At 64.2% G+C, this 57,671-nt stretch carries 48 protein-coding genes and 4 tRNA genes; 33 read left to right on the plus strand and 19 right to left on the minus strand.

The genetic code is table 11. The features are described 5' to 3' along the window. Positions 1 to 96: 96 nt before the first annotated feature. Together nadC and AC3WJM_RS10090 are read left to right on the plus strand one after the other, a co-directional pair. Positions 97 to 993: a carboxylating nicotinate-nucleotide diphosphorylase gene (nadC, locus tag AC3WJM_RS10085; protein WP_284988376.1), complete on the plus strand. Its 897-nt coding sequence runs from the start codon at positions 97 to 99 to the stop codon at positions 991 to 993. Positions 994 to 997: 4 nt separating this feature from the next. After that, positions 998 to 2,155 (plus strand): cysteine desulfurase family protein, encoded by a 1,158-nt coding sequence (locus AC3WJM_RS10090; RefSeq protein ID WP_492271825.1) that lies wholly within the window; start codon positions 998 to 1,000, stop codon positions 2,153 to 2,155. A gap of 78 nt (positions 2,156 to 2,233) precedes the next feature. On the opposite strand, the gene AC3WJM_RS10095 is transcribed toward AC3WJM_RS10090, so the two are convergent. From AC3WJM_RS10095 to AC3WJM_RS10105, 3 genes are read right to left on the minus strand one after another with little or no spacing between them, the layout of a single operon-like run. Then, entirely contained in the window at positions 2,234 to 2,725 is a 492-nt protein-coding gene (locus tag AC3WJM_RS10095; RefSeq protein WP_492258903.1) for a GtrA family protein, read from the minus strand. A gap of 12 nt (positions 2,726 to 2,737) precedes the next feature. Further along, positions 2,738 to 3,592 (minus strand): fumarylacetoacetate hydrolase family protein, encoded by an 855-nt coding sequence (locus AC3WJM_RS10100; RefSeq protein ID WP_284988373.1) that lies wholly within the window; start codon positions 3,590 to 3,592, stop codon positions 2,738 to 2,740. Between the two features lie 40 nt (positions 3,593 to 3,632). Then, positions 3,633 to 4,301, minus strand: coding sequence for a DUF1684 domain-containing protein (locus tag AC3WJM_RS10105; protein WP_307054181.1), 669 nt, complete (start codon positions 4,299 to 4,301; stop codon positions 3,633 to 3,635). A gap of 124 nt (positions 4,302 to 4,425) precedes the next feature. On the opposite strand from AC3WJM_RS10105, the gene AC3WJM_RS10110 reads away from it, so the two are divergent. Continuing rightward, on the plus strand, positions 4,426 to 5,235 hold the full coding sequence (locus AC3WJM_RS10110; protein ID WP_307054178.1) for a hypothetical protein: 810 nt from the start codon (positions 4,426 to 4,428) through the stop codon (positions 5,233 to 5,235). Between the two features lie 78 nt (positions 5,236 to 5,313). Beyond that, a complete protein-coding gene (locus AC3WJM_RS10115) occupies positions 5,314 to 6,120 on the plus strand; it encodes a transglutaminase-like domain-containing protein (RefSeq protein WP_284988370.1) in 807 nt (268 codons plus the stop codon). On the opposite strand, the gene AC3WJM_RS10120 is transcribed toward AC3WJM_RS10115, so the two are convergent. The 7 genes from AC3WJM_RS10120 to bcp all read right to left on the minus strand — a co-directional run bounded on the left by AC3WJM_RS10120 (position 6,117) and on the right by bcp (position 15,190). Next, positions 6,117 to 6,596 carry a MarR family winged helix-turn-helix transcriptional regulator gene (locus AC3WJM_RS10120; RefSeq protein WP_441432409.1) on the minus strand — a complete coding sequence of 160 codons (480 nt, stop codon included), beginning with the start codon at positions 6,594 to 6,596 and terminating at the stop codon, positions 6,117 to 6,119. The two genes, AC3WJM_RS10115 and AC3WJM_RS10120, sit on opposite strands and share 4 nt — an antisense overlap. Then, entirely contained in the window at positions 6,593 to 7,714 is a 1,122-nt protein-coding gene (locus AC3WJM_RS10125) for an LLM class flavin-dependent oxidoreductase (RefSeq protein ID WP_492271826.1), read from the minus strand. The genes AC3WJM_RS10120 and AC3WJM_RS10125 overlap by 4 nt, the downstream gene beginning before the upstream one ends. A gap of 127 nt (positions 7,715 to 7,841) precedes the next feature. Further along, positions 7,842 to 11,066: an efflux RND transporter permease subunit gene (locus tag AC3WJM_RS10130; RefSeq protein ID WP_492271827.1), complete on the minus strand. Its 3,225-nt coding sequence runs from the start codon at positions 11,064 to 11,066 to the stop codon at positions 7,842 to 7,844. 64 nt (positions 11,067 to 11,130) lie between these two features. After that, complete coding sequence (locus tag AC3WJM_RS10135) at positions 11,131 to 12,636, minus strand: malate:quinone oxidoreductase (protein ID WP_059387639.1); 1,506 nt, start codon at positions 12,634 to 12,636, stop codon at positions 11,131 to 11,133. A gap of 79 nt (positions 12,637 to 12,715) precedes the next feature. Continuing rightward, positions 12,716 to 14,383, minus strand: a complete 1,668-nt coding sequence (locus AC3WJM_RS10140; protein ID WP_284988367.1) for an ABC transporter substrate-binding protein — start codon at positions 14,381 to 14,383, stop codon at positions 12,716 to 12,718. A gap of 134 nt (positions 14,384 to 14,517) precedes the next feature. Next, positions 14,518 to 14,599 (minus strand) — tRNA-Leu (locus AC3WJM_RS10145). Positions 14,600 to 14,716: 117 nt separating this feature from the next. Next, positions 14,717 to 15,190 carry a thioredoxin-dependent thiol peroxidase gene (gene bcp, locus AC3WJM_RS10150; protein ID WP_492271828.1) on the minus strand — a complete coding sequence of 158 codons (474 nt, stop codon included), beginning with the start codon at positions 15,188 to 15,190 and terminating at the stop codon, positions 14,717 to 14,719. A gap of 109 nt (positions 15,191 to 15,299) precedes the next feature. Between bcp and AC3WJM_RS10155 the strand changes: the two genes are divergently transcribed. Then, on the plus strand, positions 15,300 to 15,788 hold the full coding sequence (locus AC3WJM_RS10155; protein WP_492271829.1) for a MarR family winged helix-turn-helix transcriptional regulator: 489 nt from the start codon (positions 15,300 to 15,302) through the stop codon (positions 15,786 to 15,788). Between the two features lie 98 nt (positions 15,789 to 15,886). On the opposite strand, the gene AC3WJM_RS10160 is transcribed toward AC3WJM_RS10155, so the two are convergent. The 3 genes from AC3WJM_RS10160 to AC3WJM_RS10170 all read right to left on the minus strand — a co-directional run bounded on the left by AC3WJM_RS10160 (position 15,887) and on the right by AC3WJM_RS10170 (position 18,300). Beyond that, positions 15,887 to 15,962, minus strand: a tRNA-Lys gene (locus AC3WJM_RS10160). A gap of 113 nt (positions 15,963 to 16,075) precedes the next feature. Further along, positions 16,076 to 17,182 carry a PQQ-dependent sugar dehydrogenase gene (locus tag AC3WJM_RS10165; protein WP_306960848.1) on the minus strand — a complete coding sequence of 369 codons (1,107 nt, stop codon included), beginning with the start codon at positions 17,180 to 17,182 and terminating at the stop codon, positions 16,076 to 16,078. A gap of 56 nt (positions 17,183 to 17,238) precedes the next feature. Next, the gene (locus tag AC3WJM_RS10170) at positions 17,239 to 18,300 is read right to left on the minus strand and encodes a sunset domain-containing protein (protein ID WP_284988364.1); all 1,062 of its coding nucleotides are present in this window, start codon (positions 18,298 to 18,300) and stop codon (positions 17,239 to 17,241) included. Between the two features lie 296 nt (positions 18,301 to 18,596). Here AC3WJM_RS10170 and ilvD point away from each other — a divergent pair, with 296 nt between their 5' ends. From ilvD to AC3WJM_RS10230, 12 genes are all read left to right on the plus strand, one after another. Continuing rightward, positions 18,597 to 20,318: a dihydroxy-acid dehydratase gene (gene ilvD, locus AC3WJM_RS10175; protein WP_284751164.1), complete on the plus strand. Its 1,722-nt coding sequence runs from the start codon at positions 18,597 to 18,599 to the stop codon at positions 20,316 to 20,318. 433 nt (positions 20,319 to 20,751) lie between these two features. Then, the gene (locus AC3WJM_RS10180) at positions 20,752 to 22,653 is read left to right on the plus strand and encodes an acetolactate synthase large subunit (RefSeq protein WP_284988363.1); all 1,902 of its coding nucleotides are present in this window, start codon (positions 20,752 to 20,754) and stop codon (positions 22,651 to 22,653) included. Positions 22,654 to 22,655: 2 nt separating this feature from the next. Further along, a complete protein-coding gene (gene ilvN / locus AC3WJM_RS10185) occupies positions 22,656 to 23,168 on the plus strand; it encodes an acetolactate synthase small subunit (protein WP_028264679.1) in 513 nt (170 codons plus the stop codon). Positions 23,169 to 23,248: 80 nt separating this feature from the next. Next, positions 23,249 to 24,274: a ketol-acid reductoisomerase gene (ilvC, locus tag AC3WJM_RS10190; RefSeq protein WP_059387645.1), complete on the plus strand. Its 1,026-nt coding sequence runs from the start codon at positions 23,249 to 23,251 to the stop codon at positions 24,272 to 24,274. 184 nt (positions 24,275 to 24,458) lie between these two features. Continuing rightward, on the plus strand, positions 24,459 to 26,054 hold the full coding sequence (serA, locus tag AC3WJM_RS10195) for a phosphoglycerate dehydrogenase (protein ID WP_284751161.1): 1,596 nt from the start codon (positions 24,459 to 24,461) through the stop codon (positions 26,052 to 26,054). A 210-nt stretch (positions 26,055 to 26,264) separates the two neighbouring features. Beyond that, positions 26,265 to 29,069 (plus strand): ABC transporter permease, encoded by a 2,805-nt coding sequence (locus tag AC3WJM_RS10200; RefSeq protein ID WP_284988362.1) that lies wholly within the window; start codon positions 26,265 to 26,267, stop codon positions 29,067 to 29,069. Continuing rightward, positions 29,066 to 29,821 (plus strand): ABC transporter ATP-binding protein, encoded by a 756-nt coding sequence (locus AC3WJM_RS10205; protein WP_078108578.1) that lies wholly within the window; start codon positions 29,066 to 29,068, stop codon positions 29,819 to 29,821. The genes AC3WJM_RS10200 and AC3WJM_RS10205 overlap by 4 nt, the downstream gene beginning before the upstream one ends. 78 nt (positions 29,822 to 29,899) lie before the next feature. Continuing rightward, positions 29,900 to 31,459 carry a methionine--tRNA ligase gene (gene metG / locus AC3WJM_RS10210; RefSeq protein WP_492271830.1) on the plus strand — a complete coding sequence of 520 codons (1,560 nt, stop codon included), beginning with the start codon at positions 29,900 to 29,902 and terminating at the stop codon, positions 31,457 to 31,459. Between the two features lie 496 nt (positions 31,460 to 31,955). Next, the gene (locus tag AC3WJM_RS10215; RefSeq protein WP_492271831.1) at positions 31,956 to 32,663 is read left to right on the plus strand and encodes a hypothetical protein; all 708 of its coding nucleotides are present in this window, start codon (positions 31,956 to 31,958) and stop codon (positions 32,661 to 32,663) included. 72 nt (positions 32,664 to 32,735) lie between these two features. Further along, entirely contained in the window at positions 32,736 to 33,437 is a 702-nt protein-coding gene (locus AC3WJM_RS10220) for a class F sortase (RefSeq protein ID WP_284988359.1), read from the plus strand. A gap of 91 nt (positions 33,438 to 33,528) precedes the next feature. Beyond that, positions 33,529 to 34,593 carry a 3-isopropylmalate dehydrogenase gene (locus tag AC3WJM_RS10225; RefSeq protein ID WP_492271832.1) on the plus strand — a complete coding sequence of 355 codons (1,065 nt, stop codon included), beginning with the start codon at positions 33,529 to 33,531 and terminating at the stop codon, positions 34,591 to 34,593. Between the two features lie 133 nt (positions 34,594 to 34,726). Next, on the plus strand, positions 34,727 to 35,839 hold the full coding sequence (locus AC3WJM_RS10230) for a branched-chain amino acid aminotransferase (protein ID WP_441432400.1): 1,113 nt from the start codon (positions 34,727 to 34,729) through the stop codon (positions 35,837 to 35,839). A 117-nt stretch (positions 35,840 to 35,956) separates the two neighbouring features. Here the strand turns inward: AC3WJM_RS10230 and AC3WJM_RS10235 are convergent, their stop codons facing one another. Further along, positions 35,957 to 36,691 (minus strand): SGNH/GDSL hydrolase family protein, encoded by a 735-nt coding sequence (locus tag AC3WJM_RS10235; RefSeq protein ID WP_284988357.1) that lies wholly within the window; start codon positions 36,689 to 36,691, stop codon positions 35,957 to 35,959. A 153-nt stretch (positions 36,692 to 36,844) separates the two neighbouring features. Between AC3WJM_RS10235 and AC3WJM_RS10240 the strand changes: the two genes are divergently transcribed. From AC3WJM_RS10240 to AC3WJM_RS10255, 4 genes are all read left to right on the plus strand, one after another. After that, the gene (locus tag AC3WJM_RS10240; protein WP_492271833.1) at positions 36,845 to 37,627 is read left to right on the plus strand and encodes an MBL fold metallo-hydrolase; all 783 of its coding nucleotides are present in this window, start codon (positions 36,845 to 36,847) and stop codon (positions 37,625 to 37,627) included. 56 nt (positions 37,628 to 37,683) lie between these two features. Then, the gene (locus AC3WJM_RS10245) at positions 37,684 to 38,460 is read left to right on the plus strand and encodes a fumarylacetoacetate hydrolase family protein (RefSeq protein WP_059387649.1); all 777 of its coding nucleotides are present in this window, start codon (positions 37,684 to 37,686) and stop codon (positions 38,458 to 38,460) included. A gap of 88 nt (positions 38,461 to 38,548) precedes the next feature. Continuing rightward, on the plus strand, positions 38,549 to 40,063 hold the full coding sequence (gene gltX, locus AC3WJM_RS10250) for a glutamate--tRNA ligase (RefSeq protein ID WP_492258913.1): 1,515 nt from the start codon (positions 38,549 to 38,551) through the stop codon (positions 40,061 to 40,063). 12 nt (positions 40,064 to 40,075) lie between these two features. Next, positions 40,076 to 40,789, plus strand: coding sequence for an HAD family hydrolase (locus AC3WJM_RS10255; protein WP_492271834.1), 714 nt, complete (start codon positions 40,076 to 40,078; stop codon positions 40,787 to 40,789). A gap of 10 nt (positions 40,790 to 40,799) precedes the next feature. On the opposite strand, the gene AC3WJM_RS10260 is transcribed toward AC3WJM_RS10255, so the two are convergent. Continuing rightward, positions 40,800 to 42,263, minus strand: coding sequence for a hypothetical protein (locus AC3WJM_RS10260; RefSeq protein ID WP_492271835.1), 1,464 nt, complete (start codon positions 42,261 to 42,263; stop codon positions 40,800 to 40,802). Positions 42,264 to 42,606: 343 nt separating this feature from the next. Between AC3WJM_RS10260 and AC3WJM_RS10265 the strand changes: the two genes are divergently transcribed. Together AC3WJM_RS10265 and AC3WJM_RS10270 are read left to right on the plus strand one after the other, a co-directional pair. Beyond that, positions 42,607 to 42,678 (plus strand) — tRNA-Gln (locus AC3WJM_RS10265). A gap of 141 nt (positions 42,679 to 42,819) precedes the next feature. Continuing rightward, a tRNA-Glu gene (locus tag AC3WJM_RS10270) sits at positions 42,820 to 42,892 on the plus strand. Between the two features lie 104 nt (positions 42,893 to 42,996). Here AC3WJM_RS10270 and AC3WJM_RS10275 read toward each other — a convergent pair. Further along, positions 42,997 to 43,560 (minus strand): DUF1697 domain-containing protein, encoded by a 564-nt coding sequence (locus AC3WJM_RS10275; protein WP_332601864.1) that lies wholly within the window; start codon positions 43,558 to 43,560, stop codon positions 42,997 to 42,999. Between the two features lie 70 nt (positions 43,561 to 43,630). After that, on the minus strand, positions 43,631 to 44,350 hold the full coding sequence (locus AC3WJM_RS10280) for an IclR family transcriptional regulator (protein ID WP_028264661.1): 720 nt from the start codon (positions 44,348 to 44,350) through the stop codon (positions 43,631 to 43,633). Positions 44,351 to 44,462: 112 nt separating this feature from the next. On the opposite strand from AC3WJM_RS10280, the gene leuC reads away from it, so the two are divergent. From leuC to AC3WJM_RS10310, 6 genes are all read left to right on the plus strand, one after another. Continuing rightward, complete coding sequence (leuC, locus tag AC3WJM_RS10285; RefSeq protein ID WP_492271836.1) at positions 44,463 to 45,917, plus strand: 3-isopropylmalate dehydratase large subunit; 1,455 nt, start codon at positions 44,463 to 44,465, stop codon at positions 45,915 to 45,917. Positions 45,918 to 45,926: 9 nt separating this feature from the next. Next, complete coding sequence (gene leuD, locus AC3WJM_RS10290; RefSeq protein ID WP_059387656.1) at positions 45,927 to 46,529, plus strand: 3-isopropylmalate dehydratase small subunit; 603 nt, start codon at positions 45,927 to 45,929, stop codon at positions 46,527 to 46,529. Between the two features lie 356 nt (positions 46,530 to 46,885). Next, positions 46,886 to 48,211, plus strand: coding sequence for a UDP-N-acetylglucosamine 1-carboxyvinyltransferase (gene murA, locus AC3WJM_RS10295; protein ID WP_059387657.1), 1,326 nt, complete (start codon positions 46,886 to 46,888; stop codon positions 48,209 to 48,211). Positions 48,212 to 48,222: 11 nt separating this feature from the next. Then, positions 48,223 to 48,999 carry a lysophospholipid acyltransferase family protein gene (locus tag AC3WJM_RS10300; protein WP_284988352.1) on the plus strand — a complete coding sequence of 259 codons (777 nt, stop codon included), beginning with the start codon at positions 48,223 to 48,225 and terminating at the stop codon, positions 48,997 to 48,999. Then, a complete protein-coding gene (locus tag AC3WJM_RS10305) occupies positions 48,996 to 50,048 on the plus strand; it encodes an NAD(P)H-dependent glycerol-3-phosphate dehydrogenase (RefSeq protein WP_284988351.1) in 1,053 nt (350 codons plus the stop codon). The genes AC3WJM_RS10300 and AC3WJM_RS10305 overlap by 4 nt, the downstream gene beginning before the upstream one ends. 2 nt (positions 50,049 to 50,050) lie before the next feature. Next, positions 50,051 to 51,250 (plus strand): D-alanine--D-alanine ligase family protein, encoded by a 1,200-nt coding sequence (locus tag AC3WJM_RS10310; RefSeq protein ID WP_492271837.1) that lies wholly within the window; start codon positions 50,051 to 50,053, stop codon positions 51,248 to 51,250. A 39-nt stretch (positions 51,251 to 51,289) separates the two neighbouring features. On the opposite strand, the gene AC3WJM_RS10315 is transcribed toward AC3WJM_RS10310, so the two are convergent. Next, positions 51,290 to 51,805 (minus strand): DUF3515 family protein, encoded by a 516-nt coding sequence (locus tag AC3WJM_RS10315; protein ID WP_284988349.1) that lies wholly within the window; start codon positions 51,803 to 51,805, stop codon positions 51,290 to 51,292. Positions 51,806 to 51,901: 96 nt separating this feature from the next. Here AC3WJM_RS10315 and thiL point away from each other — a divergent pair, with 96 nt between their 5' ends. The 4 genes from thiL to rsmD are packed head-to-tail and all read left to right on the plus strand — an operon-like array spanning position 51,902 to position 56,862. Then, entirely contained in the window at positions 51,902 to 52,915 is a 1,014-nt protein-coding gene (gene thiL / locus AC3WJM_RS10320) for a thiamine-phosphate kinase (RefSeq protein ID WP_284988348.1), read from the plus strand. A gap of 22 nt (positions 52,916 to 52,937) precedes the next feature. Then, positions 52,938 to 53,975 (plus strand): DAK2 domain-containing protein, encoded by a 1,038-nt coding sequence (locus tag AC3WJM_RS10325; protein ID WP_492271850.1) that lies wholly within the window; start codon positions 52,938 to 52,940, stop codon positions 53,973 to 53,975. Then, the gene (locus tag AC3WJM_RS10330) at positions 53,965 to 56,244 is read left to right on the plus strand and encodes an ATP-dependent DNA helicase RecG (protein ID WP_492271838.1); all 2,280 of its coding nucleotides are present in this window, start codon (positions 53,965 to 53,967) and stop codon (positions 56,242 to 56,244) included. The genes AC3WJM_RS10325 and AC3WJM_RS10330 overlap by 11 nt, the downstream gene beginning before the upstream one ends. Before the next feature lie 51 nt (positions 56,245 to 56,295). After that, a complete protein-coding gene (gene rsmD / locus AC3WJM_RS10335) occupies positions 56,296 to 56,862 on the plus strand; it encodes a 16S rRNA (guanine(966)-N(2))-methyltransferase RsmD (protein ID WP_441437123.1) in 567 nt (188 codons plus the stop codon). Positions 56,863 to 56,882: 20 nt separating this feature from the next. Here the strand turns inward: rsmD and AC3WJM_RS10340 are convergent, their stop codons facing one another. Next, positions 56,883 to 57,671: a spermidine synthase gene (locus AC3WJM_RS10340; protein WP_492271839.1), complete on the minus strand. Its 789-nt coding sequence runs from the start codon at positions 57,669 to 57,671 to the stop codon at positions 56,883 to 56,885.

Raw genomic sequence — 57,671 nt, forward strand, 5'->3', positions numbered from 1 at the left:
GGTCGTTGGGGGCGCATTATCGGAGTGATGCGGTCGAAACCCCGCGTGAAGAAATTGTTCAGAGATACACGATCCGCCGGAAAGCGAGCCTCGTCAATGACTAGCCTGACCCTCCCCGCAGCACCCGTCCGGGACATCCTGGAGCGGGCATTCGCGGAGGACGCGCCGAGCGGCGATATCACCTCGCAGCTGCTCATTCCCGCCGAAGCCCGGGCCACCGCCGTGCTCAATGCCCGGGTTCCGGGGGTGTTCAGCGGCGGAACGGTGTTCCGTGACGCCATGCTGCTCGTCGACCCGGACACCGAAGTGGAGCTGCTGCTCGCGGACGGTGAAGCGTTCGACGCCGGAACCCACCTGGCGCGGGTCAGCGGCCGGGCACGCTCGGTGCTGCTCGCCGAACGCGTCGGGCTCAACCTTGCCCAGCGCATGAGCGCCATTGCCACCAAGACCGCGGAATTCGTCAAGCTGGTCGACGGTACCAAGGCCCGCATCACCGACACCCGGAAAACTACTCCCGGGCTGCGGGTATTGGAACGCTACGCCGTGCGATGCGGCGGAGGAGCCAACCACCGCTACAGCTTGTCCGATGCCGTGCTGGCGAAGGACAACCACTTGGCAGTGATGACCGGTGGCGATTCCGCGAAACTCACTGCACTGCTCAAGGCCGCCAAGGCCCAACTGGGCCACACCACGCACTTCGAGGTGGAAGTGGACCGCGCCGAGCAGATCGAACCCGTGCTGGCGGCCGGTGTCGACACGATCATGCTGGACAACTTTTCGCTTGAGGAGCTCCGTGCCGGCGTGAAGCAGGTGGCGGGCCGCGCCGTCGTCGAGGCGAGCGGCAACGTCAACGTCAACACCGTGGCGGACATCGCGGCCGCGGGAGTCGATGTCATTTCGATCGGCGGACTCACCCACAGCGTCAGCGCGCTGGATCTCGGCCTGGACGTGACGCTCGACGTGGCGCCGGACCCATCCCTGGCTCTCGGCTGACACCATGATCTTCCTCGACGCCGCGGCGACCACACCGGTCCGCAGGGAAGTCCTCGAAGCCATGTGGCCGTATCTGACGGGGGAGTTCGGCAATCCCTCAAGCCATCACAACCTCGGCGAAGCAGCCGCGAACGCGTTGTCCGGGGCACGCGCGGCGGTAGCGAAGGCTCTGGGCTGCCGGCCGGGGGAGATCACCTTCACGTCCGGCGGCACCGAGGCGGACAACCTGGCGGTGAAAGGAATTGCCCTCGCGAGACGTGCGGCGGATCCTGCCCTGAACCGCGTTGTCATCAGCGCTATCGAGCACCCTGCCGTCGAGGAATCCGCGCTCTACCTGCAACGCGTCCACGGGTTCGAGGTGGACGTGGTCCCCGTGGACCGGAACGGTGTGGTGACGGTTGAGGCGCTCCGGGCCGCGCTGAGCCCGGAGACGGCCCTCGTCAGCATCATGTATGCGAATAACGAGATCGGGACCGTGCAGCCCGTGCGGCAACTTGCCGAGGTTGCCGCGGAACATGGTGTGCCGTTTCACACGGACGCCGTCCAGGCTGCGGGCTGGCTCCCGATTGGCGTCAAAGAACTGGGGGTCGACGCGCTGAGTATCTCAGGCCATAAGCTCGGCGCACCGAAGGGCAGCGGCGTGCTCTATGCCAAGGGCAGGCTGAGACTTGAACCGCTCGTCCATGGCGGCGGACAGGAGCGGGGCAGGCGCTCCGGGACCGAAAACGTGGCGGGAGCCGTCGCGCTGGCCACGGCGCTGACGCTCGCCCATGCCGGGCAGTCCGGACTTGCCGGACGTGTCACGGAGTTGCGGGATGCCTTCATCTGCGCTGTCCTCGAGGCGGTGCCTGGTGCCGTGTTGACCGGCCACCCCTCGCGACGCTTACCGTCCGTCGCGTCTTTCTGTTTCCCCGGCACCAGCGGGGAGTCGGTGTTGCTTGAGCTTGAGCGGCTTGGGGTGGTGTGCTCCAGCGGATCGGCGTGCGCCGCTGGATCCGACGCCCCCTCTCCGGTCCTGCTGGCCTTGGGAATCGAGCCCGAGGTGGCCCACACAGCTGTGCGTTTCAGCTTCGACTCCACGGTGACGTCAGCGGAACTGGACCAAGCCGCGGAAGCCGTGGCTGCCGCCGTCGGGAGCGTCCAGGGGCTCGGCCGCCGCTGACCGTCTCCGACCCAACTGGCTCGCATTTGTTGTCGTTCTGAGCCCTCAAAACGACAACAAATGCGAGTCAGTTGGGAGTCAGACGTGGCGGGCGCGGCGGAAAATCCAGTGCCGCAGCATCGTGAACCGCACGGCCGTCGCGACGAATCCGGACAGCGTGGTGGTCCAGAGGTCCTCCTCGAGGGTTGCCTCGGGCCGGAACGCATGCAGCACGCCCAGGCTCCCGCCAGTGATGACCAGCGCCACGGCGATCACGATCAACCCGTTCAAGTGGTCCCGCGTCCTCTTCCGGTTGCCACTGATCTTGAAGGTCAGCCGACGGTTCAGGGCCGTGTTCATGAGCGAGGTGATGATCAGCGCTGCGGCGTTGGCAGGTTGGGGTCCCACCCACGGCCTGAACAGCGCGTACAGTGCCAGCGAGGTGACGGTGCAGATGATCCCGACGCCGGTGAAACGGATGAGCTGCCTGACCACCGGATAGCGCAGCACGCCTTTGCGGCGCTTGCTTGTATTTGGCCTGGAAAGGGACGTCTGCCGCGTCTCAATTGCCGGCACGGCAGGAGGCTCCATTGCTCAAGCCTGTCATATCAAGCTGGGAATTTTCTCCCAAGTTGCTGCGATGACGGGGTTGGTGAGCTCTCCGATGCCCTCAATGCGGCAGCTCACAAGGTCTCCTGGCGCGATCCTGGCACACTCGGCGGGGAAGCCGGTGAGGACCAGGTCTCCGGGGTGCAAAGTCATGAACGACGTGAGGTAGACAAGGATCTCGTCCACTTTCCATCCGAGGTCGGCGGTGCTGGCCGTCCGCAATTCCCTGCCGTTGTGCACGATGCCGATCGAAAGATCACTGTCATCGAGGTCAGTGACGATCCACGGTCCCGCAGGGGTAAACGTGTCCTGGCTTTTCGCGCTGATCCACAAGTCGTCGGTCTTCTGCAGGTCCCGCGCCGAGACGTCGTTGCCGATCGTGAAACCGAGGATGGCGTCGCGCGCGTTGTCGAGTGTGAGGCCGCGGACTTTGCGCCCGACGACGACGGTCAGCTCCGCTTCGGGGTCCACGTATCCGACGCCGGAGGCGAGTTCGATGGCGTCGCCTGGTCCGATGACGCTTGTGGCGGCCTTGTGGAACGCCTGCGCAGGCAAATCCCGGCCTGGCTGGCCGGTGTTGTGCGCCATGCCGAAGACGTTGGCGGGAACAGACGGCGCCAGGAACGTGAACACATCCTCGGAGACACGAGAGCCTGCAACCCAACCTGGCCGCCCTGCGCTGCTGCTATTTGCCGGCGAGCCTGGGAACGGACTGTCCACCACCGTCCAGCTCCGGCCTTCCGCGGAAGCGAAGTCGGCGGCGTCGTTCGCTACGAAGAACTGTTCGTCCGGTGAGGTGGGGGAGAGCGGGCGGACGCGGGCGATCCGGCGTGCACGTGAGGAAGTCATGAAGACATCCTACGTCCTTGAACCTCTTGAGGCGGCAGGTTTAGACGGGCAAGTAGAGCTCGCCCACGGGGATATCCGCGGCCAGGCGATTCGCGGGCCCGGCCAAGGGGCAGGCCCAGGCCTCGTTGTAGGCACAGGATGGGTTGTAGGCGAAATTGAAGTCGAGCACGAACTCCTGTTGCCCGGATCCTCGAAGGCCGTGGAAGGCTCCCTTGATGGTGTCCAGCAAGTAGCGGCCGGCGCCGTAGCTTCCTCCGGGTTTGCCGGCCGTGGCGTCGCGGAAGGGCACGAAGATGCCGCCGCCGTAGCTGCGCAGGCGCCACACGGCCAGCGAGCCGAGCTCGTCGAGGTCGAAGGTGCCGAGGCGGACAAACGGCACCACGCCGTCGGTCCCGGTCTGGACGTTCATCTCCTGGCCCGCGCCTTCCGGCGAAAGGGCGGCATAGCGGCGGAACCGGGGATCGTAGTCCGCGGTGCGCAAGCCCGAAAAAGCCTGCTTGCTGGCGGGAGTCAGCGCCGAGGCCGGGTGGGTACCGAACATGCGGTCCCGTTCCTGGCGCCAGTACACGTGGGCCTGGAAGGGATCGTCCATCGCGATCTTGCGGACGTCGTCGTACAAGGCGAACGTGCGCAAACGCCAGTCTGCGATGTCCACGGCGGAAATGTCCGCCACACTGTTTTCGTCCTCATCGAGCAGATCGGGAGCCATGCGTCCAGCCTAGTCCTACCGCACGGGCCGAAGCGGCGGCCCGTAGGGCATCGGCTGGGTTTGCAGGCGCGAAACGCCGATCCGGAGGGACGGGCAGCGGCTCGGCGCCGCTAGGCTGGTGCGCATGAGAGCAAAGCGGATCCCGTTGAAGTTTTCAGTCGCCGTCCTCGGTGCGCTCATTGTGGTCGCCGCCGCCGGCTGTAGTTCCGAGGGCAAGGGCGGCGCCGTCTGGACAGCCGGGTCCAGCAGTGCGGCTCCCGGGAGCGCAACGCCGTCGGGCCCAAGCACAGCCGCACCGTCGGGCGGTTCCAGTGCCAGCCCTTCCGCAGGAAGCACCGCGACGGCGGGGGCGACTGCCGCGGCGTGGAAAACGTACTCGGATGCGGCCAAGAAGGTCAGCTTCGATCTTCCGAGTGACTGGATTGCGCAATCGGTCACGCCCGACGCCGGTTCCATGCCGGGCGCCCTGAAGATCGAGGTCAAAGACGCCAAGGGAGGGTACCTGGCGACCCTTCACACCGGGCTGCCCTCGGCGAGTCCGGCTGACTGCAATCCGGCCGCCAAGCGTCCTTACGTCGTGGTCAGCAGCGTGCCTATTGACCTGCCCCATGCCGACGGCGATTCCACGATCCCCCCGCACGTGGTGTTCCGGGTCATCCAGGGCTATAAATTCTTCGGTTCGTACGGCATCACCAACCTGGTAGCCGGAACCGATGGGCAGGCCTGCCAACTGCGGAACCTTGTGGTGGGACCTGCAGGAAAGGGCAACTACTACTTCGGGGACATGCAAGCCGTGCATGCCTTCGCCACGGATGAAGTAGTTGCTCCCGCGAAGTCCTTCGACACCTTGGACCAGGCCGCCAAGTACGTTGACCAGAGCTCGGAATTCGCCAACGTCCAGCGGATGCTATTGTCTCTGAAGGTCAATCTGTAGAACCAAGGTTGATAGACATTCGTCGGCGCCAACTCTGCCCAATTAGTGGGTTGTCCAGCCGCAACACTCCGGAGATCCATGGAACGCAACGTTGCTGCCCAGCTCGTTTTCAAGACCGTCGCCAACACCAAAGTGGCCATGGCAATCGCCGTGGCCAGCAATCCGGGCTATGACTCGTTGACCGAAGAGCTGTCCGTCACGGTGGAGGGCGAAGCTGTTCCGTTCACTGAGTTGAGGGACCATCACGGCGGACGCTTCCAGTACATGGAGTTCGAAGAACCCAGCGAGGTAACGGTTGATTACCGTGCCTCGGTGGAGGGCTTGGGTGCCCCGGATGAGTCCTCCCGTATGGAACTCATCCGCTACGTGCGGCCCAGCCGCTATGCCGAGTCCGATCGCCTCCTTCCGACGTCGTACGCCGAGTTCGGCGGGCTCCACGGCGAAGAACTGTTGCAGGCAGTCCGGAATTGGGTCCACGACGAGCTCCGCTACGTCAGTGGTTCCTCGCGCGGGACGGATGGAGCGGTAGAGACGCTCCTGCACCGCAAAGGGGTTTGCCGGGACTTCGCCCACCTTGCCATTGCCCTCCTGCGTTCCAAGGACATCCCCTCCCGGCTCGCGGCGGTGTACGCGCCCGGACTGAGCCCCATGGACTTCCACGCCGTGGCTGAGGCCCACATCGACGGAACGTGGTACGTGATCGATCCCACCGGCTTGGCCCCGCGCGAGTCTATGCTGCGCATCACGGCCGGACGCGATTCCTCGGACACCGCGTTTCTGTCCACGGTGGGCGGCAGCCTGTCATTGAAGAGCCTGAAAGTCACCGCGGTGGTGGCCGACGAGCTGCCGGATGAGGATCCGGCAAAGCTCGTCGTCCTCCGCTAGCCTTCGCGCGGCTGCTTGTGCGCGACGAACACTTGCAGCTTTTCCGTCAGGCGAAGAAGCTCACGCTGCTCCTCGGCTGTCAAAGCCGGAGCCACAAGTTCGGCGATGTCGCGGACGTGCTCCCGCCCGATCTCCTTCTGCAGTTCCTGCCCGGCCGCGGTAAGCCCCAGTAGGATGCCGCGTCCGTCGTCGGGAGCGATGCTGCGCTCCACGAGCCCGCGCTTCTCCAACCGGTCAACCAGCCGGCTCAGGCTGGACTGGCTGAGCAGGACGTGATCGTTGATCTCGTTCAGCCGCAGCTTGCCCGTGGGGCAACGGGAAAGAGTGAACAGGACGTCGTACTCCTTGATGGGCAGTTTCTTGAATGCCTGCCCGGCCTGGAGGCGGCGCATCACCGCCACCTGGGAGCGGAACAAGGACTCCCAGGTTTCGGCGGCGAGGCGCACGGCGGACGAGGTGGGCGCTGTGGTGGTCACGGGGTCCGCCCGGCGGAATCGGTAACCGCCTCGCTGGCCGAGGCGATCACGGATGCTGCCACCCGGGATGCATGGGTGGGTGCGTCAGGCACGTGGGCCGGCTTGCGGTCCTCGAATTCCTTGCGCAGAACGGGCAGGACTTCCTCGCCGAAGAGATCCAGTTGTTCCAGGACGGTCTTGAGCGGGAGGCCCGCATGGTCCACGAGGAACAGCTGGCGCTGGTAGTCGCCGAAGTATTCGCGGAAAGTCAGGGTCTTTTCGATGACTTCCTGCGGACTGCCGACGGTCAGCGGTGTCTGGGACGTGAAGTCCTCGAGCGAGGGCCCGTGGCCGTACACCGGTGCATTGTCGAAGTAGGGGCGGAACTCCTGCACGGCATCCTGGGAATTCTTGCGCATGAAGAACTGCCCGCCGAGGCCGACGATGGCTTGGTCTGCGTTGCCGTGGCCGTAGTGCTCATAGCGCTCGCGGTACAGGCCGATCAGCTGCTGGTAGTGCTCCTTGGGCCAGAAGATGTTGTTGGCGAAGAAGCCGTCGCCGTAGTAGGCGGCAAGTTCCGCGATCTGCGGGCTGCGGATGGAGCCATGCCAGACGAAAGGCGCGACGCCGTCGAGCGGGCGGGGCGTGGAGGTGAAGTTCTGCAGCGGGGTGCGGAACTTGCCGCTCCAGTTGACGGTGTCTTCATCCCAGAGCTTGCGCAGCAGGGAATAGTTCTCGATCGCGAGCTCGATCCCGTCCTGGATGTTCTTGCCGAACCAGGGGTAGACGGGGGCGGTGTTGCCGCGGCCCATGATGAGGTCCACGCGTCCATCCGCCAGGTGCTGGAGCATCGCGAAGTCTTCGGCGATCTTGACGGGATCGTTCGTGGTGATCAGCGTGGTGGACGTTGACAGCGTGATGCGTTCAGTCTGCGCTGCGATGTACGCCAGCGTGGTGGTGGGGGACGATGAGAAGAAGGGGCGGTTGTGGTGCTCGCCGATCGCATAGACGTCCATGCCGATCTCTTCGACCTTCTTGGCGGTCGCCACGGCGGCCTTGATGCGCTCGTTCTCCGTGGGGGTGTGGCCCGTGGTGGGGTCAGTGGTGATGTCGCTGACGCTGAATACGCCGATCTCCATGATGTGCCTTTCTGCCTGCCCGGTTTGGTGTCCGGGCTCTGCCAACAGTCTATCCCAAAATAGATGCATTTGCATGTATCGCTGCCTGCAACAGGGTGAGGCATCATTTTGTTCCCGGTGTGTCGCCCTACTCGGCGGGGCTGGAGGCGGACCGGCGGCCGGAGACTTTGGGAATCATTCCGGTGGTCCAGTCAAGGTGGTCGCCGTCGCCGTGGCCGGCGACCCCGTCCTGCGCGACGTCGGGGCGTTGCGTGAGTGCCTTGAGGAGCGCTTTCTTCTCCCGCCGGCCTTCGACCAGTTTGTAAAGGACGGGCACCAGGACGAGCGTCAACGCCGTGGACGAAACGAGGCCGCCGATGACCACAACCGCCAGCGGCCGGGAAATGAACCCGCCGCCGCCCGTGAGGCCCAAAGCCATGGGTGTCAGGGCGAAGACGGTAGCAAGCGCCGTCATGAGGATCGGGCGTAGCCGCTGCCTGGCTCCGTGGGTGATGGCGTCTGCCACGCTCATTCCGGGGCTGCCATCGTGTGGTTTGCGGTACTGGTTGATGAGGTCGATCAGGACGATCGCATTGGTCACGACGATTCCCACCAACATGAGCATGCCGATCAGGGAAGGCAGTCCCAGCGGAACGCCCGTGACCAGGAGCAGAGCGATGGCGCCCGTCGCCGCAAAAGGCACGGACACGAGCAGGATGAGGGGCTGGATGAGGGACTTGAACGCGGCCACCATGATGACATACACAATGGCGACGGCGGCCAGGAGCGCGAGCCCGAGCTGTCGGAAGGAGTCGGCCTGCTGCGTCGTGGCGCCGCCGATGGTGGCGGTAACGCCTGCCGGGAGCTGCACCGAGGCCAGCCGGTCACTGACTGCCGTGCTGACGGCTCCAAGGTTGGAGCCCGACGGCGTGACGGTCACCTTCGCGCTCCGCTGGCCGTTGCTGCTCGTGATGGAGACCGGGGTGTCAACTTGATCCACGGACGCGATGCTCGACAGCGGAACGGGCCCGGCCGGCGTCGGGAGATTGATGGCCCTGACATCGGAGATGCTGGTGAAGTGCGTGCCTTCGCCGATCTGCACCGGGAAGTCCGTGGTGTCGATACGGACGGTGCCTGCGGGGATCGGGCTGACCGTGGACGCGAGGACCCCGGCGACTTGTTCCTCGTTCAGCCCGGCGGCGACGGCCTTGGCGCGATCTACCTTCACCTGGACTACGGACTGGCTGGCATCCAGGTTGGTGGCTACCTCGGCACTCCCGGGCACGCCGTCCATGGCCTTCGCCACGGCGTCGCTTGCGGTCTTGAGATCCGCCGAGTTGGCGGCGTTGATAGTGATGTCGACGCTGGAAGAGGTGCCCAGCCCGCCTTGCTGTGCACCGACAGTGACCTTCCCGGGAGCCGAGGCACTGGCGAGCCGGGACCGGACCGTGTCCTGCAATTTCTGCTGGTCAGCCTTATCGTCAGTCACCACGGTGAACGTCGAGTTGGAAGCGCCGCTCGAGGTGAGCGCGGCGAATCCCGTTTGGGCGTTGCCTGACGTGACCTGGACGTCCTTGATGCCGTCTATCCCGCGGAGGACCGATTCCACCTGGGCGGCGGCGGCGCCGGTCTGTTCCAAGCTGGTGCCGGCAGGAAGGACCTGCCGGACGGTCATGCTGTTTTGGCCGGAGTTACCCAGCAAGTCGGTAGCGAGTAGGGGAGACATGGCAGCAGTCCCGCCCAAGACCAGCACAGCAGCGACGATCGTGATGACCGGGTGCTTCTGGGACTTGGCCAGGATGGGCAAGTAGCCGCGCTGCAGGCGGCTGCGTTGCTCCGCCTCGTGCGCCTTGGATCGGGCGGCCTCGGCGATACGGGCGTCCTCCGCAGCCGAAGCCGGCGACGGCGACTTGAGGAACCAGTAAGCCAGGACCGGAACGATGGTGAGGGAGACGAGCAACGAGGACAACAGGGCGATGGTCACCGTCAGGGCGAAGGGCCTGAACAGCTCGCCAGCCAGGTTGCCCACAAAGGCGATCGGCAGGAACACGGCAACCGTGGTGAGGGTGGACGCTGTGATGGCGCCGGCAACTTCGCGGATCGAATTGAGGATGGCCCCGAGCTTGTGCTCGCCGTAGCTGAGGTGCCGTTTGATGTTCTCGATCACCACGATCGAGTCATCCACCACGCGGCCGATCGCGATGGTCAACGCGCCGAGGGTGAGGATGTTGAGCGAGTAGTGGGTCGCCGATATTCCGATGAACGTGATCAGGAGCGACAACGGAATGGAGACCGCCGTCACGAGCGTTGAGCGTACGGACATCAGGAACACGAGGATGACCGCTACCGCGAAGCCCAGCCCAAGAAGGCCTTCCGTCGTGAGGTCCTTGATGGACTTTTCGATGTATGGGGCTTGGTCGAACACTGGCGTGAAGTGCGCATTGGAGCCGAGTTCGGCTTCCATCTGGGCAATGGAATCCTTCACGGCGTGCGAAATGGCAACGGTATCGCCGTCGGGCTTTTTCGTGATGGACAGGGCCAGTGTCGGCTTCCCGTTGGTCCGGGTAATCGAGGTTGCGGCGTCGTCCTTGATGCTCACGTCGGCAACGGAGCCGATGGTGGTTCCGACCTTGGCGCCGGTGAGCGGCAAGCCCTTGATGACGTCGAGGGAGTCCACCGGGCTGCCGATTTGCAGGGAAAGGGTCTTGCCCTGGTCCTCGATGGTTCCTGCCGGGACCAGGGTCCCGTTGTTCTTGAGGGCGTTCGTGAGCGACTGGACGGTGGCGCCGCTCGCGGCCATGGCTTGGGCTTTGGGCTGGATCAGGATGTGTTGGGTGGCTCCGCCTGTCACGTCAGCGCTGCGGACCCCGTCCAGTTTCTGGAGCCGGGGAACGCTCAATCGCTGCAGGTCCGTGTTCAGCTCGCTGAGAGGCTTGTCCGAAGACACCGCCAGGTACACGATCGGGAAGTCGCTGATGCTGCCGGCAAAGGATCGGGGCTCGACGTCGGCCGGCAGCACACGCTTGGCGTTGGAGATGGCGCGGTCGATCTGGTTGCGCGCGCGGTCCAGGTTCGAACCGTAGGTGAACACCATGGAGATCTGCGAAACACCGTTCCGCGACGTCGACGTGGTCGATTCCAGGCCCTCGACGCTGTTCAGTGCTGCTTCGAGCGGGCGGCTGAGCTGCTTGTCGACAACTTCCGGCGACGCGCCCGGCATCGCCGTGATCACCGAGATCTGCGGGAACTCGATCGAGGGAATGAGTTCCTGCTTGAGGGACGACATGGTGATCACGCCGAACACCGCCGCGAAGACGGTGATCAGCGCGATCAGTGCCCTGTTCGCCAGTGAAAGCTTTGCCAGACGGAACATTGCACTGTCTCCTGGGATCTACGGTCTGTCTCTTGTCGTGAACCGGCCGCAGCCCGGACGGTTGCTAGTGCTGGACGGCGTCGGCGGGCTCGAGTTGGAGCGAACGGGCAGTGCTCGCTTCCAGCTCGGCCGCGAGGTCGGGATTGTCGTTTAGCTTGACGCCGTAGCCCGGCATCATTTCCTTGAGCTTGGACTGCCAGCCTTTGAAGTTCTTCGGGAAGGACCGCTGGAGCATCTCGATCATGATGGGGACGGCGGTCGAGGCACCGGGGGAGGCGCCGAGCAGTGCTCCGATGGATCCGTCACGGGCCGTGATGACCTCGGTGCCGAACTGCAGCACGCCGCCCTTCTTGGAGTCCTTCTTGATAATCTGAACCCGCTGGCCTGCTGTGATGAGCTCCCAGTTGCCGCCGTCGGCCTGGGGGTAGTACTCGCGAAGGGACTCCACCTTGGCGTCGTGGCGCTTGGCCACTTCCTTGATCAAGTACGCGGTCAAGTCCATGTTGTCCTTGGCCACGGCCAGCATCGGGATGATGTTGCTCGGGCGGATGGACAGCGGAAGGTCAAGGTAGCTGCTCGTCTTGAGGAAGTTGGTGGAGAAGCCGGCGTACGGGCCGAAAAGCAGGGAACGCTTGCCGCCGACGTAGCGGGTATCAAGGTGCGGCACGGACATGGGCGGGGCGCCGACGGAGGCCTGGCCGTACACCTTGGCGCTGTGCTGGCTGGCGATGGCCTCGTCGGTGCAGCGGAAGAACTGTCCGGATACCGGGAAACCGCCGTAGCCCTTGCTTTCCGGGATACCCGATGCCTGGAGCAGGTGGAGTGCTCCGCCGCCCGCGCCGACGAAGACGAACTTGGCGTGGATCCGGCTGTGTTCGCCGGAAGCGGGGTACTTGAGTGAAAGGTCCCAGCCGCCGTCGGAGGCTTTGCTCACATTGGTGACGTCGTGGCCATAGTTGACTTCAACGCCGTTCGCGGCGAGGTAGCCGGTCAGTTCGCGGGTCAAGGCGCCGAAGTCGACGTCGGTGCCTTCAGCGGCGCGGGTGGCGGCAACGCGCTGCTTGGCGTCGCGGCCCTTGACGATCAGCGGAGCCCACTTGGCGATCTGTGCCTGGTCTTCCGTGTATTCCATGCTGCGGAAGAGCGTGTTGGGCTTGAGTGCCTCGTAGCGGGTCTTGAGGAAGTCTGCGTGCTTGTCGCCGATGACGAAGCTCATATGCGGGACGGTGTTGATGAATCCCTTCGGGGAGCCGATCAATTTGTTGTCCACGAGGTGGGACCAGAACTGCCGGGAGAGCTGGAACTGCTCGTTGATGTGGAGGGCCTTGGACGGGTCTACCGAGCCGTCCTTGGCTGCGGGCGAGTAATTAAGCTCACAGAGCGCTGCGTGCCCGGTTCCCGCGTTGTTCCACGGTCCGGAGCTTTCCAGGCCGGCTTCGTCGAGTCGCTCAAAAAGGGAGATGGTCCAGCTGGGTTCGAGTTGCTTGATGAACGCCCCCAGGGTTGCGCTCATGATCCCGCCCCCAATAAGGACGACGTCAGCGTGGTGTGTCTTGGAAATGAAGGTCACGATCTATCTCCGATAGCGGCGGCACTGGCTGTCACAGAATATCCCCGCGTGGGCACATAACTGAAATTGCGGCAGGACGTCAAGACTTCAGGCGAACGTTTGTAAAAACTTCGTTTAAGACAGGCGATGCCGGGTACTTCTCGACGCGGTCGGAAAGGGCCAAAGCCGAGATCGGGAAGGCGATGGGTACCGCCGGGACGGTGGCAGCGATCTGCGCATTGATGGTCTGGTACTGCGAGTTGCGGTCAGCGCCGTCGGGGAGTCCCCGGGCCCGGTCGATCTTTGAGAAGACTTGGGGATCGCTGTAGCCGAACTCACCGTTGTTTTCACCGAAGAGGGTTCCAACGAAGTTGTCCGGGTCCGAGTAGGCGCCATTCCAGCCGAGCAAATGCAGCGCATGGTCACCGGGTGATTGGACCTTCTGGAGGTAGCCGTCGTCCCAGTTCACGGGCACCGGCTTGATGTTCAGTCCGATGGCGGTGAGCTCCGCGCTGATCTCCGCGTAGATCTTCTCCGGAGTGGGAAGGTAGGCGCGCGTGACATTGAGTGGGTAGTAGAACTTGAGCTCCTCGCCTTTGTAGCCCGACTTGGCGAGGAGTTGCTTGGCCTTGTCCGGGTCGTATCCCAAGGACGGTGCGTTGTTGTTGAAGCCGCTCAGCTTGGGGGGAACAAACTGGGTCGCAGGTGAGGTGTTGTCGATGAAGAACTTGTGGATAAGGGTGTCTTTGTCGATGGCCATCTCTATTGCCTGCCGCACGCCAAGGTTCTGGAGGGGCGCCACGGACTCGTTCATCCCCAGGTACATCACGGAGAACGGATCCCGTTGGACGATTTGCATGCCCTTCTTGACCAGTTGGTCAAAGGTGCCGGCGGTAACAAGGTCGTATCCGTCGATGGTTCCAGCGAGCAAGGCCTGGAGCCGGGCCTGCGGATAGTCGAACGGAATGAAGTTGACCGTGGCTATCTCTCCCCGGTCGCCCCAGTAGCCCTTGTAGCTGGTCAGCGTAATGCGGTCCTGGCTCCAGGAGGAGAAAACGTAAGGTCCCGTGCCCACGGGGTGGGAGGCATAGGCTGACGCCGGCTGGCCTGACAGCTTCTTGTCCAGGACGTCGGCCTTGCCGTCGGCCATTGCTTTCGGGGAGGACATCGCGAACGCCGGCAGGGTCAAAGCCTGAAGGAAGCCTGTGAAGGGCTTGGCCAGGTTGATTTGGACGTGATCGGGGGAGATGACCTTGCAGTTCTTGAAGAGCGAAAGCGAAGCGTCGTCCGCGAAGGATTTGAAGACGCTCTTGAACGCGATGCCCGGTGCCTGCTGACGCACGGTCGCCGGGAAATTGAACCAACGGTTGAAGTTGCTGCAGACGGCGGCGGCGTCAAAGACGGTGCCATCGTGGAAGGTGACTTTCGACCGCAACGTGAAGTCGTAGCTGAGTCCGTCGTTCCCTTGTGACCAAGAGGTGGCAAGCAGGGGAGTTGGTTGGCCAGTGGACGCGTCGACCCCCACAAGGCCTTCCATCACTTGCCGGGTCACGCGATAGGACTCGGAGTCGTTCGTCACGGCGGGATCGAGCCCAAGCGGCATCGACGGGGTGCCGAAGTTGAAGGTCTTGCTCGGCTCTGCCTTGGTGCTGCCCGCGGCCGAGGCTGACGGTGCCGGTCCAGGACTTACCGTGCACGAGGTCAAGGCCAGGGCCAGAAGGCCTGCGCCGATTTGTAGCGTGACTCGGCGAAGCTTGCTGCTTACCACTCTTGTCCCCTCAAGGCAGTTGGACGGGCTTGGGGCCCGCGGCAGCCGGACCGCGGTCCAGTCTAGTTCAGGGCCCTGAGTCCCGGCTGGAAACTGGAAGTGCCCCGGCCAAGGACCGGGGCACTTCCTGAATGTGCGCAAGGGGGGACTTGAACCCCCACGCCCGAAGGCACAGGAACCTAAATCCTGCGTGTCTGCCAATTTCACCACTCGCGCTGGTGTTGGTCTCCGGACCGGGATTCAGGGATTCCCGCCCCGGTCTTCTACCGGCCTCCATTGTACCCGCGGTTTCGCGCCACCCATTCCAGCCGCGCCTATGCGGCGATGCGGTGGCTAATTGTCGAGTTTGAGGTCCCTGCGGAGTTTGGCGACATGGCCGGTGGCCCGCACGTTGTACTGGGCCAAGGCCACCTTGCCGTCGGGGTCCACCACGATCGTAGAGCGGATCAGCCCTTGGTAGGTGCGCCCGTAGTTCTTCTTTTCGCCCCACGCCGCATAGGCCTCAGCCACATGGTGCCCCTCGTCGGACAGCAGCGGGAAGGTCAATGATTCTTCGGCCACAAACTTCTCCAGATCCTTCACGGTGTCCGGAGAGATGCCAAGAACCTCGTAACCGGCGGCCTGGAGGGTTGCGAGGGAATCGCGGAAGTCGCAGGCCTGCTTGGCGCATGCCGGGGTGGAAGCCGCGGGGTAGAAGTAGATGACTGTATTGCGGCCACGGTGCGACGCCAGGCTGACCTCGCGGCCCGCGTGGTCCTTGAGGGTGAAGTCCGGGGCAATGTCGCCTGGAATGAGTCGTTCAGCCATTTGTGCTCCTTGCTAGCGTTCGCGATCACTCAGCTTAGTGATCGGCTGGCCGCTTCACGAATTGAACCCCGGTCCTGCTCCGCGCGCAGCGGTCTATATACTGGCCCTTATGCCTGATATGGAACGGTGGCCCACTGGGCGCCTGCTCTCCACGGCCGCGCGACTCGTGGAGCATGCCTGGAACGAGAAACTGCGCGGTATGGACCTGACCCATGCCGGGGTCATTGTCATGGAAGTACTTGCCGTCAACGGACCGACAACCCAGTCGATGCTCGCACAGATCGTCCGGGTTCAGGCGCAGACAATGGGGAAGACGCTCACCAGGCTGGAGGCACACGGCCACGTCAGCCGTGCACGCAGCGTGTCCGACCGCCGTAGCCAAGTGGTCAGTTTGACCGAGGCGGGGGAGCGCACCCTCGGACTCGCCACGCAGCTGGAACGCGAAGTGCTTGCACCCGTGCCCGTGGACACCGCCAAACTGCGGCGGGAGCTCCAGTCGCTTGTACGCGAACTGGCAAACACTCATTCCTCGGCAGTCGTGAACGACATTGTGGCCGCAGCGGATTCAGCTGTGGCGCCGGGCGAGCCCTCCAACTAGGCCTCCGCAGGTCCGGGCGGAAGCGGCTCCGGGCCGAGTCCGGGGGAAAATAAAAAAGATCCCTGGACGGCCATTCAGCCATCCAGGGATCTTCCCTTTGGTGCACCCCCCGGGACTTGAACCCGGAACCCATTGATTAAGAGTCAATTGCTCTGCCAATTGAGCTAGAGGTGCATTTGTCGATTTCGATCGGCTGAGGGCTTTTCTTCCCTCGTTGATCTCCGCAACGACATGTAACTCTACACGACACTTGCCGAAGTGTGAAATCGGCCCGGGCCTCCTGCGCGTCACTGGCGGGGAGGCTTCAGGAGCAGTGCAAAGTCGGGGTTTTGGTTGTTGCTGAGGACCCACAGTGTGCCGTCCGGCGCTAGCGAAACGTCCCTCAGCCGTCCGTACTGGGCCGTGAGGTACGCCACGGGATTCCCCGCGGTTTCTCCGCGCAGCGGTACGGTCCACAAACGCTGACCGCGCAGCGCGCACGTGAACGCCGTTCCGTTCACGATTTCCAGACCGCTCGGTGAGGCATCCGCCGTCGACGGCCAGACCACCTTGGCGTCGATGTAACCGGCGCGGCCGGGCGCACCGGTCACTTGTGGCCAACCGTAGTTGCCGCCCGCTTCGATGAGGTTGAGTTCGTCGTTGACGTCGGGTCCGAATTCACTCGCCCACAGCCTGCCGTCACTGTTCCAAGCCAAACCCTGCACATTGCGGTGTCCGTAGCTGTAAACGGGATTGCCGAACGGGTTGCCCGGTGCCGGCTTTCCCTCGGGGGTAAGCCGCAGGATCTTCCCGCCAAGCGCAATGCGGTCCTGTGCTTGCTCCGGGTGCTGCGCGTCTCCCGTGCCGACGTAGAGGAACCCGTCGGGACCGAAGCGGATGCGCCCGCCGTTGTGGGTGCCGGCTTTGGGAATGCCGGTGAAGATGACTTCGGGTGTGCCGAGGCTCAACCGCCCGTCTGCGGCCTGCTCCAGCCGGATGCGCGAAATCCGGTTGTCCGATTCAGCGGTGAAGTAGGCATAGAGCAGGCGGTCGCTGGCGAACGTCGGGGAGAGCGCCAGCCCCAGCAGCCCGCCTTCGCCCCCGGGTACGACGCCGGGAACCTCGCCTACCGTCGTGGCCCGATCGTTCCGGACCGATTTGATCAGCTTGGTGTCGCGTTCGGAGATGACGGCAGTACCGTCGTCGAGGAACACGATCGACCACGGAATTGTCAGATTCAGGTCAAGCTTCCGAATTAACTCGGGTCCGTTGCCTTGGGTAGGCCCCGGTCCGGGGGCACTCCCTGTACAGGCGCTCAGCAACAGGGCCACGAGGCAGGCCACCGCTACGGGAGCCCGGACGAGCCCAAGGCGGGACCGGAAGAGGCTCCCGGATCCCGCCTTTGCCTGGTTCATTGCTTGGGTCCTGGTTGCAGGGCTGCTTGCCGCCCTGGGTCAGCTCCTTGGGGCTCTCAGCGGCGGTTCCTGCGAGGAGGTCGGAAGCCGGCTGCCTCGGCGTGGGCGCTGGAAATAAACCAGACGTCGGCCTTGACCTCGTCGTACGACGGGCTGTCTTCATCGTGATAGGTCATGGTGTCCGCGTTGCCTTTGACGGTGTAGCCATCAGGGCCACTCCCGTCAGCGTCGGCCGCGGCGGAGCCTTCGCCATACGGCTGCTCGGCTGCGAGATGCCCGCCCAGCGGCGATGCGGCTGCGGAATCCTGGGCCACGGTGGTTGACTCAACCGGCGAAGGTGCCGCGTCGGGATTTTCGGCCCGGTCTTCCTGCGCCCCTTCGGCTGCAGTGTCGACTGCCTCCGCCGCGGCGGATTCCGCGCCGGGAAGCGTCGGTGCATGGGCGTCCGTGTATTCGCGGTGGTGGATCGGGGCGGGAGCCACTGGTGCGCTGCCTTCGCTCCAGGTCGCTTCCCATTCGGCGCTGTCGGCCAACTGTTCGGGGGTGGCTGGTTCCGAGCCCGACGACGCCGGAACGCCGGCAGCCGCGGGAACGGACGGCCCGGCGTCGGCCGCGGTAACGTCGTCGGCCGTCACGCCCCCTTCAAGTTCCGGCTCGGCAGCCAGCGGTGCGGCGGTCTCTGAGGCCGTAGCCTCGGAAACCGCGTCCTCGGACAGTACGGGTTCCGAGAGCGTGGGCTCCTCGAACACGGGCTCCACCACCGAGGGGCCGGCCGCTGACGATTCTTCTTCCGGGGCGGCCATGCCGGTTTCGAGGGGAGGGCCGGGGCGCTCCCAGTCGTCGACGTCGACGCCGCCTGCCTCAGTTTCGGCTTCCGGCTCCGGCTCGGGTGCGGCTGCGCGCGACTCGGCTAGCTCTTGATCTGCGGTCGCGGTTGCGGCGACCAAGGGGGCGGAGCCTGTCAATGCGGCTGCTGTGACGTCCATTTGTGGTGACGAGGCGGCCTGCGACGGCGAAGCCCCGGAGCCCGAAGAAGACTTCGCGCTATTGCGGCTCAGGAGCCACCAAACAATCGCGACGATCAACACGATGACGATGACCCAGATCAACCAATCCATGGGAGGAGCCCTTCTGTCTGTTCAATTGGCGCATGTCTGTTCGAGTGGCGCAGCTGTCGTGATTTGACGTTACGTCCGTGTCACGGGGCTGTCTAGGTTAGTCAATCGATTCGCGGCCCTTCAGCGCATCAGCGATCCTGTCGGATGGGCCAGCAGCCGACAATGAGGCCCATGTCTCACATAGCGAGACGACTGTCCATTATTTGAATGAAATATTGGCTGAAATAGTGCCAAATTCGCCTTAACCCGCCGATCATGTTCGTTGGCCACAGCCCAAGAGTCATAGACTCGTGCCCATGAGTGACCACACCCCAATTGCGACAGACAACCAGCCGGACATCAAGCCACGCAGCCGGGTCGTAACGGACGGCATCCATGCCGCCCCCGCGCGAGGCATGTTCCGGGCCGTAGGCATGGGCGATGATGACTTCGCCAAGCCCCAGATCGGCGTCGCGAGCTCGTGGAACGAAATTACCCCCTGCAACCTCTCGCTGAACCGACTCGCCCAGGGCGCCAAGGAAGGCGTTCACGCCGGCGGTGGTTTCCCCATGCAGTTCGGCACCATTTCCGTTTCGGACGGCATTTCCATGGGCCACGAGGGCATGCACTTTTCCCTTGTTTCGCGTGAAGTCATTGCAGACTCCGTGGAAACGGTCATGCAGGCCGAGCGGATCGACGGCTCCGTTTTGCTGGCCGGTTGCGACAAATCCCTCCCGGGCATGCTGATGGCAGCCGCCCGCCTGGACCTCGCCAGCGTCTTCCTCTACGCCGGTTCCATCATGCCGGGCTGGGTCAAGCTTGAGGACGGATCGGAGAAGGAAGTCACCCTCATTGACGCCTTCGAAGCCGTGGGCGCCTGCGCTGCAGGCAAGATGAGCAAGGGCGACCTGGACCGCATCGAACGCGCGATCTGTCCTGGTGAAGGCGCCTGCGGCGGTATGTACACGGCCAACACCATGGCGTGCATCGGTGAAGCCCTCGGCATGTCCCTGCCGGGCTCGGCTGCCCCGCCCTCGGCTGACCGCCGTCGTGATGACTTTGCCCGCAAGTCCGGCGAGGCAGTGGTCAACCTGCTTCGCCTCGGCATCACCGCGCGGGACATCATGACCAAGAAGGCGTTCGAGAACGCCATCGCCGTCACCATGGCCTTCGGCGGCTCCACCAACGCTGTCCTGCACCTGCTCGCGATCGCCCGGGAAGCCGAGGTCGAACTGACCCTGGACGACTTCAACCGCATCGGCGACAAGATCCCGCACCTGGGCGACCTCAAGCCCTTCGGCCGCTACGTCATGACCGACGTCGACAAGATCGGCGGCGTGCCGGTCATCATGAAGGCGCTGCTCGACGCCGGCCTGCTGCACGGCGACTGCCTGACGGTCACGGGCAAGACCCTTGCCGAAAACCTGGCCTCCATCAACCCGCCGGACCTCGACGGCAAGATCCTGCGCGCCCTGGACAACCCGATCCACAAGACCGGCGGCATCACCATCCTGCACGGTTCCATGGCCCCGGAAGGCGCCGTCGTGAAGAGCGCCGGCTTCGACGCCGACGTCTTCGAAGGGACCGCGCGCGTGTTCGAACGCGAGCAGGGTGCCCTCGACGCCTTGGACAAGGGCGAGATCAAGGCCGGGGACGTCGTCGTGATCCGTTACGAAGGTCCCAAGGGCGGCCCGGGCATGCGTGAGATGCTCGCCATCACCGGCGCCATCAAGGGCGCGGGCCTTGGCAAGGACGTGCTCCTGCTGACCGACGGCCGCTTCTCGGGCGGTACCACCGGTCTCTGCATCGGGCACGTTGCGCCTGAAGCCGTCGACGGCGGACCCATCGCCTTCGTCAAGGACGGCGACAAGATCCGCGTGGACATCGCTGCCCGTTCGTTCGACCTCCTGGTGGACGAAGCCGAGCTCGAGTCCCGCAAGATCGGCTGGGAGCCCCTCCCGGCCAAGTTCACCAAGGGCGTCCTCGCGAAGTACGCCAAGCTGGTGCACAGCGCCTCCACAGGCGCCTACTGCGGCTGAAGCTAAGTACCCCATGCCTCCAGCGGTGACAAGGCCGCTGGAGGCGGCAGGGCTTAATAAGGGCTGGTCCGAGGGGCCCCGGCCGGACGGCGTTCACGCCGGAGGGTTGGGGTAGGACCAGTCCGTGGACAATGAGGTCCACATAGTGAGATGACATCTTCATCGTTTGACACCTATCTCACTAAGAGGGAACACTGAACGCATGATCGCATTCGTTACTGTCGGCGCCACCGTGGGCACTGTCGTACTTACCAAGCGCGTGGCCTCCTAGCCCGACTGGTAACGAACCGTCACGCGCAACCCCTCGAAGAGCCGCAAGGCTGAGGGGTTTTTTTATTTCCCGCAGGGGACGGCGCATTGAGCAAGAACCAGCATGAACGCAGTACCCACGCAGTAACTTTCACTAATTGAAGATCCCCAAAGGAAGAGTCCGATGAGCAAAGGATCGCCGATCAGCCCCTCGCTGATGGCTGCAAAGTCCGCTGGAGCCCCCAAGGCTCCGGAAAAGGTCGACCGTCCGGCTGACGCCGTCGTCGACAATGCTGCAACTCTCTCTCCTGTACTCGGGCCGAACAACGTTGTACCCCCAACGGTGATGACCGGCTCGGAAGCTATTGTCCGCTCGCTCGAAGAACTCGGCGTGGACGATATTTTTGGTTTGCCCGGTGGCGCGATCCTCCCCACCTATGACCCTTTGATGGCCTCCAAGATGAATCACGTCCTGGTCCGTCACGAACAGGGAGCCGGCCACGCAGCGCAAGGCTACGCCATGGTTACCGGACGGGTCGGCGTCTGCATCGCCACCTCGGGCCCCGGTGCCACCAACCTCGTTACCGCCATCATGGATGCCCACATGGACTCCGTGCCCCTCGTGGCCATTACCGGCCAGGTATCGGCTTCCGTCATCGGCACTGATGCCTTCCAGGAAGCGGACATCGTCGGCATCACCATGCCGATCACCAAGCATTCCTTCCTGGTGACGGATCCCAATGACATTCCGCACGTCATGGCCGAGGCTTTCTACCTTGCGAGCACCGGTCGTCCCGGTCCCGTATTGGTGGATATCGCCAAAAATGCCCAGCAGGGCACCATGACCTTCTCCTGGCCGCCCAAGATCGATTTGCCGGGTTATCGTCCGGTGGTCCGCGGGCACAACAAGCAGGTCCGCGAAGCCGCCCGGCTGATCGCTGCGGCAAGCAAGCCTGTCCTGTATGTCGGCGGCGGAGTGGTCAAGGCCCACGCATCGGCCGAACTGCGCGAGCTCGCGGAACTCACCGGCGCTCCCGTGGTGACAACGCTCATGGCCCGCGGCGCGTTCCCGGATTCCCACCCCCTGCACGTCGGCATGCCCGGCATGCACGGCACGGTTTCCGCGGTTACCGCACTGCAGCAGTCCGATCTGTTGATCACCCTTGGTGCGCGCTTCGATGACCGCGTGACGGGTGTGCTCAGCACGTTCGCTCCGCACGCAAAGATCATCCACGCGGACATCGACCCCGCGGAGATCTCCAAGAACCGTACGGCCGACGTTCCGATCGTGGGCTCCGTCAAGGAGATCATTCCGGAACTGAGCGAGGCTGTCCGCAACGCTTTCGAGCAATCCGGCACCCCGGACCTCGACGGTTGGTGGGCGTTCCTCAACAACCTCCGCGACACCTACCCCCTTGGCTGGACCGAGCCGGAAGACGGACTCAGCGCCCCCCAGCGGGTCATCGAACGCATTGGTGCGCTCACGGGTCCGGAAGGCATCTACGTTGCAGGCGTTGGCCAGCACCAGATGTGGGCCGCCCAGTTCATCAAGTACGAGCGTCCCCACGCCTGGCTCAACTCGGGTGGAGCCGGGACCATGGGTTATGCCGTGCCGGCAGCCATGGGCGCCAAGGTCGGCGAACCCGACCGCGTGGTCTGGGCGATCGACGGCGACGGCTGCTTCCAGATGACCAACCAGGAACTGGCCACCTGCGCCATCAACAAGATTCCCATCAAGGTTGCCATCATCAACAACTCCTCGCTGGGCATGGTGCGCCAGTGGCAGACCCTCTTCTATGAAGGCCGCTACTCCAACACCGACCTGAACACCGGCCACGACACCGTCCGTATCCCGGACTTCGTCAAGCTGGCGGACGCCTACGGCTGTGCCGCGTTCCGCTGCGAGCGGGACGAGGACATCGACGCAACCATCCAGAAGGCCTTGGAAATCAATGACCGTCCCGTGGTCATCGACTTCGTGGTCAGCCCGAACTCCATGGTGTGGCCGATGGTCCCCTCCGGAGTCTCTAACGACCAGATCCAGGTTGCCCGCAACATGACCCCGGAATGGGAAGAGGAGGACTAGCCATGAGCCGCCACACATTGTCCGTTCTGGTCGAAGACAAGCCCGGCGTGCTGACCCGCGTGGCCAGCCTCTTCGCCCGGCGGGCCTTCAACATCAACTCCCTGGCCGTCGGCCCCACCGAGGTATCCGGGATTTCCCGGATGACCGTCGTCGTCGACGCCGATGGCGACCTCATCGAGCAGGTCACCAAACAGCTCAACAAACTGATCAACGTGATCAAGATTGTGGAGCTGACTTCAGAATCTTCCGTGCAACGTGACCACATCCTGGTCAAGGTACGTGCGGATGCCGCGACACGCCTGCAGGTCACCCAAGCTGCAGACTTGTTCCGTGCCTCAGTGGTTGACGTTTCCACAGACTCGGTGGTCATCGAGGCAACCGGTACCCCGGAAAAGCTTGCAGCGCTGCTTTCAGTGCTCGAGCCGTTCGGCATCCGCGAAATAGTGCAGTCCGGCACCTTGGCCGTTGGGCGGGGATCCCGCTCCATGAGTGACAGGGCGTTGCGCAGCGCTTAGGCACTGTCCTAGTACCGCGTAGTAGCCCGATACCGAACCACAGACAATATCTACAAAACCACTCAAGAGGAGTTACGCAAGTGACTGAAATGTTCTACGACGACGACGCAGACCTGTCGATCATCCAGGGTCGCAAGGTTGCCATTGTCGGCTACGGTTCCCAGGGCCACGCCCACGCGCTGAACCTGCGCGACTCCGGCGTCGAGGTTGTCATCGCGCTCAAGGAAGGCTCGAAGTCGATCGCAAAGGCCGAGGACGCAGGCTTCACGGTCAAGAACGTTGCCGACGCCGCCGAATGGGCCGACGTCATCATGATCCTGGCACCGGACCAGCACCAGCGCGCGATCTACAACGACTCCATCAAAGACAAGCTGACCGCCGGCAAGGCCCTTGCCTTCGCCCACGGCTTCAACATCCGCTTCGGCTACATCGAGGCGCCCGAGGGCGTTGACGTCATCCTGATCGCCCCGAAGGCTCCGGGCCACACCGTGCGCCGCGAGTTCGAAGCCGGACGAGGTATCCCGGACATCATCGCCGTCGAGCAGGACGCTTCCGGTTCCGCTTGGGACCTGGCCAAGTCCTACGCGAAGGCGATCGGCGGCACCCGCGCCGGCGTCATCAAGACCACCTTCACCGAAGAGACCGAAACCGACCTCTTCGGCGAGCAGGCTGTCCTCTGCGGCGGCGTCTCCCAGCTGATCCAGTACGGCTTCGAGACCCTGACCGAAGCCGGCTACCAGCCGCAGATCGCCTACTTCGAGGTTCTTCACGAGCTCAAGCTCATCGTTGACCTCATGTGGGAGGGCGGCATCGCCAAGCAGCGCTGGAGCGTTTCCGACACCGCAGAGTACGGCGACTACGTCTCCGGCCCGCGCGTCATCGACCCCCGCGTCAAGGAAAACATGGCCGGTGTCCTCGCGGACATCCAGTCCGGTGCCTTCGCCAAGCGTTTCATCGACGACCAGGACAACGGCGCAGTCGAGTTCAAGGAGCTGCGTGCCAAGGCAGAGCAGCACCCGATCGAGGGGGTCGGCCGCGAGCTGCGTTCCTTGTTCTCCTGGCAGCAGCAGGACGAGGACTACGTCGAAGGCTCCGCGGCCCGCTAGTCAAGGCACCCGTTGAAGCCGCGGCAGGAGCCGTAGCAATTCAACACAGAACGCCGTTCGGGATAGGCTCGAAATGAAGCCGCCCGGCATGGAGGCCGGACCCGGTATACCGGGTCCGGCCTTCGTCGTCAAAGAATCGTTTCACCAAAACCCCACCTGAAAAAGAGAGCTAAAGAGGTCACCGGTGACTAGCACCAAGCCAGTAGTACTCCTCGCTGAGGAACTTTCGCCCGCCACGATCGAGGCCCTTGGTCCGGACTTCGAGATCCGCCAAACCGACGGCGCGGACCGCTCCCAGCTGCTCTCCGCAATCGTCGACGTCGACGCCATCCTCGTGCGTTCAGCCACCCAGGTGGACGCCGAGGCAATTGCCGCAGCCAAGAACCTCAAAATCATCGCGCGTGCCGGCGTCGGCCTGGACAACGTGGACATCAAGGCCGCTACCCAGGCCGGCGTCATGGTGGTCAACGCCCCGACGTCGAACATTGTGTCCGCTGCCGAGCTGACGGTCGGCCACATCCTCAGCCTTGCCCGCCACATCCCCCAGGCCAGTTCCGCCCTGAAGGGCGGCGAGTGGAAGCGCTCCAAGTACACCGGCATCGAACTCTTCGAGAAGAAGATCGGCATCATCGGCCTCGGACGCATCGGAGCGCTCGTGGCCGCCCGCCTGCAGGGCTTCGAGACCGAGATCCTCGCCTACGACCCCTACATCACCTCCGCGCGCGCCGCTCAGCTCGGCGTCAAGCTCGTCACCCTGGACGAACTGTTGGAGAAGTCCGACTTCATCACCATCCACATGCCCAAAACCCCGGAAACGGTGGGCATGTTGGGCGCCGATGCCTTCAAGAAGATGAAGGAAACGGCCTACGTTGTCAACGTCGCCCGCGGCGGCCTGATCGACGAAGAAGCCCTCCACGAGGCTTTGGAAGACGGCCAGATCGCCGGCGCAGGCATCGACGTTTTCGTCAAGGAGCCGAGCACCGACCTTCCGTTCTTCGGCATGGACAATGTCATCGTGACGCCCCACCTGGGTGCCTCCACGGACGAAGCCCAGGAAAAAGCCGGCGTCTCCGTGGCGAAGTCCGTGCGCCTCGCCCTCGCCGGCGAACTCGTCCCGGATGCAGTCAACGTGGCCGGTGGCGTGATCGCTTCCGACGTCCGCCCCGGAATCCCGCTGATCGAGAAGCTCGGCCGGATCTTCACGGCCCTGACCCACGCATCCCTGACGCAGATCGACGTCGAGGTCGCGGGCGAAATCTCCAGCCTGGACGTGAAGGTCCTCGAACTGGCGGCGCTCAAGGGCGTGTTCGCCGACGTCGTGACCGAGCAGGTCTCCTACGTCAACGCACCCGTCATCGCCGAGCAGCGCGGCATCAACACCCGCCTGATCACGACGCCGGAAGCCGAGGACTACCGCAACGTCCTGACCATCCGCGGGGCACTCAGCGACGGATCGCAGATTTCCGTGGCCGGAACGCTCACCGGACCCAAGCAGGTCCAGAAGCTCGTGGGCGTCAACGGTTACGACGTCGAAATCCCGATCAGCGAGCACCTCGTGGTTGTTTCCTACGCGGACCGTCCCGGTGTCATCGGCACCATCGGCCACATCCTGGGCATGAACAACATCAATATCGGTGGCATGCAGGTGGCCCGCCAGAGCGAAGGCGGCCAGGTCCTGGCGCTGCTCACGATCGACACTTCGGTGCCGCAGCAGGTCCTTGAAGCCATCAAGGCCGGCATCGGCGCCGACATGGTTCGTGAAGTGGATCTGGAGGACTAGCATCCTCACCGTTTGAGCTAGAAAAGTGTGCCGCACTTCACATCGGCCACATATCATTGGCCGGTCTGCCTACAATGGCTTGGTCCGAAATTCGGAACCGGCGGCAGGCCGGCCAATAACTTTTGCACACACCCGGTGGATTCCTATTGCCTCGGCATGGTTCCAGGGACAGCAGTGTGCACACCCGCAATCCAGGACTCAGGGAGCCCTATGAACGCCGTCCAGAGGTTCATCAGAAGCCGTGTGCTTCTGTTGACCGCGGCCATTTTGATCGTCGCCATGTGTTTGTCCGTATTCATCCAGAGCCAGTCGCAGGCCGCGCTGAACCGGACAGTGGATGAGAACTCACGCGGCCTGTACGACATCCTGGTCCAGGCCAAGTCCGCGAATACAAAGGACGGCGGGGCGCTCCTCCAGCCGGACATCGCGAACGGCCAGGGCGGCATCAGCTTCCCGCAACTCGAGAAGATCCGTGGGCTGAGCGGCGCGTCGGTCGCGGCGCCCATCAGCCTCGTTTCCCGGGTAACGCAGAACCTGGAAACCCCGCGTCTCGACGCGATGGATTACCTTGGCTACAACGCGGGACTGGCTGGTGGAGCCACCGCGGGAGATCCGACCGGAACGGACTCCAAGAGCTGGCCCGCACCGGAATCCGTGCTTCCCGCGAAGCCCAAGAAGTACCGCCTGACCGCCACCGCCGTGAGCTCCGACGGAGTGTCCCAGCAAACCCTCTTCCAGACCAGCGCCGAAGGCACCCTCGGCAAGGGGCAGGTTGTTGAGCAGCAGACTGCCGGAGGCAAGAGCATCCGCATCGCCGGACCCGCGGGGGAGACCGGCATCAAGTTCCCCGCTCCCGCCGGCGGCTCGGAACACAACCTCTTCAACCTTTCCGTAGCGCTGCCCATGGCTCCGCAGGTCACCGAGTCGGTCGTCGCCGTCGATCCGACCGCCGAGCGCGCGCTCTTGGGCTCCGCCGGAGACTTCCTCGCACCGCTGCAAAAGGCGCCGCCGGCCGACACCCGCAACGCCGGCGCAATCGGCCGCTACTTCGAACAGCTCTTCGCCAAGAGCCCTACGCAGCAGGAACTCGAACAAGGCCCGGATTTCATGGGCGTCAAGCTCAAATACTGGGCACCCCTCATGACCCAGTACCAGCAGGCAAAGCTCTCCGGCCAGATCACGGATGCCTCACAGGCCATTCCTTTGATCGTCCGGCAGGGAACCTCGCTGGATCTGAAGTACTCGGTCCAAATCCAGGAAATCGATGATTCGGGCAAGGTCGTCAACGACGTCGGCACTGTCTCGCGCTCTTTGGACAAGGACTACCTGCCCTTCGTGTCAAAGTCGCCGTTCGCCCTGTCATGGCCAGGATCCACGGACCACAGCCAGCTGCTCGGTAATATGGGCAACTTCAGCCAAGGCCTGTACCAGCCAGCCCAGTGGAGCACGGACTTCGCCGCGGCACCCAAGTACAAGGACGGCGAAACTTCCGCGAACGGCGCCGTCGGCAAGTCCGCCACGCCGGGAGACTGGGTGACCGTCAACAAGCTGCCCGAGAAGTCGGCCTTCGGGGCGATGGTCGACCAGAGCCAGCGCAAGCCGGTCGATGAGCGCTCGTACCGGGAGAACCTTGCCACGGGATCGAAGCCCGCTACGCCGCTGCCGATGGTCTACGGGACGTTTGATCCGGCCCAGATCCAGAAAGCAGCGGGCGACGTCAACAAGCTGCCCTTGGGTGGCTACGACCCGGCCCCGATGACGCTCCAGAAGGACGCTTCGGGAAATGACACCGCAGCCAAGGGCCTCAAGCCTTCGCTGAGCGCCACCGGCCTGGTCAGCCAGTCTGCCGGTGCCATCACCGACTACTACGGCCTTGCCGCAGCGCGTGGTTACGATTCCAACGCCAACGTGATCGACGCCGTCAGGGTCCGCGCCAGCGCGCCAGGCAACTGGAAGCAGGCCCAACCGGAGGTCGACAAGCTCGCGGCCCAGATCCGCGACATGGGTCTCCAAGCCACAGTGGTGGCCGGCTCCGCGCGCGAAGACGCCAACATCTTCGTCCCGGGATACTCCAAGGACGACGCCGGCAAGGAATCCGCGCTGGGTACCGTCCAGCAGTCGTGGGTCCGGCAGGATGCTGCCGACGCCGTTTCCGGCTCCCTGACCGGCACCAACATCACCCTCCTCTTCCTGACGCTGTGCGGGGCCACCCTCCTGACCGGCGCTTCAACCGTGAGCTATATCCGCCAGCGACGCAGCGAGGCAGGGATCCTCCGCGCCATGGGCTGGACCCAAAGGAAGATCCGAAGTTGGGTCCTCGAAGAGTTCGGTATAGGTGCGGGGATCGTTGCCGTGGCAGGCATTGCGCTAAGCCTTCTGAGCTGGAACCTGGCCACGGTCATTGTTTCGGCGTCCGTGTTGCTCATTTACTGTGCCGCCGCCTACATCGCGGCCCAGCAATTGCGGCACCGCGACATCGTTGACCAGGAACCCCAACACGACGAACGCCTGATCCCGGTGGATTCACCGCTCACGTTCGCGTACCGCCAACTGGTTACCCACCGTTTCAGCTCAGTGGCCCTGGCCGTTGCCGTGGGCGTGTTCGGCGCTGCCGTGGGCGCGCTGATCGCGTTGCTCATTGACATCCCGCGCGCAGCTGGAGCCAGTGCCCTCAGCGGGCTCGCCTCCGCCACGATCGCCTTGCCGAGCGTCATCCTGGCGGTGAGCGGGGTGCTCGTTGGCCTCGTACTGACCTTGGTCACCGGTCGCTTCGAACTCCAGGCCAGGCGCGAACAGCTCGGCACGCTCCGGGCCATGGGCTGGAACCCGGACATGCTGGGACAGGTCCGTTTCTTCGAAAATGCCTTGGTCGGAGCAGTGGCGCTGATCCTCGGCGTCGTGGGGGCGCTGGGCCTGGGCCTGTTGCTCGCTCCTTATGCCGCACTTTGGGCCGCTTTGGCCGGAGTGGTGGCCGTAATTTGCTGGATTCCCATTGCAACGAAAGTGGTCAAATGACTGACAACCTCGAACCCGATCTGACCGCGACCACGGAATCCACCGACGAGTCGTTCCAGACCCGCGCCAACACCATCGTGCGGGCTGCGGACCACGGCATGCCCTTGCAGTTGAGCAACATCACCATCCGCTATGGCGGTGACAAGGGTGGAGCGGAGCCGGTCACCGTCGTCGAGGACTTCAACCTCACCCTGCACGCCGGTGAGATGCACTGCGTCGCCGGGCGAAGCGGCTCAGGCAAGACCAGCATCCTGACGGTGGGAGCGGGACTCACGCTTCCGACGTCGGGCCGGGTCCTCTGGGAGGGCGATTCCCTCGAGAAGATGGGCGACGACGAAATCGCCGACCGCCGCCGCGCCCTCATCGGGTACGTGGACCAGGGCGGCGCCCTGATCGACGGCATGAGCGCTTTGGAGAATGTGCTGTTGCCGGCCGTCCCCGACGGCGAAGTGGAGCAGCGCACCGAAATGGCCAAGGACTTGCTGGACCTGGTGGGGCTGGGCCGGCGCATGCGCCACCGTCCGGCGCAGCTGTCCGGCGGTGAGCGCCAGCGTGTCGCCATCGCCCGCGCCCTGATCCTGGGCACCAGGGTCCTGGTGGTGGACGAGCCAACGGCCAGCCTGGACCGTACTTCGGCAAACCGCATCATCAGCATCCTGAAGGACACCACGAGCGACGGTATCGCCGTTCTGGTGGCCTCCCACGACCACGAGCTTGTCAGGCTCAGCGATACGCTGACTGAATTGAACTAGTAGCCCGCTGCTTCCGGGCCGGCCGTCACATGCGGCCGGTCCGGTCTTTCCATCTCCAAGAGAAGGTAACTTCGTAGAGTGACGTCTCCAGATAAACCCCCGTTCTACATCACCACCGCCATTACCTACCCGAACGGCGAGCCGCATATCGGGCATGCCTACGAGTACATCGCCACCGACGCGATGGCCCGGTTCAAGCGCCTCGATGGCTATGACGTGATGTTCCTGACCGGCACGGACGAGCACGGCATGAAGATTGCCCAGGCTGCGGAGAAGGAAGGCATCACGCCCAAGGAACTCGTGGACCGGAATGCCGAAATCTACAAGGCCGCCCACGCTGCCTTGGGCATCTCCTACGACCGGTTCATCCGCACCACGGATGCCGACCACTATGCCGCCTCCCAGGCCATCTGGAAGAAGATGGAAGCCAAGGGGGACATTTACCTGTCCAAATACGAGGGCTGGTACTCGGTCCGCGACGAGGCTTACTACACCGAAGACGAGACAGTACTGAAGGACGACGGCGTCCGCTACTCGCGCGGTACGGATACCGAAGTGACGTGGACCGCGGAGGAGAGCTACTTCTTCCGTTTGTCCGCCTACCAGGACAAGTTGCTGGCCTTGTACGAGGAGCAGCCGGAGTTCGGCGCCCCCCAGTACCGCTTCAACGAGGTCATCAGCTTCGTCAAGCAGGGCCTTCAGGACTTGTCCATCAGCCGGACGACTTTCGACTGGGGTGTCCCGGTGCCGGGCAACGACAAACACGTCATGTACGTGTGGGTTGATGCGCTGACCAATTACCTGACGGGAGTCGGTTACCCTGATGCCGATTCTGAGGCGTTCCGTAAGTTCTGGCCCGCCGACGTCCACATCATCGGCAAGGACATCTCCCGGTTCCACGCCATCTTCTGGCCCGCCTTCCTGATGAGCGCGGGCCTGGAACTGCCCAAGCGCGTCATGATCCATGGCTTCCTGACCAACAATGGCGTCAAGATGTCCAAGTCCCTCGGCAACGTTGTGGCCCCCAAGGACTTCGTGGAGCAGTACGGCCTGGACCAGGTGCGATTCTTCTTCCTCCGCGAGGTGCCCTTCGGCGCCGACGGCAGCTACAACCACGAGGCGATCGTGGGCCGCATGAACGCCGATCTCGCGAACAACTTCGGCAACCTGGCGCAGCGTTCGCTGTCCATGGTGGCCAAGAACTGCGAAGGCAGGGTTCCGGTTCCGGGAGACTTCTCGGCAGAGGACTCCGCGCTGCTTGCCCAGGCCGCCGGACTTTTGGACGTGGCCCGCGCGGCTTTCGAGAAGCAGGAATTCAGCCGTGCCCTCGAGGCAATCTGGGCCGTGCTGGGCGACACCAACGCGTATTTTGCCGAGCAGGCCCCGTGGGTGCTGCGCAAGACCGACGTCGAGCGCATGAACACGGTCCTGTACGTCACGCTGGAGGTTGTCCGCATCGTGTCGATCCTCGCCCAGCCGGTCATGCCGACGTCGGCCGCCAAGCTGCTTGAGGTCCTGGGACAGCCCGACGGCGAGCCCCGCCAGTTCGCGGCCGTCGCCACGCCGATCGTCCCCGGCACGGAGCTCCCGGCCCCGGTCCCGGTCTTCCCGCGTTACGAGGAGCCCGCCGAGTCCTAGACGCCCGCTCACTTAAGTCACCCTGTGGGCGGACGCCCGCTCACTTAAGTCGCCTTTTGGGCGGACGCCCGCTCACTTAAGTCGCCTTTTGGGCGGACGCCCGCTCACTCTTGCTGCGCGTGACACCCCCTCATCCCACCGGGTGAGGGGGTGTTCCCTTTCCCGTCCCATGATTGGTAAGCGTCCCGAGGCGGATCCGGCGGCTCGCTGGACTTCCAAGTGATCTCTTCGCGCTGGCGAGTGGGGATCCACTCGGCGCAGGTAGCAGCCGGGACAAGGGACGCTGTTTCCTGCCGGTAAACGCGTACCCACCACTCGCGTTAATCAGGAGACCGAAACCTAGCCTGAAGAGCAAGCGAACTGATGACACTTTCTGGGGAGTAACTGTCAAGATTCATCTCGCTTATTGAGGTCTCCCGTACTTGTCCTTCCTGGGTCTCGAAGACGGTTACTCCGCAAAGTCTGGTCAGCTCGGACCTGATGTGGAGGGACCGAAATGAAACGAACCATTGCGACCCTGGGGGTCGTGGGCCTGGGATTGCTGGGTGCCACGGTGTCGGCGAACGCTGCTCCCTCAGACAAGATCACCATTTGCCACGCCACGCATTCGGCGTCGAACCCCTACGTAGCGGTGACCATCAACTTGTCGGCGCTGTCCGGGCATATCGCCGACACCAACGACATCGTTCCTGCAAACGCAGGCGACTACATGCCCAACGGACAAAACCTCACCCCGGAAAACATCGCCATTCTTAACGCCGGTTGTGAGGTGGCCGGCCTGCCGCTGATTACCCCGACGGACCCGGTGACGAGCCCGCCGACGGATCCGGTGACGAGTCCGCCGACGGATCCGGTGACGAGCCCGGCGGTGACCACCCCGCCCGTGGAGCACGTGGAACCCGTCTCCACCCAGCCGGTCGTCACCCCCGTGGTTCCTCCGGTCGCTGCCCCTGCGGCGACCGTGCCCGCAGCCGTCACTCCGTCGGCGACTGTGCCCACAGCCGTCATTCCAGCTGCGGCCGGTGCCGCAGCCACTCCGGACGCCCCCATCACTTACGTGGGCTACAACGTCCAGACGGCCGTTGGCGGGAAGGCGGACACAGGTATTCCCGCGTGGCTTGCCGGCCTGACTGGTCTCTTCAGTGCCGTGGCTGTGTTCGTAGTCGCGAGGAGCGGGGTGCGGGCCCGCAGGGCCAGGCACTAGGCAAACCCGGCCGGGTGCCGCACTACGATGGGCGGCACCCCGCCACCTGCTTCACTATCTCCAGGAGTGGTCATGGCCCGTCACCGCTTCACGCGGCAGCCTCACGCACTTCGCGTCCGTGGCCTGCTGATCAGTTCCAGGGATCTTCTCGTGTTGACGATCTGCGCCGGAGGGCTGCTTGGTGCCTGGCTGGTCTATGGCGTATCCGGCCAGAACCCGGCCGCTTTCGACTCAGGGAATCGGGCGCTTTCGACGGCGGCTCCCGCGGGCAAGGCCGAGCCGAACCGCGCGGCGGTGGGCGCTCCTGCCACTGCGGCGGGAACGCACCTGCCCGCGGCGTCGGCCCCGGTGCAGATTACCTATCCGGCGGTTGGCCTGGATGTGCTGGTTCATCCGCTGCGACCGGACCCTGCTGGCGGGCAGAGCATCGAGCCGCCGGAAACGATGGACGGATATTGGCTCAGTCCCTTCGGTACCCCCGGAGCGGGATCGACGAATACCACTTACGTCATCGGGCACAGTTGGGAAGGGCTCGACGCGCCGTTCAACCACCTCAGCTATGCAGCGGCACCGGGGGACGAGCTCAAAGTCGTCACGGCAACGGGAGCGATGACATACAAAGTCGACTCCGTCACCACCTACACAAAATCGACTTTGAAAGACAGTCCCGTCTGGACAGCGGTGCCCAACCGCCTGGTCCTGATCAGCTGCTACACGCAGGACCTCTGGGGCAAGAATGTCGCGGTGGTAGCTTCACTTGTTCCAGGCCAGTAGCTTCTCCCGAGGCGCGCTCCGCATGGACTTCGAGCGCTCAAATGGTGAGACGATTTTGACCAACATGTGGATGCGTTGGCAGTCTGAAAACATGAGTGCAACGCAACCCGCCGCAACGATCAACCTGGCTGTCATTCCCGGCGACGGCATTGGCCCCGAAGTCATTGCCGAAGCCCTCAAAGTCCTGGAAAAGGTTGTCGCCGAAGAAGGCGTCACCCTCGAGCAGACCGAATACAAGCTCGGAGCCCAGCACTGGCTTGAAACCGGCGAGACCCTCCCGGACGAGGTCCTGGCCGATCTGCGTACCCGCGATGCGATCTTGTTCGGCGCCGTCGGTGCGGCACCGGGGGACACCCGCATCCCTTCAGGCATCATCGAACGCGAAATGCTGCTCAAGCTCCGCTTCAGCCTTGACCACTTCGTGAACCTGCGCCCTTCGCGGCTCTACGGGACGGTGGGCAGCCCGCTGGCCAATCCCGGCGACATCGATTTCATCGTGGTCCGCGAAGGCACCGAGGGTCCGTACGTCGGCAACGGCGGTACGCTCCGCGGGGGCACCCCCCACGAGGTTGCCACCGAGGTATCGCTCAACACGGCCCACGGCGTCGAGCGCGTTGTCCGTGACGCCTTCCGCCGCGCCAACGAGCGTCCCCGAAAGCACGTCACCCTCGTCCACAAGCACAACGTCCTGGTCTTCGCAGGCCACTTGTGGAAGCGCACCGTGGAGGCCGTGGCCAAGGAATTCCCCGAGGTCACCCACGACTACCTGCACATCGACGCCGCCACCATCTTCATGGTGACCGACCCCTCCCGCTTCGACGTGATCGTCACCGACAACCTCTTCGGAGACATCATCACTGACCTCGCCGCCGCCATCACCGGCGGGATCGGTCTCGCGGCCTCGGGCAACATCAACATGGACCGCACCGCGCCCTCCATGTTCGAACCCGTCCACGGCTCCGCCCCGGATATCGCCGGACAGCAGAAGGCAGATCCAACCGCCGCCATCCTGTCCGCGGCCTTGTTGCTGGACCACCTCGGCTATACGGGAGCCGCCCGCAGGATCGAAGCCGCCGTCGTCGCCGACATCGAAAGCCGCAACGGCGACAGCCGCAGCACCGCTGCCGTCGGCGATGCCATCGCTGCCGCGCTCTAGGGCCCGTACTGGCACTGAGGGTCTGTACCCGGGCGTAAGCTTTACTTGAATTATTTACTGCTGCCGTGGTCCGTCGCTGAACCATATCCTCCAAGAGATGGTTCGCTCTGCCTGGTAGCCGACTGGAGGAAACATGACTCAGACTGCCCACGGCGTCGAATTCAGCCAGCAGCTCTCGGAGACCCCGAAGTCTGCTGAGGAGCGTGCAGCTATCCTGGCAAACCCGGGATTTGGCGACTACTTCACCGACAACACCGTCATTGTCGACTACAGCGTCGACACCGAGGGCAACGGCGGCTGGCACAGTGCCCGCGTCGAGGCCTACGGACCGATTTCCCTGGACCCTTCGGCGGCAGTGCTGCACTACGGCCAGGAGATCTTCGAAGGCCTCAAGGCATACCGCCACGCTGACGGCTCCGTTTGGACGTTCCGTCCCGAGGCCAACGCCGCCCGCCTGAACAAGTCGGCACGCCGCTTGGCCCTCCCGGAACTGCCCGAGGAGTACTTCCTCGGCGCCATCCGCGAACTCGTGCAGGCGGACAAGGAATGGGTTCCGTCCGGCGACGGCGAAGCCCTGTACTTGCGTCCGTTCATGATCGCGACGGAAGCCTTCCTGGGTGTCCGCGCAGCCCGCGAGGTCTCCTTCCGGGTCATCGCTTCTCCGGCCGGCAACTACTTCGGCGGCGAACTCAAGCCGGTATCCATCTGGATCTCCCGTGAGTACGCGCGCGCCGGCCGCGGCGGCACCGGTGCAGCCAAGTGCGGTGGAAACTACGCCGCGTCCCTGATTGCCCAGATGGAAGCCGAAGAGAACGGCTGCAAGCAGGTCCTTTTCCTGGACCACTTCAACGACGATGCCGTCGAGGAACTCGGGGGCATGAACGTCTTCTTCGTCATGAAGGACGGTTCACTCGTCACTCCGGCACTCACCGGAACCATCCTCGAAGGCGTGACCCGTTCTTCCGTCATCCAGGTGGCGAAGGACATGGGCCGCGAGGTTTCCGAACGGAAGATCACCCTCGCCGAGTGGCGCGACGGCGTGGCCTCCGGCGAAATCGCCGAGGTCTTTGCTTGCGGAACCGCCGCCGTCATCACCCCCATCGGCGTCCTCAAGGACAAGACCGAGTTCATCGGTTCCGAGGACGCCAAGGCAGGTGAAACCACCATGGCCATCCGCGAGCAGTTGCTCGGCATCCAGACCGGAACGGTCGAGGACACGCACGGCTGGCTCACCCGACTGGCTTAAGTCCCCACCGGCTCCCAAGCCTCGCAAGCGTGGCTTGGGTCCCTCGCCGGCGTGGGCCCTGTCTTGGAAAATGCCCGACGGCGGCCTCCCACCCTGGTGGGCGGGTCGCCGTCGCCGTTAACCAGTGAGCTGGTTGTTACCGGTGCTGGCTTGCTGGATCCGCGGTCCGATGAGCGCTTCCATCTTGGCCTGCAGATATTGCTGGCCCGCCGCGGATGGGTGATCGCCGTCGGGACCAATGAGCTCCGCGGCATCGTCCATGATCCAGCCGAGGTCGATCGGATCAACGAAGTGCGCGCCGGCTTTCAGGGCAGCGGCCTTGTCCTGGTCGCGGATGTCGAGCCTTTCGGCTTCGGGCGTGCTCGTGTACGACGGCGGCCCGACCACGACGATGTCGGCTTGGGGAGCGCGGGACTTGACTGAGGCGAACGCCCGCGTGGCCGCAGCCTCGGTTTCTCCTGCGGCCGTTCCCATATCGTTTTCGGAACCAAAGAACAGCACCAGGCGGGTCTCGTCGGTTACCGCTGTGTCCACTTGGGAACCGAAGGTCGATCCGTCCTCGCCGACACTGACGTAGCCGCTGCCATCCCGTGCGGCATTGACGATGGTCGCTTGGAGCTGTTGAAAGCCGGGATCGTTCTCCACCAGCTTTGGCCAGGCCTCGTCAGGCGAGGTGCCGTGACCCGTGCTGAGGGAGTCTCCGATGATCACCACGGTGGGCTGGGCCGCGGCGGACCGTGGTCCGGTGTCGGAGGAACAGGCGCTGAGGAGTGCGAGGACGGAAAGGCAGGCGGTGGCGATCGCCGTCGTCGTCCGGAGAAGTTCTCTTCGTCGGGTGTGATTCCGCCCCAATTCGGCTCCTCCTCCGCAACTGTCCACATGTATCCGTCCCAGTTCCTTGGCACCATGTTACGTCGTGTGCCGTGCCTGCCTCTTGCTTCCTGGCTCGCGGAACCGGGCTTCCCGTCCAAGGTCCCGCCACTTGGCGTGTGCCAAGATGGAGAAGTGAATCCGGTCAATGACGCCACTTTCCAGAACAGCAGCCACCTCACCCGCTCGCGGCTCGCGCCTAATCCGGGTCCGATGAGCCTTGACGGCACCAACTCGTACGTCATTGCCGCGCCGGACGCTGCTGGAGTGGTCGTCGTGGATCCCGGGCCGCTCGACGAATCGCACCTCGCGGCCCTGGCCACCGCGGGGCCTGTGGAGCTCGTTCTCATCACCCATCGCCACAAGGACCACACCGAGGCCTCTGCGGTGTTCCACGAACTCACCGGCGCGCCCGTCCGTGCGGCGGATCCCGCCTACTGCCACGGCGGCGAGCCGTTGCGCGGTGGCGAGGTCATCGAGGCCGGAGGCGTTGAGATCCGGGTTCTTGCCACGCCGGGCCATACCTCGGACTCAGTCTGCTTCCACCTTCCGGGCGACGGACCGGACGGCTCGGTGCTGACGGGCGATACCATCCTGGGGCGGGGCACCACCGTCCTGGACTATCCTGACGGACGGCTGGGGGATTACCTCTCCAGCCTCGACAAGCTCGAAAGCCTCGGTCCGGCGACGCTGTTGCCCGCACACGGCCCCGTCCTGCCAGCCGTCGACGCCGTGTGCCGCGAGTACCGGGCCCACAGGGAGATGCGCCTGGACCAAATCCGTGAAGCACTCGCGCGCCTCGGCGCCCAAGCCGAAGTCCAAGCTGTCACCGATGCGGTGTATCCCGACGTCGATCCTTCCGTGCGCTGGGCAGCTGAAACTTCGGTGGCGGCGCAATTGGACTATCTGCGCGGCTAGCAGGCACCTCTTCAGTGCGCGCATAGCGGCCGCCGGCGGACGGTACGCTAGAACCCATGCGTATCGCCCGGTTTGTTGTTGATTCTGATCCCGTCTACGGCGTCGTTGAAGGTGAGCCAGGCAGTGAAATGATCACTGTCATCCACGGCGACCCCTTCTTCAACGGCGTCGAGCGGACCTCGGTCCGCCACAAGCTGGAGGACGTTCGCCTTCTGGCCCCGATTATTCCCCGCAGCAAGGTCATCGGCGTCGGACGGAACTTCGCCGAGCATGCCCGGGAACTCGGTAATGAAGTTCCGCAGCACCCCTTGCTGTTCCTGAAACCGAATACCGCCGTCGTTGGCCCCAACGATCCGATCGTGTTGCCTGAGTTCTCGGAGGAAGTCTCCTTCGAAGCGGAACTCTGCGTCGTCATCGGCCGCATTTGCAAGGACGTGCCCGAGGACCGCGTGGACGACGTCATTTTCGGTTACACCTGCGGCAACGACCTCACGGCCCGCGACGTCCAGAAGACGGACCTGCAGTGGGCGCGTGCCAAGGGCTTTGACACCTCCGCGCCGCTCGGCCCGTGGATCGAGACGGAACTCGATCCCGAAGACCTGGCCATCAAGGGCTGGCTCAATGGCGAACTCCGCCAGGACGGCAGCACGAACCAGATGATCCGCAGCGTGCGCGAGCTGGTGTCGATCGTTTCGCAGGCTTTCACCCTGCTTCCGGGTGATGTCATCATGACCGGGACTCCTGCCGGCGTCGGGCTTGTCCAGGAGGGCGACCGCTACGAGATCGAGATCGAAGGCATCGGCCGCTTGTCCAACCCGGTAGTCCGCCGCTAAGAGGCTCGGCGTTCCGCCCAGCCGGTCGCTCTGGACCCGCTGGCACTGGGCATTCCGCCCACCGCCACGGGGTAAAGTTGGAACCACTATGACTACTGTTGCTGCGCCGAACTCTGCCGCCATTCCCGCCGTGAACGCCGAAACCCCGGTCCGCGTCCGGTTCTGCCCCTCACCTACGGGAACTCCGCACGTTGGGTTGATCCGCACGGCCCTCTTCAACTGGGCCTACGCGCGGCACACGGGTGGCAAGCTGATTTTCCGGATCGAGGACACTGATTCGGCCCGCGACAGCGAGGAGAGCTACCACCAACTGCTTGATGCGTTGAAGTGGCTCGGCATCGACTGGGACGAGGGCGTCGAGGTTGGCGGGCCGCACGAACCGTACCGCCAGTCGCAGCGCAGCGACATGTACCAGGACGTCATCGCCAAGCTCAAGGCCGGCGGTCACATCTATGAGTCGTACTCCACTCCCGAGGAGATCGAAGCACGGCACCGCGCCGCAGGGCGGGATCCGAAGCTCGGCTACGACGGCTTTGACCGGCACGTCACCGAGGAACAGCTCGCCCAGTACAAGGCCGAGGGCCGCAATGCCGTGCTGCGCCTGCGCATGCCGGACGAAGACCTGACCTTCAACGACCTTGTGCGCGGGGAGATCACGTTCAAGGCGGGATCCGTGCCTGACTTCGCTGTGGTGCGTGCCAACGGAGCTCCGCTGTACACGCTCGTGAATCCCGTGGACGATGCACTCATGGGCATCACGCACGTCCTCCGCGGTGAGGACCTGCTCAGCTCCACGCCCCGGCAGATCGCCCTCTACCGCGCGCTTTACGCCATCGGCGTGGCTGAGTACATGCCCGAGTTCGGCCACCTTCCCTATGTCATGGGCCAGGGCAACAAGAAGCTTTCCAAGCGCGATCCGGAATCCAGCCTGTTCCTGCACCGTGAACGTGGGTTCATCCGTGAAGGATTGCTCAATTACCTGTCACTCCTGGGCTGGTCGCTGAGCGCCGATGAGGATATCTTCACCGTGGAGCAGCTCGTGGCCAACTTCGATATCCACGATGTCCTGGGCAACCCTGCGCGCTTCGATATCAAGAAGGCCGAGGCCATCAACGGTACGCACGTGCGCATGCTCACGCCCGAGGACTTCCGTCAGAGGCTCGTGCCGTACCTGCGTGCCGCAGGCTTCGTGGGGGAGATCCTGACTCCGCGCCAGGAAGAGATCCTTGCCGAGTCCGCGCCGCTGGTCCAGGAACGGATCACCCTGCTGGGCGAAGCTCCCGAGATGCTCGCCTTCCTGTTCAAGAAGGACGACGCGATCGACATCGCCGACGACGCCCGCAAGGGACTTCCCGAGAACCTGGTCGAGGTGCTGGACGCCGCGTTGGTTGCGCTGGAACCCCTCGCCGACTGGACAGCGGAAAGCATCCAGGCAGCGCTCAAGCAAGCGTTGGTGGAAGGTCTTGGGATCAAGCCGCGCCTCGCGTTCGGCCCGGTGCGCACGGCAATCTCCGGCCGCCGCATCTCGCCGCCGCTGTTCGAATCGATGGTCATCCTGGGCAAGGATTCCTCGCTCACCCGCCTGCGCGCGTTCCGCGGCTAGTTCAGGCACTCCGTGATCAACGCACTTCATGAGCCATTCGGCACGGTCCGCGGTGTCCTGTTCGACATCGACGACACCCTGGTGGACCTTGAGTACGCCATGACCACGGCCTTGCGTGACGTGAGCGAACACCTCCTGCCCGGCCTGGACCAGGCCGGGTGGGAGAAGTTCGGACGGATCTTCACGCACGAAACCACGCATTTCTATGACCGGTACCTAGCCGGTGAATTGACGTTCAACGAGCAGCGGCTCCTCCGTGGCCGCGCGGCCCTTGGGCATTTCGGCGTGGAGCTCGGGGGAGAGGACTCCCACACGTGGCTCAATGACTACTCGCGCCTACAGCCCAGTTATGTCAGGGCGTTCAGCGATGTCCTGCCCGTCCTCGACGCCCTCGACGCCGCGGGCATCCCCTACGGCGCCGTGAGCAACAACGTTCACGACTACCAGCGGGTCAAGCTCGACAGTGCGGGGCTTGCCCGGGTCTCGGTCCTTGTCGGAACGGACACCGTAGGCGTGCCCAAGCCGGACCCCGCCATTTACCTGGAAGGGGTCCGTCGCTTGGGCACCACCCCGGCCGAGACCCTTTTTGTGGGAGACAACCGCCTTCTCGACGCCGACGGCGCCACTGCTGCCGGATTGCTGGGCATCTGGTTGAATCGCACTGGTGAGCTCGCCTCCGACTTTTCCGGCCGGGAAATAGACTCCTTGACCCGGCTGCTCGCCTGAAGCTCTGCAGCTAAGCGCCCAGCCGGAACTTCCGCAGGAACACGAACGTTCCGATGGAACCCGCTCCCAGGACGCCCACAAGTCCGAGCGCCGTGCCGGTATCCGACTTTTCAGCCATGCTCGACGGCGACACCGCCGCAGCTCCTTGATGCAGTTCCGCGGTGCCCGCCGCGATCCGCGCATTTCCGTCCGCGAGTTTGTCGGCACCGGTGGACAACTGGGCTGAGCCTGCTGCCAGTTTGGCGTTTCCATCGGACAACTTGGAGGCGCCCGCTGCCAACGCAGTGGAACCGTCAAGAAGACCGGGTGAGGAAGGATCAGCAGGGCTGCCCTTGATCCCTGTCATCAGCGAGTCCGTACCTGCAGCCAAGCGGGACGTGCCGTCCGTCATGCTGGCGGTGGCTTTGAGGAGGCCCGGATGCTCAGGGTCGCCAGGTACGCCGTCCATGCCCACGCGGATCTTCGCGGTTCCATCGGCGAGCATTTGGGTTCCCAGAACCACGCCCGGGGACGCCGGATCCTGGCTGTTGAGCTTCTGGGCGAGGATGGCGAAACCGTCCGCCAGTTTGCCGGTCCCTGCTGCCAGCTTCCCGGTGCCGTCGGCGAGCCGTCCGGTGCCGGCGTGCAGTTGCGCCGCTCCGGCCGAAAGCTGGCCAGCTCCGGCCTGCAATTGCGAGGTTCCGGCGTCAAGGCGGTGCGCGCCGTCGTTGAGCGCATTGATCTCGGCCTTCAGCGTTGCCAGGGGCACCACGCCCTGGATACCGTTGGCGGCGTCGGCGAGCTGCTGGAGCCCCTGGGCCAACGCAGCGGAGCCGGTTCCCTTGGTGGGATCGTCTCCGGCACCCGGGTAGCCTTTCAGCTGGTCGGTGCCCGCCGCGAGCCTGGAAGCACCTGCATCGAGTTGGGCGGCACCGGAGTTGAGCTGGGCGGCTCCGCTGTTGAGCTGGTTCGCACCGTTGTTTAGTTGGGTGGCGCCGTCTCCGAGATTGTTTTGAGCATTGCCGCCCGGCGTCGGAGTCAGTGCCGCGGAAAGCTGCAGGGCACCCGCCGCGAGCTTCTGTGCGCCGTCGTCCACTTTGTAGACTCCCGGCGCAAGCTTGGCGTTGACGTCATTCTGGATTTTCACGGCCCCAGTTGCGAGTTTGTCGGCTCCGTCCTTCAACTGCTGGGCTCCCGGGGCTAGTTTGCCTTGGATTCCGTTTTGGACTTTTGACGCGCCATCAGCCAGCTTGGCCGCACCTGTCCCGGCTTCCGCGGCTCCACCCGCAAGCCTTGCCGCGCCGTCCTTGAGCTGGCCTGCGCCGGCGGATGCCTGGCCTGCGCCGTCATTCAGCTGCGCCGACCCCGCCGCGATCTTCCCAATGACCAGGGTGTAGAAGCCGAGGAGCGCGATCAACAGGAGTGCGAGCACGGCAATGGCGATTATCTGGGCACGGCTCCGCGTTCTGGTGGCAGTTGCAGGGTTCGGTGTCATGGGCAATTCCTCTCGATGACTTTCCCGACAGCGGCGCTGCTGCCAGGGATCCCCCCATGTGACGCAGCTAACAGGCGACCCGGCCTGTAGCTGTGCCACGAAACAAGTGCGTGGCGTTGGTTACCGATTGGTAACTTACCGAGAGTAAAGCTAAGACCCTGCCGATTGCAAGGGTTTTTTCGATGTCGTCATCCTTGCCGGGGGATTGTCGAGGTGCGCATCGGGCGGGCGCGGGCGTGCGCGGTCGATTTGTGTGCATCGAAAGTCTCGGGTAAAGTAATTACTCGTGCTGAGGGGCACGGAGCGAAGGTTTACGCCATCGAATCCGGCCTAAAAGCGCCAATGGGATATGGTGTAATTGGCAACACTACGGTTTCTGGTACCGTCATTCTAGGTTCGAGTCCTGGTATCCCAGCTCTGAATAATCCGCGAATTTGCGCGGGAATTTGGAGTTTCAAAACGGTTCGCCGATTTGAAACAATGCTGGATGTATGAAATACTCATTCAGCTTGAATGCCGGAAGCGGTGTTCAATATGGCAGTAAAACAAAGTGCAAGGCCCCATCGTATAGCGGCCTAGTACGCCGCCCTCTCACGGCGGTAACGCGGGTTCGAATCCCGCTGGGGTCACAAAATGAATCCCCCGGAACCATCAGGTTCCGGGGGATTTTTCTTTGCCCAAAGTTCGTGTGGATTTCTCCCCTCAATAAAGGGGGAGCAGTACGGCTGGCAGCTCAGGTGGTCTTCTGAAGGGCCTCTGCAGCATCCCTGACCTTGATGAGCGTGCGGAGGTTCCGCGTGGTGGTGCTCGCCTTGTAGCGGGTCTTTGCGGAGAGCTTGCTGAAGGGGCTGTCCAAGGTTCCTCCCGCCGGGGCTAGCCACGCCGTCGCCTCGGGACCCAGCCGGACTTGCTCGACGCCGCCCTGCCCTGGTGCGCCGAGGGCCGCGCCGGCGTTGAATAGTTCGTCCAGCATGGCCGCGTCCGAGGCGAGCGTGATGTAGCTGTGCGTGGTTTTATCGTCTGCCGGATAGGGGCAGGCTTCCACTAGTTCGGCAACCCTTTCGGAGCTCAGGACCACCACCCAGGCGTCGTAGCCAAATGCCGACCTCAAGCACTTTTCGAATTCGTCCTTGACTCCCGCTGCGTCGAGCTCGCTCCGGAGCACCACGTTGCCGCTGGCCAGCAAGGTCTTGACGTCGGTGAAGGGGTACGCCTTCAGGGCTGCTTTGAGGTCGGCCATCTTGATGTTGATCCCGCCCACGTTGATCCCGCGCAGGAACACGGCAAAGCTGTTCATGCGCCTACCCTACCTGCGCCCGTCTGCAGGAGGGGCGCAGACGGGGAGGCTGGCGGGAAACGGGAAGCGCTTAGTCGTTGTTCTTGCGCAGGGCTTCGGTCAGTACCCGGGCGGCGTTGCAGACGACTTCGGCATGCAGGCGTCCGGGCTGGCGGGTCAGGCGCTCGATGGGGCCGGAGATGGACACCGCAGCAATGACCCGGCCGGAAGGGCCGCGCACGGGTGCGGAGACCGAGGCGACTCCAGGCTCGCGTTCGCCGAGGCTCTGGGCCCAGCCCCGGCGTCGTACTCCTGCCAGCACTGTCGGCGTGAACCGGGCGTTCTGAAGTCCGTCCAAGAGGCGGTCGTGGTCTTCCCATGCCAGCAGGATCTGGGCGGCGGAGCCGGCCTTCATGGAGAGCTGTGTGCCTACGGGAATGGTGTCGCGCAGGCCGATCGGACGTTCGGCCGAGGCAACGCAGACGCGCCAGTCGCCCTGGCGTCGGAAGATCTGGGCGCTCTCTCCGGTGGCGTCGCGCAACTGGATCAAGACGGGGCCTGCGGAAGCGATGAGCCGGTCTTCGCCGGCTGCCGAAGCAAGCTCGACAAGGCGGCTGCCGAGGACAAAACGCCCTTGGATGTCGCGGCTCACGAGGCGGTGGTGGACGAGCGCCAGCGCAAGGCGGTGCACCGTGGGGCGGGCCAGACCTGTTGCCGCCACAAGTTGAGCCAAGGTGGTTGGCCCCGCCTCAAGTGCGTCGAGCACCTGGGCCGCTTTATCGATGACGCCGACTCCACTAGAATTGTCCATGTAATGATATTGCCGTCTCAATATCTGAGATGCAAGTTGTTTCACTGGCGCAGTTCGCATCACTGATGTTCAGTGGAAGTAGTCAAGCCAACCGCAGTGAAGGGAGCAGGCCGTGGGAAAGACACTGGCCGAGAAAGTTTGGGATGCGCACGTGGTGCGCAAGGGCGAAGGCGAAGGAGCCAACGCCCAGCCCGATCTTCTGTTCATCGACCTGCACCTCGTGCATGAGGTGACCTCCCCGCAGGCCTTTGAGGGCTTGCGCCTTGCTGGACGACCCCTGCGCCGCCCGGACCTCACGATCGCCACGGAGGACCACAACACTCCGACCCTGGACATCGACAAGCCGATTGCCGATCTGACCAGCCGCACCCAGATCCAGACCTTGCGGAACAACTGCAAGGAGTTCGGAGTCCGCCTGCACTCGCTCGGCGACGCCGAGCAGGGCATTGTGCACGTTGTCGGACCCCAGCTGGGCCTCACCCAGCCCGGCATGACGGTTGTCTGCGGCGATTCACACACCTCGACCCACGGCGCCTTCGGAGCACTCGCCATGGGTATCGGCACTTCCGAGGTGGAACACGTCATGGCCACCCAGACGCTGTCCCTCAAGCCGTTCAAGACCATGGCCATCAACGTTGAAGGCACCCTGCGTCCGGGCGTTTCGGCGAAGGACATCATCCTTGCAGTCATTGCCAAGATCGGCACCGGCGGCGGGCAGGGCTACGTCCTGGAGTACCGCGGCTCGGCCATCCGGGCGCTCTCCATGGATGCCCGCATGACCATCTGCAACATGTCCATCGAGGCCGGCGCCCGCGCTGGCCTGGTGGCCCCGGACCAGACGACGTACGACTACATGTACGGCCGCCCGCACGCCCCCCAGGGCGACGAGTGGGATGCCGCCGTCGAATACTGGAACACGCTGCACACCGACGACGACGCCCCTTTTGACGTCGAGGTGGACCTCGACGCCGATACCTTGGAGCCGTTCGTGACCTGGGGGACCAACCCGGGCCAGGGCATTTCGCTCAACGAGGCAGTGCCGTTCCCCGCGGACTTCGGTGACGAGAACGCCAAGCTGGCTGCCGAGCGCGCGCTGCAGTACATGGGCCTCGAAGCCGGGACGCCCATGAAGGACATCCGGGTGGACACGGTCTTCCTCGGATCCTGCACGAACTCCCGCATCGAGGACCTCCGGGCCGCCGCCGATGTCATACGCGGGCGCGAAAAGGACCCCAAGGTCCGCATGCTCGTGGTCCCCGGCTCGGCACGCGTCCGCCTTGAAGCCGAAGCCGAGGGCCTGGACAAGGTGTTCAAGGAATTCGGCGCTGAATGGCGCTTCGCCGGTTGCTCCATGTGCCTGGGCATGAATCCGGACCAACTGGAACCGGGGGAGCGCTGTGCCTCCACCTCGAACCGCAACTTCGAAGGACGCCAGGGCAAGGGCGGACGTACCCACCTGGTTTCGCCGGTAGTCGCCGCAGCCACGGCAGTCCGCGGAACGCTGAGCTCGCCTTCGGACCTGGAGCCCGCCTCTGTTTCCGCATCCACCACCACCGACGCCGCCTAGGAGGGCCCCATGGAAAAGTTCACCACCCACACCGGCATCGGTGTCCCGCTGCGCCAGAGCAATGTGGACACGGACCAGATCATTCCCGCGGTCTACTTGAAGCGGATTACGCGTACCGGTTTCGAGGACGCCCTGTTCTCGGCGTGGCGGAAGGACCCGTCCTTCATCCTCAACCAGGAACCCTTCAACGCCGGCTCCGTGCTGGTGGCGGGACCCGATTTCGGTACCGGTTCATCCCGCGAGCACGCAGTCTGGGCGCTGAAGGACTACGGCTTCAAAGCCGTGCTCTCGTCCCGGTTCGCGGATATTTTCCGCGGCAACTCGGGAAAGCAAGGCCTCCTGGCGGCCGAGCTTGCCCAGGACGACATCGAGCTCATCTGGAAAGTCCTTGAAAACGCGCCCGGCACCGAAGTCAAGGTGGACCTCGTGTCCAAGACCGTTGAGTGCGGAAACGTCGTCGCACCTTTCGAGATCGATGACTACACCCGCTGGCGCCTCCTCGAGGGCCTGGATGACATCGGACTGACGCTCCAGCACGAGGAAGACATCACGGCCTACGAGGCCACAAGGCCTTCCTTCAAACCGAAAACCCTGCCGGCGCGCACCCAGTAGCGCGAACCGAGCAGCTTCCGTACCTTGAAAGGACCGGTGCACCCGAAAGAACGGGTGCGCCGGTCCTTTTCGTCTGCGTGACGCGTTTCGCGGGATGTGGCCATGGCCTGATCCCGGCGTTGTGCAGCTTCATGGTTGTCGTTGGGGCTGGAATGAGGGGTTATCCATGGATCGGGCACGAACGCGGGGTCACTTACGGCCCATGCCGGGCGGCAACATGGGCCGTAAGTGACCCCGCGTCGCTGAAAGCCGGCCTTCGCCGCGCCCCGGCATTTCGAATCGGTAACGTCAGCTTTTATGCTTAGCTGGAGCCTTCGTAAGTGTGGGGGCATCAACTCGTGAGGAAACCGGTATAGATGAGTAGTGTTCTGACAATCCGCGGCGGCGTCCCTTTGACTGGCCGCGTCACCGTCAGAGGTGCCAAGAACCTTGTTCCCAAGGCCATGGTGGCTTCCCTCCTCGGCAACGAACCGTCGGTGCTGCGGAACGTCCCGGAAATCAAGGACGTCGAGGTGGTCACCAGCCTCTTGCAGCTCCACGGCGTGACTGTGCAGAAGGATCCCGTCACCGGCGATCTCACTCTGGATCCCAAGAATGCGAAGACAGCGTCCAGCACCGCGATCGACGCGCACGCCGGGGACTCCCGTATCCCGATCCTGCTCTGCGGTCCCTTGATCCATGCGATCGGAGAAGCCTTCATTCCCGATCTCGGTGGCTGCAAGATCGGCGACCGGCCCATCGACTACCACCTGAACGTGCTCCGCCAGTTTGGCGCCGTCGTCGAAAAGCGCCCGGGCGGCATCCACATCTCCGCTCCCAAGGGACTTCACGGCGCCAAGATCTCACTCCCGTACCCGTCGGTGGGAGCCACGGAACAGGTCCTGCTGAGTGCCACCCGCGCCGAGGGCATCACCGAACTCAGCGGTGCCGCCACCGAACCCGAAATCATCGACCTCATCGCTGTGCTGCAGAAGATGGGTGCCATCATCAGCGTCCAGACCGATCGCACCATCCGGATCGAGGGCGTTCGGGACCTGGGTGGCTACGACCACCGCGCACTGGCAGACCGCAACGAATCGGCGTCGTGGGCTTCGGCTGCCTTGGTGACCCGGGGAGACATCTTCGTGGAGGGCGCTTCCCAGCGGGACATGATGACGTTCCTCAACACCTACCGCAAGGTGGGCGGCGGAATGGACATCCGCGAGGACGGCATCCGTTTCTACCACCCTGGCGGAAAGCTGAGCCCGCTCGTCCTTGAGACGGATGTGCACCCGGGCTTCATGACCGACTGGCAACAGCCCCTGGTGGTCGCCCTGACCCAGGCTGAAGGCGTGTCGATCGTCCACGAAACCGTGTACGAAAACCGCTTCGGCTTCACCGACGCCCTGACCCGCATGGGCGCAACCATCCAGGTCCACCGTGAATGCCTCGGAAGCGTGCCCTGCCGCTTCGGCCAGCGCAACTTCCTGCACTCCGCCGTCGTCTCAGGACCCACTCCGCTCAGGGGAACCGACATCGACATCCCCGACCTCCGTGGCGGATTCAGCCACCTCATTGCGGCGCTCGCCGCGACCGGCACGTCCAGGGTGACCGGGATCGACATCATCAACCGCGGCTACGAGCGCTTCACCGAAAAGCTCGCCGGCCTGGGCGCCGATTTCGACCTCACCGAATCCAAGTAACGGGGGACACCTTGAAGGAATCGGCCCAGAGCCGTGCCATGTTCGCTGTTCTTGCGGGACTTGCACGACCGCTCATGAACGTCCTCATGGCAAAGAAGTGGGAGGGGACCGACAAGCTTCCCGCGGGTGGCTTCATCGCCGCCCCGAACCACTGCACCGAGATCGACCCCATCGTCGTGGGGCACATGCTCTACAACATGAAGCGTCCGCCGCATTTCCTCGCGAAGGCGGGCCTCTTCAAGGCGCCGGTCCTCGGCAGCCTGTTGCGCGCCACGAACCAGATTCCCGTGGAGCGCTCGACGACGGGGGCGAACCGCTCGTTGCAAGCCGCCCAGGAAGTGGTGGATGCTGGCGGCGCCATCATCATCTATCCGGAGGGTACCCTGACGCGCGATCCGGACTTGTGGCCGATGAAGGGCCACACGGGAGCTGCCCGCCTGGCAATCCAGACGGGTGCCCCTGTGGTTCCCATTGCCCATTGGGGTGCCCATGAGGTGTTTCCCCGTTACGCCAAACGCCTGCACGTGTTCCCGCGGAAGACATCCCGCATCCTGGTAGGCGATCCCGTGGACCTCAGCGCTTTCCAGGGCCGGCCGCTGGACCGGGCCACCCTGGTTGAGGCTACGGACATCATCATGGTTGCCATCACGGAGCTTCTTGCTACCTTGCGCGGGGAAGAACCGCCCAAGGAACGCTGGGACCCTGCTGCCCACAATCAGTCGAAGCACGGCCGCTTCCAAGCGACTGAGGGAACCGCGGGCACCGATGGCACGGACGGACTGAAGTGACTTCCGGGGAAGAACTCATCGCCGACAAAGGCGTTGTGGCCGTGCTTGGCGCGGGATCCTGGGGTACGACGTTCGCGAAGGTCCTGGCTGATGCTGCACTTGCGAGCGGTGCGGAGCGCAGTATCCGCATTTGGGGCCGGCGGGACGAAGTGGTCGACCAGATCAACGCGGAGCACCGCAACACGCAGTACCTGAAGGACATTGCACTGCCAGATTCCATCACGGCTTCAACGGATGTGGCCGAGGTCCTTGCGGGCGCCGGAATCGTGATCCTCGCCGTGCCGGCGCAGTCGCTTCGGCTTCAACTGCGCAAATGGAAACCGCTCGTGGCACCCGGCGCCGTGGTCGTTTCCCTCATGAAGGGCCTTGAACTCGGTACGGATTCCCGCATGAGCGAAGTCATTTCCGAGGAACTCGACATTCCGCAGGAACGCGTGGCCGTTGTTTCGGGACCCAACCTGGCAATGGAGATCGCCCGCCAGGAACCGACAGCCTCTGTGGTGGCCTGCAGCGACGAAGCCACTGCTGCATCGTTCGCCCTCTACTGCACCGCGCCGTACTTCCGCCCCTACACGAGCAACGACGTGGTCGGCGTCGAAATCGGGGGAATCGTGAAAAACGTCATTGCCCTTGCCGTCGGTATCTGCGAAGGCAAGCAAATGGGCGACAACACCAAGGCGTCCGTGATCACTCGCGGCCTCGCGGAGACATCGAGGCTGGCTCTTGCCCTGGGCGGCGAAGCGCGCACGATGGCCGGACTTGCCGGACTGGGAGACCTCGTGGCTACCTGTTCTTCGCCCTTGTCCCGAAACCACACGGCCGGGCGGTTGCTCGGCGAAGGTTTGACCCTTGAACAGGTCACCGAGCACATGACTCAGACGGCGGAAGGCATCAAATCCGGGTACGCTGTCTACGAACTAGCCGGGAAACTCGGTGTCGACATGCCGATCACCGCGGCCGTTGTGGCCGTCCTCGAAGGCAAACTGTCCGTTGATGAACTTGGGCCCAGACTCCTGGCCCGCTCCCTGAAGTCCGAAGGCGATTACTGACCGTGACCGAAGAATCCCTGTCTGCCGGAACCGCTGAGTCCGCCGGAACAACCGCTTCTGCCGGAACTGCCGGGTCCGCGAAGCCGGCCAAACATCGGCGGCCCCGCGTCGCCGTGCTCTTTGGTGGCCGATCCAGCGAGCACGCGGTCAGCTGCGTGACGGCGGCCGGCGTCATGGGCGCCATCGACAAGAGCAAGTACGACGTCGTCCCCATCGGGATAGCCAAGTCAGGCCAGTGGGTGATTCCCTCGGCTGACATCAGCCAGTGGTCGCTGAGCGCCTCGGCCTTGCCTGAAGTGCTGCCTTCCGGCAAGACCGTAACCCTCGCCGAGGTGGGCGGAGCCCACCAATTGATCGTCACGGCGCCAAATGCGGTGCCCGAGGAACTGGGCTCCGTGGACGTCGTCTTTCCGCTCCTGCACGGCCCGTGGGGCGAAGACGGCACCATCCAGGGCCTCTTGGAGCTCTCGGACACCCGCTACGTTGGAGCGGGAGTCCTCGCATCCGCCGTCGGCATGGACAAGCACTACATGAAGGTCGTTTTCGAGGCCGCCGGGCTTACCGTGGGACCGTATGTCGCCGTCACTGACCGCGAATGGATCAACGACGCCGAAGCCGTGCGCAAGCGCGTGGACCGTCTCGGCTTTCCCGTCTTCGTGAAGCCCGCCCGCGCCGGTTCCTCGATGGGAATTTCCAAGGTTGATTCGATGGATGATTTGGATGCCGCCATCGAAGAAGCACGGCGGCACGACCTCAAGCTGGTGATCGAGGCCGGGATTGTCGGCCGCGAAATCGAGTGCGCAGTCCTTGAAGGACGTGGCACTGCGGCCCCGCGAACCTCCATGCCGGGGGAAATCGCCGTCGCTCCAGGAGAACACGAGTTCTACGACTTCAACGCCAAATATGTGGAGGACGGCGCAGCAGCCCTTAGCTGCCCGGCCGACATTCCCGACGAGGCCATTGCGCGCGTCCGCGAGCTCGCGGCGGCCGCGTTCGATGCGGTCGGTGCCGAAGGCCTCAGCCGCGTGGACTTTTTCTACACTCCGAACGGCGAACTTATCATCAACGAGATCAACACGATGCCCGGATTCACCCCGAAGAGCATGTATCCGCAAATGTGGGCGGCTTCCGGGTTGGGCTATGCCGAGTTGATCGACGAACTCATCTACCTGGCGCTCAACCGCAAAACCGGCCTGCGCTGATAGCCGGCCGGCGCCGACGACCGGCCTGGGCTGAGCCTGCTACTTGCCGGGGGTGCTCGTGGGCAGGTTCTGCAGCAGCTCAGGCTGGCCGACGCATTTGCGCACGGCCTTGATTTTCGCCGCCGCAGGCGCCAGATCGGCAAGGACCGTGGCGGAGCTGATCTTGTTCGGGTCCATGAGGATTTCCGTGGCGGGCTCGCGCCCGTACGTGGTCAGGGTCCATACCGGGTCGCCTTCCTTGATGACCCAGTCGACGTCGTTGACGGTGACGCAGCGGTCGGTGGTGGGGCCGGGGACGTTGACGCCGCAACGCAGAATCAACACCGACGGGTCGCCCCATGCCGCCGTGGCCTGGCTATTGGTCTTCCGCAGGGCGGCGTCGCCGATGGTGTCCGGGAGCGAAACCATCATGGGCGCGCAGGCAGCATTCGCGGCATCGGCCGCGGGCTTCACGTCGACCACGGGGGAGCAGGCTGCAAGGGCAAGAACCGAAGCCGCCGCGGCTGTCAAGGAACAGAGGGCGCGGACGTACACAGCGGCTTTCGTTTGATGCATTGATCAAGCCTATCGCGGCTGCGGCGAGCCGAGGATCGGGGAAGCGGGCGCCACGGACAGCTCTTTGTTGTCGGCGGTTCGCGATAGCGTAGAGCTGTGTCCAAAGAACAACAGACTGTCGGTGAGCTCTCCGAAGGCGAGCTCCTCGCGCGCATCTTTCCGCGCCTGAACCACAGCAACAGCGTGCTGCTCGGGCCGGGGGATGACGCCGCAGTCGTCGCCGCCCCGGATGGCCGGACCCTCATTTCCATCGACACCCAGACCCAGGACCAGGACTTCCGCCTGGAATGGAACAACGGATACCGGACTACAGGCTATGACGTCGGCTGGAAATCGGCAGCCCAGAATCTCAGCGACATCAACGCAATGGGTGGTACCGCCGTCTCCCTCGTCGTCAGCTTGACCATGCCGCCCGGCACCCCGGTGCAGTGGGTCGTGGACTTCGCGGATGGCCTCACGGCCGGCATCGTCGGCTTGGGGGCTGCCGATTGTTCGGTTGCCGGGGGAGACCTGGGCCGCGGCCGCGAAATCGCGGTGACCGTCGCCGTCGTCGGGACAATGCACGGACTCCCTGCTGTCTTGCGGTCCGGGGCCCGGCCGGGAGACATTCTGGCCCTTGCCGGAACTGTTGGACGTGCCGCAGCCGGTCTGGCCCTGCTCGAAAGCACCATACCCGTAGGCAAGCTGGACGCCGCCCAGCGCGCACTCATGGACAGCCAGTGCCGGCCGCAGCCGCCCCTCGCCGCAGGCCCGCAGGCTGCCAAGGCAGGAGCGACGGCCATGATGGACGTCTCCGACGGGCTCTTGCGCGACGGCTCCCGCCTCGCCGAAGCCAGCGGCGTCGCGCTCGACCTCGATCCCATCGCGCTCAAGGCACTCGCCGCACCCTTGGAAGCTGCCTCGGCTCCCCTTGGCCGCGATCCCATGGACTGGATCCTGGGCGGGGGAGAGGACCACGGCCTGCTGGTGACATTTCCAGCAGATGTTCAGCTACCTTCCGGCTTCACTGCGATAGGCTCGATCCAGGCCGTTGCCGAAGGACAGCACAGCGGCGTCCGGATAGCGGGAATGCCCGCTGACACCGTGGGATGGGATCACTTTGCAGACTAAGATTGCCGCCAATACGCACGCCATGAAGCGGTGGCTGGGCAAAGCGGAGACGACGCTCGGGAACCACAGCGACCGCCTCAACGCCATCAATATCTTCCCGGTGGCCGACGGCGACACCGGCACGAACCTCTACCTCACTGTCCGCTCCGCCGCGGCATCATTCGCAGATCGTTCCATCGCCGACGAACCGGTGAACGACGTCGGCGCCGTTCTGGCCGCGGCCGGACGGGTGGCGATGGAGCAGGCCCGGGGGAACTCCGGAACACTCTTTGCTGTCTTTTTGTGCGCAATGGCCGAGCCGCTGGTCGGGCACACCCGCCTCAGTGCGCCCCTGCTTGCCGCAGCCCTGAACCGGGCCCAGATCAGGGCATGGTCGGCCTTGAGCGAGCCGGTTCCGGGCACCATGCTCTCCGTTCTCGAGGCTGCCGCCAGGGCGGCAGGCGAATGCGATAGTGCCCACAACGGCGACGACAGCAACCAGGCGCTGGGCCTTGCCCTGGACGCCGCCGTCAATGCCGCGCTGGATGCTGTGGTGCAAACCGAGGAGCAACTCGCGCCGCTACACGCCGCGCACGTAGTGGATGCGGGTGGGGTGGGCATGCTCTTGATCCTGGACTGCCTGCGTTCGGCTGTGCTTGGGGAAGAACTCCAGGATGAGCTCCTGGACGGGCTGCACGGCTATGACCTGCAGGATCCGCACATCCATGCGGGAATGCCCGACGACGACGGCGTCGAGGTCATGTGCACCATCAGCCTTTCACCGTTGGACGCTGCCACGCTCCGTCAGCGGCTGGACGAACTTGGCGACTCCGTCATCATGAGCCAAGTGGGCAGCGCGAGCGGCCCATCGGGACCGAATGATGGCGGGGACGACGACGATGACGACGAGGACGCCGCAGAAGCCAGCTACCGGTGGCGCGTCCACGTCCACGTTCCGGAAGCTGAATCCGCCGTGGCAGTCATCCGCTCGCTCGGCGAGCCCACCGATATCTCCGTCAGCCAGCTCTCCATGCCGCGCGACCCAGGCCTTCCGGCAGGCCTGCACGGGCATGAATACTGAGCTTCACCTTCCCCTCGAGCGGAGGATCGGTAAACGCTCCGCGTCCGTCATCGAGAAGCACCTTGGCCTGGACACTGTCGGGGAGCTCCTGAACTACTTTCCCCGTCGTTACCTGAGCCGCGGGGAGCTGACGCCCATCAGTAAACTGCCGTTGGATGAAGAGGCCACCCTCATTGCCAGGGTGCTGTCCAATTCAACCCGCCAAATGCGGGCAAGGCGCGGATCTTTGACGGACGTCGTGGTGACGGACGAGGCCAGCGGTGAGCAGATTCCCGGAACCTTGAAGATCAGTTTCTTCAACGGCTTCCGCGCCCGCAATGAGCTTCAACCGGGCCGCAGGGTGATGTTCTCCGGCAAGGTCAGCCGCTACGGCGGATCGCTGGGCATGACCAATCCGGACTTCATGCTGCTCGACGAGGATCCGGAGCTGGCCGGTTCCGTCGATCCGGAAAAGCTTGCAGCCATGCCCATTCCCGTGTATCCGGCCACGGCGAAGCTCACCAGTTGGTCCATCCACAAGGTCATCACCACGCTGCTGGACACCATCGATGTGGACAGCATCCAGGATCCGCTGCCTGCCGAAATCGCGTTCCGGGAGAAATTCCTGGGGGTGGGGGACGCGTACCGGCTGATCCATTCTCCGGAAACGGCGGCTGACTGGCAGCGCGCCCGTGACCGGTTCCGCTACCAGGAGGCACTGGTTCTGCAGACTGCGCTGGCACGGCGGCGGGCCCAGTTGGCCGCAGAGGAGGCTACCGCTCGTCGGCCGGTGCCCGAAGGGCTCCTCGCTGCCTTCGACGGGCAGCTTCCGTTCACGTTGACTGCCGGCCAGGCCGCCGTCGGAAAGACGCTTTCCCACGAGCTGGCACAGGACTCGCCCATGAACCGCTTGTTGCAGGGCGAAGTTGGTTCCGGAAAGACGATCGTCGCCTTGCGGGCCATGCTGCAAGTGGTGGATGCCGGCGGGCAGGCGGCGCTGCTTGCCCCGACGGAGGTCCTCGCGGCACAGCACTTTGATTCCATCCGGAAGACCCTGGGCACGCTGTCCCGCGACGGTTTGTTCGGAGGTGCCGGGATGCTGGGCGGGGCCGGATTGTTGGACAGCGAGCCCGGGAGTGGACCCGGTACGGTCCAGGTCGCCTTGCTGACGGGCTCGATGCCGACTGCTGCCCGCAAGCAAGCCATGCTGGACGCGGCCTCGGGCAACGCCGGCATTGTGATCGGCACCCATGCGCTCCTGAGTGACAAAACCTCGTTCCAGGATCTCGGCCTGATCGTGGTGGACGAGCAGCACCGCTTTGGCGTGGAGCAGCGCGACGCCCTGCGGGCCAAGGCCAACCGGCCACCCCACCTGCTGGTGATGACGGCTACCCCGATTCCGCGCACTGTTGCCATGACCGTCTTCGGCGACCTCGAAACCTCCGTGCTGGACGAACTTCCTGCGGGCCGGGCGCCCATCTCCACCCATGTCGTCGGGCTCGCCGAAAACCCGGGCTGGGCGGCCAGGATCTGGAAACGCTCGCGGGAAGAGATCGACGCCGGCCACCAGGTGTACGTCGTGTGTCCCAAGATCGGAGACGACGACGACGGCGACTTCAGCCCGGGTGAAACGGAACCCAGCGACGCCGAACTTTCGGAGGAAGGCCCCGCGCGCGAGCTCGCCTCGGTGACCGCCGTCGTTGAAACGCTCAGCCAGGAGCCCGCCCTGCGCGGCGTCCGGGTGGAGCCCCTCCACGGACGGCAGGATCCGGCACTCAAGTCCGAAACCATGGCCTCGTTCACCGCCAACCAGACCCAGCTACTGGTGTCCACCACGGTCATTGAGGTGGGCGTGGACGTCCATAACGCCACCCTGATGGTGATCCTCGACGCCGACCGCTTCGGCATTTCGCAACTCCACCAGTTGCGTGGGAGGGTAGGCCGCGGTGGTCTTCCGGGGACTTGCCTGCTGGTCACGACGCTCGAACCCGGCCACCCAAGCCGCAGGCGCCTGGATGCCGTTGCTTCCACTACCGACGGCTTCGAGCTTTCCCAGGAAGACCTCAAGCTGCGCCGGGAAGGCGATATCCTGGGCGCTTCGCAATCCGGCGGGCGCTCCACCCTGAAGTTGTTGCGGGTCCTGGAGCATGAGGACGTGATCGCCCGCGCCCGCACCGATGCCCAGTGGCTCGTTGCCAACGATCCCGGACTGGAGGGCCAACAGGCCTTGGCCGCCGCAATTGACGAGTATCTGAACCCCGAAAAGGAGGCGTTCCTTGAACGCGGCTAAGGAATCTACGCCTGAAGGCACATCTGGGTGCGCCGGACCGGGAGGTGGCCGGTGAGCCGGATCATTGCCGGCGTGGTCGGCGGAAACCCGCTGGTCAGCGTCCCCGGAAACGCCACCCGGCCCACGACGGACCGCGTCAAGGAAGCGTTGTTCTCCCGGCTCGAGGCGCTCGACGCCATCGACGACGCCCGGGTTCTGGATCTTTATGCGGGTTCGGGGTCTCTCGGCATCGAAAGTGCAAGCCGGGGGGCGCGCACTGCCGAACTCGTGGAATTTGATGCACGCGCCTCCGAGGTCTGCCAGCGAAATGCAGACATGGCCAACCAAGTGCTGGGGCGAAGGACTGTCTCGGTCCTACGTTCCAAAGTGGAGTCCTTCCTGGAACGCGCGGCGGATGACGTCCTCTGGGACCTGGTGTTCCTGGATCCGCCGTACCCTTTGGATGAGCCTTCCCTCAAGGCTGTCCTCACCAAGCTTGCCTTCCACCTCGATGAAGGCGCGGTGGTGGTCGTCGAGCGTTCCTCACGGTCCCCGGAACCGGACTGGCCGGACACCCTGGAACGGTTTGCCGACAAAAAGTACGGCGAAACCAAGCTCTGGTTCGCCGAGCCCGTCTAGCGCTAGCCCGAAAGCCGGCGCTAGCCCGACAACCGGTCCAGTTCCACTCCGCTCAGTACGGCCGCCGGGTGCGGCCCCCGGGCCAGGAGTTCCGCTGTCCAGCCAGCCGGCCACGGCCGGCGCGTTCCCACCAGGATGATGTTGCCGGGATAGCGGCCGGCGAACATGCCAGCCTCAGCGAACGCGGCAACGTCCGGCACCGCCCGGCGCATCGCGGCGACCTGGCTGCGTACCAGGGTCAGGGCTGCTTCGTCGCCGACGTTGACGATGAGCACTCCATCGGGCCGGAGCCGCGCCGCGGCCTCTTCATAGAATTCCTGGCAGGCGATATGCGCCGGAGCCTCGGGACCGGAGAAGATGTCCAGGATCACGACGTCGAACTCGAGTTCCGCGGGCAGTTCGGCGAGTGTTTCGCGCGCGTCGCCGATATGGGTCTCCAAAAGGGTGCCGTCAGGCATGGGCAACTTCTGCAGCACGAAGTCGAGCAATTCACGTTCGAGTTCGACGGCGTGTTGGTCCGAACCTGGCCTCGTCGCCTGGATATAGCGGGCCAGGGTCAAGGCCCCAGCGCCGAGATGAAGTGCAGTGATTGCTTGTCCGGCCGGCGCGGCCAGATCCACCACATGGCCGATCCTGCGCAGGTATTCGTAGAAGATTTCCGCGGGTTCCGCGAGGTTGACATGGGATTGCTCGGCGTCGCCGATGCGCAGGATGTAGGCGCCGTCGATCAGCGTGTCGGCTTCGATTGCGGCATGCTGGCCGGTGGCCCGCAGGAATCGACGCCCCTCGTGATTTTGCCCCGTTGACAC

Source organism: Arthrobacter sp. FW306-1B-G06A (genome assembly GCF_058781765.1).

Bases quoted from the DNA above. Each gene is read 5' to 3' on its own strand.
- leuD (WP_059387656.1), top strand. From the start codon at position 45,927: ATGGAAAAGTTCACCACCCACACCGGCATCGGTGTCCCGCTGCGCCAG.
- bcp (WP_492271828.1), bottom strand. From the start codon at position 15,190: ATGGCTGAACGACTCATTCCAGGCGACATTGCCCCGGACTTCACCCTC.
- AC3WJM_RS10110 (WP_307054178.1), top strand. From the start codon at position 4,426: ATGAGAGCAAAGCGGATCCCGTTGAAGTTTTCAGTCGCCGTCCTCGGT.
- AC3WJM_RS10260 (WP_492271835.1), bottom strand. From the start codon at position 42,263: ATGACACCGAACCCTGCAACTGCCACCAGAACGCGGAGCCGTGCCCAG.
- AC3WJM_RS10100 (WP_284988373.1), bottom strand. From the start codon at position 3,592: ATGACTTCCTCACGTGCACGCCGGATCGCCCGCGTCCGCCCGCTCTCC.
- nadC (WP_284988376.1), top strand. From the start codon at position 97: ATGACTAGCCTGACCCTCCCCGCAGCACCCGTCCGGGACATCCTGGAG.
- AC3WJM_RS10230 (WP_441432400.1), top strand. From the start codon at position 34,727: ATGACTCAGACTGCCCACGGCGTCGAATTCAGCCAGCAGCTCTCGGAG.
- ilvD (WP_284751164.1), top strand. From the start codon at position 18,597: ATGAGTGACCACACCCCAATTGCGACAGACAACCAGCCGGACATCAAG.
- AC3WJM_RS10330 (WP_492271838.1), top strand. From the start codon at position 53,965: ATGAATACTGAGCTTCACCTTCCCCTCGAGCGGAGGATCGGTAAACGC.
- AC3WJM_RS10095 (WP_492258903.1), bottom strand. From the start codon at position 2,725: ATGGAGCCTCCTGCCGTGCCGGCAATTGAGACGCGGCAGACGTCCCTT.
- AC3WJM_RS10205 (WP_078108578.1), top strand. From the start codon at position 29,066: ATGACTGACAACCTCGAACCCGATCTGACCGCGACCACGGAATCCACC.
- AC3WJM_RS10115 (WP_284988370.1), top strand. From the start codon at position 5,314: ATGGAACGCAACGTTGCTGCCCAGCTCGTTTTCAAGACCGTCGCCAAC.
- AC3WJM_RS10280 (WP_028264661.1), bottom strand. From the start codon at position 44,350: ATGGACAATTCTAGTGGAGTCGGCGTCATCGATAAAGCGGCCCAGGTG.
- AC3WJM_RS10165 (WP_306960848.1), bottom strand. From the start codon at position 17,182: ATGAACCAGGCAAAGGCGGGATCCGGGAGCCTCTTCCGGTCCCGCCTT.
- murA (WP_059387657.1), top strand. From the start codon at position 46,886: ATGAGTAGTGTTCTGACAATCCGCGGCGGCGTCCCTTTGACTGGCCGC.
- AC3WJM_RS10105 (WP_307054181.1), bottom strand. From the start codon at position 4,301: ATGGCTCCCGATCTGCTCGATGAGGACGAAAACAGTGTGGCGGACATT.
- AC3WJM_RS10220 (WP_284988359.1), top strand. From the start codon at position 32,736: ATGGCCCGTCACCGCTTCACGCGGCAGCCTCACGCACTTCGCGTCCGT.
- AC3WJM_RS10170 (WP_284988364.1), bottom strand. From the start codon at position 18,300: ATGGATTGGTTGATCTGGGTCATCGTCATCGTGTTGATCGTCGCGATT.
- AC3WJM_RS10155 (WP_492271829.1), top strand. From the start codon at position 15,300: ATGCCTGATATGGAACGGTGGCCCACTGGGCGCCTGCTCTCCACGGCC.
- AC3WJM_RS10315 (WP_284988349.1), bottom strand. From the start codon at position 51,805: ATGCATCAAACGAAAGCCGCTGTGTACGTCCGCGCCCTCTGTTCCTTG.
- AC3WJM_RS10130 (WP_492271827.1), bottom strand. From the start codon at position 11,066: ATGTTCCGTCTGGCAAAGCTTTCACTGGCGAACAGGGCACTGATCGCG.
- AC3WJM_RS10325 (WP_492271850.1), top strand. From the start codon at position 52,938: ATGAAGCGGTGGCTGGGCAAAGCGGAGACGACGCTCGGGAACCACAGC.
- AC3WJM_RS10180 (WP_284988363.1), top strand. From the start codon at position 20,752: ATGAGCAAAGGATCGCCGATCAGCCCCTCGCTGATGGCTGCAAAGTCC.
- AC3WJM_RS10215 (WP_492271831.1), top strand. From the start codon at position 31,956: ATGAAACGAACCATTGCGACCCTGGGGGTCGTGGGCCTGGGATTGCTG.
- AC3WJM_RS10090 (WP_492271825.1), top strand. From the start codon at position 998: ATGATCTTCCTCGACGCCGCGGCGACCACACCGGTCCGCAGGGAAGTC.
- AC3WJM_RS10200 (WP_284988362.1), top strand. From the start codon at position 26,265: ATGAACGCCGTCCAGAGGTTCATCAGAAGCCGTGTGCTTCTGTTGACC.
- ilvN (WP_028264679.1), top strand. From the start codon at position 22,656: ATGAGCCGCCACACATTGTCCGTTCTGGTCGAAGACAAGCCCGGCGTG.
- AC3WJM_RS10225 (WP_492271832.1), top strand. From the start codon at position 33,529: ATGAGTGCAACGCAACCCGCCGCAACGATCAACCTGGCTGTCATTCCC.
- AC3WJM_RS10275 (WP_332601864.1), bottom strand. From the start codon at position 43,560: ATGAACAGCTTTGCCGTGTTCCTGCGCGGGATCAACGTGGGCGGGATC.
- gltX (WP_492258913.1), top strand. From the start codon at position 38,549: ATGACTACTGTTGCTGCGCCGAACTCTGCCGCCATTCCCGCCGTGAAC.
- AC3WJM_RS10245 (WP_059387649.1), top strand. From the start codon at position 37,684: ATGCGTATCGCCCGGTTTGTTGTTGATTCTGATCCCGTCTACGGCGTC.
- AC3WJM_RS10125 (WP_492271826.1), bottom strand. From the start codon at position 7,714: ATGGAGATCGGCGTATTCAGCGTCAGCGACATCACCACTGACCCCACC.